This is a genomic window from Cupriavidus sp. KB_39 (assembly GCF_052114485.1).
Taxonomy (GTDB): domain Bacteria; phylum Pseudomonadota; class Gammaproteobacteria; order Burkholderiales; family Burkholderiaceae; genus Cupriavidus.
This window is the reverse complement of sequence record NZ_JBFREV010000025.1, coordinates 1-57,671: the sequence shown is the minus strand read 5'-3', so window position 1 is coordinate 57,671 and position 57,671 is coordinate 1. Positions and strand designations below refer to the sequence as shown.

Below are 57,671 nucleotides of genomic sequence, written 5' to 3'. Positions count from 1 at the left end.
AAGCCTGTGCCGCGCACGGTGTGGAGGCGGTGATCACGCGCGCCGACCATCCGTCCGGCACCGACCGCCTCGCCGAAGTGGCCACCCTGCTGGGCCTGGCCGACGACGACATCGTGGTCAATGTGCAGGGCGACGAACCGCTGATCGACCCGAACCTGATCGACGAGGTGGCGCTGTATCTGGCCGCCCATCCCGATTGCGCGATCGCCACGGCGGCGCAYCCGCTCGATGACGTGGCGGAGGTGTTCAATCCGAACGTGGTGAAGGTGGTGTGCGACAACCTCGGCCGGGCGCTGTATTTCTCGCGCGCGCCGATTCCGTGGGCGCGCGACGCCTGGACCGCCGTGCCCACGCAGCCGGCGGCCAGCGCCACCGTGCCGCTGCCGGCCATGCCGGTGCTGCGCCATATCGGCCTCTATGCCTACCGCGCGGGCTTCCTGCGCCGGTTTCCGACGCTGGCCGTCGCCCCGATCGAGCAGACCGAGGCCCTGGAGCAGCTACGCGCGATGTGGCACGGTGAGCGGATCGGCGTGCTGGTGACGGGGGCAGCACCTGCCCCCGGTGTGGACACCCAGGCCGACCTCGAACGCGTGCGCGCCCTGTGGGCCAGCAGCGTGGCGCAGGAAGGTCCGTGACAGCATTCCTGCACGGAAGTTCATACTGCTGCAACYTGAACGGAATCCGAACCGTACTGCCCGTGGCATAATGCTTGCCGATACAGAGCCCGTGGGCGCGTGCTACGCGTCCGCAYAAGGCTCGGTGGGGAGATAGAGAAAGCGAGCCAGACCGTGAGCCCCGCTGCCTTCGGCAGCCGAGTGCGCCCGGGCGCCAACCATGACGTGACGTCGGCACGACTTGCCGGCGTAAGTCCTGCGTCAAGTTGCGGCGTTACCCTCCTTCGATACCCCCGCAAGACCGAATTCAAATTGTTCTGAGGACCCGTAAATGCGTTTGATCCTGTTGGGCGCACCTGGCGCCGGCAAAGGCACGCAAGCCAAGTTCATCTGCGAAAAGTTCGGCATTCCGCAAATCTCCACGGGCGACATGCTGCGCGCCGCGGTGAAGGCCGGTACGCCGCTGGGTATCGAAGCCAAGAAGGTGATGGACGCGGGCGGGCTGGTGTCCGATGACATCATTATCGGCCTGGTCAAGGACCGTCTTAAGGACTGCGACTGCGAAAAGGGCTATCTGTTCGATGGCTTCCCGCGCACCATTCCGCAGGCCGAGGCGATGAAGGAAGCCGGCGTGGCCATCGACTACGTGCTGGAGATCGACGTGCCGTTCGACGCCATCATCGAGCGCATGAGCGGCCGCCGCGTGCACGTGGCTTCGGGCCGCACCTATCATGTCAAGTTCAACCCGCCCAAGCAGGACATGCTGGACGACGTGACCGGCGAAGCGCTGATCCAGCGCGACGACGACAAGGAAGAAACCGTGCGCAAGCGCCTGGACGTGTACTCGCAGCAGACCCGTCCGCTGGTCGACTACTACTCGAACTGGGCCGCCAACGGTGACGCGTCGGCCAAGGTGTCGCCGCCCAAGTACCGCAAGATCGCGGGCGTGGGCGATGTGGACAAGATCACGGCCTCCGTGTTCGAAGCGCTGAAGTAAGCGCACCGCGCCGCTGTACCGAGAAAGGCGACCTCCGGGTCGCCTTTTTTTCGTCCGCGCGTTCGTTTTTTATCCGCAGGCTTTCCCATGACGGTCGATTTACGTTAACGTAAACGGCAATCTGACCACAGGAAACCAAGGAGACAGGCGGATGGACATCCAGAACAACGTATTCATCGTTACCGGCGGCGCATCGGGACTGGGCGCGGGCACCGCGCGGATGCTGGCGCAAGCCGGCGGCAAGGTCGTCATCGCCGACCTGAACGAGGCGGCCGGGACCGCGCTGGCCGAGGAATTGGGCGGCCAGTTCGTGAAGTGCGATGTGGCGTCCGAGGTGGATGGCCAGGCGGCTGTCGACGCCGCGCTGAAGCTKGGCCGGCTGGCCGGGCTGGTCAACTGCGCGGGGATCGCCGTGGCGGCCAAGACCGTCGGCAAGGATGGCCCCCACCCGCTCGCTTCGTTCGAGAAGACCGTGCGCGTGAACCTGATCGGCACGTTCAATATGATCCGGCTGGCCGCTGCCGCCATGGTGCGCAACACGCCCGACGCCGATGGCGAGCGCGGCGTGGTCATCAATACCGCCTCGGTGGCGGCGTACGACGGGCAGATTGGCCAGGCGGCCTACGCGGCGTCCAAGGGCGGCGTGGTCGGCATGACGCTGGCCATCGCCCGCGACCTGGCGCGCGACGGCGTGCGCTGCATGACCATCGCCCCCGGCCTGTTCGAGACCCCGATGCTGATGGGCATGCCGCAGGAAGTGCAGGAYGCGCTCGGCCGGATGGTGCCGTTCCCTCCGCGTCTGGGCCGTCCGGCCGAGTATGCGAAGCTGGTGCAGGCCATCGTCGTCAATACGATGATGAACGGCGAGGTGATCCGCCTCGATGGCGCAATCCGGATGCAGCCGAAGTAAGTACCGACGCTACCCGGCCGTCGGCAGCAGCATGCCGAGCATCAGGCCCGGCGCGGCCGGCGGCACCATCGTGATCTGTTCGAAGGCAAGCAGGCCGCGCGTCGGGTGATGAAACCCGCGCCGGCCGCCCTGGCGCTCCTCCACATCCTGCGAGGCCCAGGCCGCGCGAAACGCCGCGCTCTCCGCCCGCAATCCCTCCACCAGCGCCCGCGTCGGCGGGTCTTCGGCATGGCGCAGGCTGTGCACGCGGAACTCCGCCACCAGCCGCGCCGCCCGATGCGGCCAGTCCTCGACCAGTGCCTGCAAGGCCGGCGACAGGAACATCGCACGCATCAGGTTGCGCTCCGTACTGCCGGGATCGAGCCAGCCGACGAACAGGTCGGCCGCCGCCGCATTCCACGCCAGCGCATTCCATTGCCGATCAAGCAGATAGGCGGGGCCGGCGATCGCATGCACGCTGGCCAGCAGCGCGGGCGGCACGGCCGGCTCGGCGTCATCGCGCGGGGCGGGACGGCCCGCCAGCGCGAACAGGTAACCGTGCTCGGCGCGCGAGAGCCGCAGCGCCTGGGCCAGGCTGGTCAGCGCACGCGCGGACATCGACACCGGCCGGCCCTGCTCCAGCCACGTCACCCAGGTCGCGCTGAGCCCGGCCAGTTGCGCGACTTCCTCACGACGCAATCCAGGGGTGCGGCGCCGCCGGCCGGGCGGCAGGCCCACATCGGCAGGCGTGAGGCGCTCCCGGTGGGCGCGCAGGAAGGCGCCAAGTTCGGCTTCGCGCGATGAAGGGGCAGATGGCTCGGACATGGTGGTGCTTCTTATACCAGGATAAATCGGTCACTTGTACCGGGAAAACGTGCCGTCTACAGTACGTGAACCCTTGGGCCCAAGGCAAGTCTTCCCCCGTCCAAATAGAACAATGAGGCACCCCATGCAACAGCAGGAACTCGTCGCGGCGCAGTTTGGCGCCACCGCGCAGGCTTATCTCACCAGCGCGGTCCACGCCCAGGGCGCGGATCTCGATCAACTCAAAGCCGCCCTCGCCCACCTGAAGCCGGTGGGCCATAGCCGCGTGCTCGACCTGGGCTGCGGCGCCGGCCATGCCAGCTTCGCTGCGGCGACGCAGGCCAATGCGGTAGTCGCGTACGACCTCTCGCCGTCCATGCTCGACGTGGTGGCGGGCGCCGCGCGTGAGCGAGGACTGACGAACATCACCACACAGCAGGGCGCGGCCGAGACGCTGCCGTTCGCCGATGCCAGCTTCTGCGCCGTGGTCTCGCGCATGAGCGCCCATCACTGGCGCGACGTGCCCGCCGCGCTGCGCGAAATCCGCCGCGTGGTAAAGCCGCAGGGCAAGCTGGTGATGATCGATATTGCCGGCGCCGACGATCCGCTCTGCGATACGTGGCTCCAGTCGGTGGAGTTGCTGCGCGATCCGTCACACATCCGCGACTTTTCGCCGACGCAATGGGCGGCGCTGTGCGAAGCGGCGGGATTCGATGTGACGGTGTCACCGACCTGGCGGATCGAACTCGATTTCGATACCTGGGTGGCGCGCATGCGCACGCCCGAGGTGGCGGTGGCCGCCATCCGCCATCTCTGGCAGCAGGCGCCCGCCGAGGTGCGCGAGCGCTACCGGGTGCAGCCAGACGGCAGCTTCTCGCTGGAGGCGACCATGGTGACCGCCACGCCGCGCATCGGATAAGGCTGTTAACTAATTAGTCAGGACCGCTTCGGCCGGAATCGGCAGCGTCTGGACCATCTGCCAGACCGCTGCCGCCGCCGGCGAGAGCGAGCGATCCTCGCGCCGGACCATGACGATGCTGCGCTCCTCGCGCGGCGTGAGCGGGCGCGACACCAGCGGCGACGCCTCCGGCAGCGGCAGTGAGAACGACGGCAGCACCGACGCCCCAATCCCCGCCTCCACCATTCCGAACACGCTGGCCGAATGGCCCAGCTCCTGCACCACATGCGGCGCCACGCCATGGCGCGCGAAGATCCGGTCGATCAGCGGCCGGCTGCCGGACGCGAAATCGAGCAGCACCAGCCGTTGACCGTGCAAGGCGGTCCATGAGACCGATTTGGCGTCCGCCAATGGGTGATCCCGGCGGCACACGAAGCAGAAGGGATCGGTCGCCAGCGGGGCGATGGTCAGCCCTTCCCGCGCCATCGGATCGATCAGCACGCCGAAGTCCACCGCGCCGGCACGGATCTGTTCAAGGCCATCGGCCTGCACGTTGTCACGCACGAACAGGCGGATTTCCGGGTACTGGCGTGCGCATTCCGCCACATACATCGGCATCAGGCGGGCGGAGATGGTGGGTGCGCTGGCGATCACCACGCGGCCTCGGTAGCGCTCGCCCAGTTGGCGGGTTTCCTCGAGGGTGTCGTCCAGCTGGCCGAGCAGCCGCTCCAGCGCTGGCACCAGCGCCGTGCCGGCATCGGTCAACACCACCTCGCGCGTGGTGCGATCCAGCAGCCGCACGCCAAGTGCTTCCTCAAGCTCTGCCACGCCCCGGCTCACCGCCGGCTGCGTGAGGCCGACGGCATCCGCCGCCCGGCTGAAACTGCCGTGCGCCGCCACCGCCAGAAAGACCCGCAACTGCCGCAATGTGTAATTCATGCAACGATCAGATGAATCAATACGATAAATGAATTTGCATTCTAGACGCCGTTGGCGTCCAATACCAAGCGGAAACCCTTAAGCACTATCCCCAATGTCTGCCATCCTGACTCCCTTCAAAAAGYTGTACGACTTGATCGACGGCTTCGTCCTGATCATGCTGACCGCGATTGCGGTGGCGCTGATCGCCCCCGAGGTCGGTACCGGTGACGGCCCGCTGCACCTTGGCATTGTCACCAACCTTGGCGTCGCGCTGGTGTTTTTCCTGCACGGCGCAGCGCTCTCGCGCGACAAACTCGTGGCCGGCGCGCGTCACTGGCGCCTGCACGTGTTCGTCCAGGCGTTCACCTACGTGGTGTTCCCGGTGGTGGGCGTGGTGCTGATGTTCGCGCTGCGCGACGCGCTGCCGGCAGACCTGCTGCTCGGCGTGTTCTTCCTGTGCGTGCTGCCGTCCACGGTGTCCTCGTCGGTGGCCATGACGTCGATGGCGCGCGGCAACGTGCCGGGCGCCATCTTCAACGCCACCATCTCGGGCCTGATCGGCATGGCGCTCACGCCGCTGCTGATGGGCCTGGTGATCAGCGCCTCGGGCACCGGCAACATGCCGCTGGGCCGCGCGCTGACTGGCGTGGCGCTGCAACTGCTGCTGCCGTTCGCACTGGGCCAGCTGGCCCGTCCGCTGATCGGCAACTGGCTGGCAAAGAAGAAGCAAATCACCAGCAAGATCGACCGTGGCGTGATCGTGCTGATCGTCTAYTCGTCGTTCTGCGATGCCACGGCCGCTGGCCTGTGGCACCAGTACCACTGGCAGACCATCGGCGCGGTGATGGGTATCGCGGCGATCCTGCTGATCGTGGTGCTCGGCGCCACCACCTTCGTCGCCCGCCGCCTCGGTTTCTCGGTGGAAGACGAGATCACGGCGGTGTTCTGCGGCTCGAAGAAGAGCCTGGCGAACGGCATTCCGATGGCCAAGATCCTGTTCGCGGGCCATCCCGCGCTGGGCCTGCTGGTGCTGCCGCTGATGGTCTACCACCAGCTGCAACTGATCGTCTGCTCGGTGATCGCCGGCCGCTACGCCAGCCGCGACGACGCCCCCGAGGCGCGCGGCACGGCTCGCGCCTGAGCCTGAGCCTCTCCCGCATGACAAAAGCGGCGCCCTCGGGCGCCGCTTTTTGTTTCTGACCAGTACGAAAAGGGCTTACACCGACGGATTCTTCGCCAGCGGCGGGTTCTTCGCGAAGTACGCCTTGATGCCGCGCAGGATGGCGTTGGCCAGCTGCTCCTGGTGCGCGTCGTCGTTGAGCTTGCGCTCCTCTTCCGGGTTACTGATGAAGGCGGTCTCGATCAGGATCGACGGAATGTCCGGCGCCTTGAGCACGGCAAACCCGGCCTGCTCCACGCTGCCCTTGTGCAGCTTGTTGATGCCGCCGATCTCGCCCAGCACGGCCTTGCCGACCTGCATGCTGTCGTTGATCTGCGCCGTGGTGGACAGGTCCAGCAGCACGCGCGCCACCTGGGCATCCTTGTTGCCCATATTGGTCCCGCCGATCAGATCGGCGTTGTTTTCCTTGTTGGCGAGCCAGCGGGCGGCAGTACTGGACGCGCCCCGCTCCGACAGCGCGAACACGGACGCCCCGCGCGCCTCSGGCGACAGGAAGGCATCGGCGTGGATCGACACGAACAGGTCGGCCTGCACGCGCCGCGCCTTCTGCACGCGCACGTTCAGCGGCACGAAGAAGTCCGAGTCGCGCGTCATCATCGCGCGCATATTGGGCTGGGCGTCGATCTTGGCGCGCAGCCGGTGCGCGATCTGCAGCACCACGTCCTTTTCGCGCGAACCCGCCGCGCCGATGGCGCCGGGGTCCTCKCCGCCGTGGCCGGGGTCAAGGGCCACGGTCAGCAGGCGGCGCATCTTGAACTGGCTGGGCGGCGGCACATTGGTCTGGGCCATCGGCGGCGGCACGGGCGGTGCCGAGGGAGCCGAAGGGGTAGAAGGCCTGGGCTTGACCTGCGCGACAGCCGGCGGCGGCGCCGTGGTGGCCGGCGGGAGCTGGTCCTTATCCTCGAACTTGCGCACCAGCGCGCCAATCGCATCTTCCTCGGCCCCGGGCGGCGCGCCGGACACGCCCTCGCTGCCGGCCGGCGGCGGGGTCTGGGCGAAGCGGCGCTGCTTGTCCTCGGTATCGCGCACCAGCTTCCAGAGCGGATCGGGCGGATTCACCGGGTAGAGGTCGAACACGAGCCGGTTGCGATAGTTGCCGATCGGGGCCAGCGTGAACACCTGCGGCGAGACGTCTTCCTTGAGGTCGAACACCATCCGCACCACGCGCGGCCGGTTCTGGCCCACGCGCACGGTCTGGATATAGGGGTCGTTGGTGCTGATCTTGGCCACCAGCTCGCGCAGCGTGGGCGAGAGGTCGAGGCCGTCGATATCGACCACCAGGCGGTCCGGGCTGCGGATCATCTGGTGTTGCGCGGCCAGCGGCGCGTCGGACTCGATGGTCACGCGCGTGTAATCCTCGGCGGGCCAGACGCGCACGGCCACGATGCCGGCGCCGCGTGCAATCTGCGGGCCGACGAGGGTCAGCACCACCGTGCCCGCGCCCAGCCGCGCAGCCTGCGCCATCCACTTGCGCCGGGCCTGCAGCAGTCCGTCGGGTCCATCGGGTCGGTCGGTGGCGAGTCGCTTGATCAGCATGCGTTCAGCAGGATAAGTCCAGTGGGAGTATAGGCCCGCAGCGTGGCCATGCGGGGATCGGCGCCTTCCGGATCGGCGCCCGCGGCCAATTCCAGCGCGCGGATGTCCGATTGGAGCAACACGTGGAGGTCCGGTTCCCCAAGCAGGCTGCCCGCCTTTTCCGGCCATTCGACGAGATTGAACGCCGGCTCGGCGAAACAGTCGCGGAATCCGGCGTCGATCCACTCCTCGGGGTCCGCGAAGCGGTACAGGTCGAAGTGGTAGACGGTGAGGGGCGAGCCATCGGCCCGGGCCACCTCGTAGGGCTCGCACAGCGTGTAGGTGGGGCTGCGGACCTTGCCCGCGTGGCCCAGCGCGCGCAGCACGGCGCGCGAGAGCGTGGTCTTGCCCGCGCCCAGGTCGCCCGAGAGCTGCACATGCACCGTGCGCGGCGGCATGGCCTGCACCGTGGCGGCCAGCGCGGCGCCGAAGCGGGCGGTGGCGGCCTCGTCCGGCAGCGTCAGGATGCGTTCTTCGAGCAGGGGCATTGCGTACAATTCAGGAATGATCGATGTCGCAGCACCCGCCCCCACTGAAATCTCGCCACAGGCGCCACCGGATCTGGCCGCCCTGGCGCAGTCCATGCGTGGCTGGGGCGCGGCGCTTGGCTTCGATGCGATCCGCATCGCCGATGTCGATCTGCGCCACGCGGAAGCGGGCCTGTTGGCGTGGTTGCAGGCGGGCTACCACGGCGACATGGATTATATGGCCAACCACGGCATGCGGCGCGCCCGGCCGGCCGAACTGGTGCCGGGCACGGTGCGGGCCATCGTCGCCCGCATGCCCTATTTGCCTGCCGAAGGCCCTGACGACTGGCGCGGCCACGAACTCGCGCGGCTCGACGATCCGTCCACGGCCGTGCTCTCGCTCTACGCCCGGGGCCGCGACTATCACAAGGTGCTGCGCAACCGGCTCCAGCAGCTGGCGGCGCGCATCGAGCAGGCCATCGGCCCGTTCGGCTATCGCGTATTCACGGATTCCGCGCCGGTGATGGAGGTGGCGCTGGCCAGCCAGGCCGGGCTGGGCTGGCGCGGCAAGCACACGCTGCTGCTGGACCGCGACGGCGGCTCGATGTTCTTCCTCGGCGAAATCCTCGTCGACCTGCCCCTGCCTGCGGACCCGCCCGAGGCCCCCCACTGCGGCAACTGCCGCCGCTGCATCGACATCTGCCCCACCGCCGCCATCCTGGAGCCGTACCGGCTCGACGCCCGGCGTTGCATTTCTTACCTGACYATCGAGCACAAGGGGCCGATTCCCGAGGAATTCCGCGCGCCGATGGGCAACCGCGTCTATGGCTGCGACGACTGCCAGCTCGCCTGCCCGTGGAACAAGTTCGCGCACCGGGCCACGCTGCCCGATTTCGATGTGCGCAACGGCTTCGACGCGCCCGACATGGTCGACCTGTTCGACTGGACCGAGGCCGAGTTCAACCAGCGGCTGGAAGGCAGCCCGATCCGCCGCATCGGCCATGAACGCTGGCTGCGCAACCTCGCCGTGGGGCTGGGCAACAGCCTGCGCGCSGCGGCCGGTACCGATCCGGCGCTGGCCGGGCGCATCCGCGCCGCGCTGCGGGCCCGGCAGGACGCCGCCACGCCGCTTGTGCGCGAGCATATCGACTGGGCACTGGCCCAGGACCCCTCCCCGGCCGCCCCCGCTCCCTAGCTGACCAGCGCCAGCCAGAACGGCGTGGTGACGATGGCGGCGATGGTCATCAGCGAGATCGTCGCCGCCACCATCGGCCCATTGCCGCCCATGCGCACCGCGAGGATGTACGCGCTCGGCGCCGTGGGCAGCGAGGCGAACAGCACCACGATCTGGTACTGGAGCGCCGTCAGCGGCAGGTAGCGGCCAGCCAGCCACGCGAAGGCCGGCATCGCCAGCAGCTTCACGCCGCACCACCACGCCACCGGCCCGATCGCGCCCGTGGCGCCGCGCATCTGGAGCCCGGCGCCCACGGTCATCAAGCCCAGCGCCGTGGAGGCCGAGCCGATCCGGTTGAGCGTCATCGCCACCACTTCGGGCGGATGCAGGCCAAGCAGGTTGGTAATCAGCCCGCCCGCCGTGGCCAGGATCAGCGGATTGCGCGCCAGCTCGCGCAGCAGCCGGGACTCCCCATGCCGCGCCAGCGCCCACACCGCCACCACGTTGCACAGCGGCACGGTCACGCCCACGACCAGCGCCATCAGCGCGAGCCCCTCGCTGCCGCCCAGCCGCGACGCCAGGGCCAGCCCGATATAGGAATTGAAGCGGAAGGCGGTCTGGAGCCCCGAGGCGAAGTCGCGCGGGGCCGGCCGCAGCACGAATTTGACGAGGCAGCCCGTGACCACGCCCAAGAGCGTGGTGGCCAGCGCCAGCCCCAGCATGGCCGAGGTGGAGGAGAAATCGAACCTGGCACTGTTGGTGGATTGCAACAGCAACGCCGGGAACAGGACGAAGTAAACCAGGCGTTCCACGCCGGACCAGAACACGCGGTCGAACGGCGTGTAGCGGACCAGCAGCCAGCCGATCAGGATCAGGCTGAAGTCCGGCACCAGCAGCAATGCTGAAGACATGTCTCTTTAGTTTTTATGCACGACAGACCACCCTTGTGACGCATGCGGCAACCGGGAACGCGGGCGGGGAACCCCCACGGCAGGCACGGCCAAATGTGCAGACTAGGGCAGATACGGATGGGTATTGTTCCAGAACTCCGGCAACATGGCATGCCAAATTTCGTCTTGCCCGCCGCACCCATGAAGGTCCCCGCCCGCCGATCCACCGCTCTCCGCAGACACGCCGCCGCGCTCGCCGTGGCCGTGGGCCTGCTGTCGCCGCTGTCGGCCATCTCCACGCATGCCATGGCGATGGAGATCGAGGGGGTGCGCTTCGACGACGCCACGCGCGTCGGCGGCAAGGAGCTGCAACTGAATGGCGCCGGGCTGCGCGCGGTGTTCGTCATCAAGGGCTACGCGGCCGGGCTCTACCTGCCCGAGCGTTCGCGCAACGCCACCGTGGCGCTGGGCACGCACGGGCCCAAGCGGCTGCAGATCCGCCCGCTGCGCGAGGTGGAGTCCGATGCCTTCGTCAAGGCGCTGAACACGGGCCTGCGCGAGAACCACTCCGAGCCGCAGCTAAAGCTGCTGGCCGACCGCCTCACCCAGCTCGAGCAGACCATGAACCTGGTCGGCACGGCGCGCCGGGGCGATGTCATCAACTTCGACTACGCCCCCGAAAGCGGCACCGTGGTGGCCGTCAACGGCATCCCGCGCGGGCGGCCGATTCCGGGCGAGGACTTCTACCAGGCGGTGCTGCGCATCTTCCTGGGCGAACATCCGGTGGACCGCGAACTCAAGCGCGGCCTGCTGGGCGGCTGAATCCGCAACGCCGCCGGCGCAACGCTCGCCGGCGTTTTATGACCTCCCCGGGCGCGATCCGTCCGGCTTTCAGAACGGGAGACTCTCTTCTCATGCACGCTCGTAAAACCGCACTGACCCTGGCCGTTGCCGCCATCGCCTCGGTGGCTTCCGTGGCGCACGCGCAAAGCTTTCCGACCAAGCCGATCCGCCTGATCATTCCGTTCGCGCCGGGTGGCACCACCGACATCGTGGGCCGTGGCGTGGCCGACCAGATGAGCCGCATCCTCGGCCAGCCCGTGGTGGTGGAAAACCGCGCTGGCGGGGGCGGTTCGATCGGCGCCGACGCCATCGCCAAGGCCCCGCCGGATGGCTACACCATCGGCATCTCCACGGTTTCGACCATGGCCGTGAACCCGGCCTGCAACCCGAAGCTGTCGTACGACCCGATCAAGGACTTCAAGCCCATCACGAACGTGGCCAACGTGGCCAACGTGATCGCCGTGAACCCGAACTTCCCGGCCAAGGACTACAAGGAGTTCCTGGCCGTGCTGAAGGCCAATCCGGGCAAGTACTCGTATGCGTCGTCGGGCACCTGCGGCTTCGGCCACATGCTGGGCGAGCAGTTCAAGGTCTCGACCAAGACGTTCATGGTGCACATTCCGTACCGTGGCGCAGGCCCGGCGCTGAACGACGTGCTGGCCGGCCAGGTACCGATCATGGTGGACAACCTGCCGTCGTCGATGCCCTACATCAAGGCCGGCAAGCTGCGCGCGCTGGTGGTGGCGTGGGACAAGCGCGTGGACGGCCTGCCCAACGTGCCGACCTTCGGCGAAATGGGCCTGAAGGAGCCGAATGACCCGGCCTGGTACGGCCTGGTGGCCCCCGCCGGCACGCCGGRCGACGTGATCGCCAAGCTGAACGCGGCGGCCGTCAAGGCGCTGCAGGACAAGGACTTCGTCCAGCGCCTGCGCACGGCTGGCGCCGAGCCGTCGGGCAACACCCCGGCCCAGCACGCCGCCGAGATCAAGAAGGAATTCGACAAGATGAAGACGCTTGTGAAGGTGCAGAACATCAAGCTGGAGCAGTAAGTACGCCCAAGTGGCCCTTCAGGACCACGAGTTTTGCTCCCTCTCCCCTCAGTGGGAGAGGGTCGGGGAGAGGGGTGGTCCAGCATGCGACCACATCAAGCGGAGCCTTCGGTGTGTTCCAGCATGCAGGCTCCGGCCAGCGCCTGCCCTCTCTCCCGGCCTCTCTCCCAGAGGGAGAGAGGCGCAAACCGCAGCACCGGCGCGAATCGGCATAAAATCCGGGGTCATYACCCCAGCCGTCCRYCAGCCATGTCCCACCGCTTCGATGCCGTCCTGCCCGCGCCTTTCGGCAAGATCGGCGTGCGTGCCGATGGCGAGCACGTCCACGAAATCGTCTACCTGCCCGACAGCTTCGAGCTGATTGCCCCGGCCAGCGCCCTCGCGCGCCGCGTGGCCGCGCAGCTGGACGCCTACTACGCCGACCCCGACACCGTGTTCGACCTGCCGCTGGCCCATCGCGGCACCGCGTTCCAGCGCAAGGTCTGGGACGCCATCTCGGCCGTGCCGCGTGGCGGCCTGACCACCTACGGCACCATCGCCAAGCGCCTGCAAAGCATGCCGCGTGCCGTGGGGCAGGCGTGCGGGCAGAACTGGTTCCCCGTGGTCATTCCCTGCCATCGCGTGGTGGCCGCCAACGGGCTGGGGGGCTTCGCCCATCATGGCGAGGAAGGCTTCCATCTCGGCGTGAAGCGCTGGCTGCTGCGCCACGAGGGCGCGATGCTGCTATGAGCGAGGTTGTGCACGCCGAGGCCCCGGCCGGCACCGATCCCAGCGCCGATCTCGCGCTGGTCGATCGCTTCTGCGACGCGCTGTGGCTGGAAGACGGCCTGTCGCGCAACACCATCGACGCCTATCGCCGCGACCTCGCCCTGCTGGCACGCTGGCTCCACGGCGCCGCCCACGGCAAGCTGCTGGGCGTGGACGACACCCTGCTGTCCGCCTACTTCGCCGCGCGCCATCTGGAGACACGGGCCTCGTCGGCCAACCGGCGGCTCACSGTGTTCCGCCGCTTCTACCAGTGGGCGCTGCGCGAGCACATGATCCAGGCCGATCCGTGCCTGCTGCTGCGGCCCGCCAAACAGCCGCCGCGCTTCCCGAAGACGCTCTCCGAAGCCCAGGTCGAGGCCCTGCTCGAAACCCCCGATACCGACACCCCGCTGGGGCTGCGCGACCGCACCATGCTCGAGCTGATGTAYGCGAGCGGGCTGCGCGTGTCCGAGCTGACCAACATGAAGACCGTGGAAATCGGCCTGAACGAGGGCGTGGCGCGCATCGTGGGCGGCAAGGGCAACAAGGAGCGGCTGGTGCCGTTCGGCGCGCAGGCCGGCGACTGGCTGCGYCGCTACCTGGCCGAGTCGCGCCCCGCSCTGCTGGCCGGGCGCCCCTGCGACGCGCTGTTCGTCACGCAGCGCGGCGAAGGCATGACGCGCCAGACCTTCTGGCACCTGATCAAGAAGCACGCGCGCGAAGGCGGCATCCATGCGCCGCTTTCGCCACATACGCTGCGGCACGCGTTCGCCACGCACCTGCTGAACCATGGCGCCGACCTGCGCGTGGTGCAGCTGCTGCTGGGCCATGCCGATATCTCCACCACGCAGATCTACACGCACGTGGCGCGCGAGCGCCTGCGCGAGCTGCATCTCCACCACCATCCGCGCGGCTAACCCCCTGCCGCGCCGCGCCTCATGAGCAAAGCGAAACACATCTCCGAGACCCCCGCCACGCAGATGCTGCGCCGGCATGGCGTGGATTTCGGCGAGCATCCCTATGAATATGTCGACCACGGCGGCACCGGCGAGTCTGCCCGCCAGCTGGGCGTGCCCGAGCACGACGTGGTCAAGACCCTGGTCATGGAGGACGAGCGCGCGCAGCCGCTGATCGTGCTGATGCATGGCGATTGCTCGGTCTCGACCAAGAACCTGGCGCGGCAGATTGGCTGCAAGAGCGTGCAGCCGTGCAAGCCCGAGGTGGCGCAGCGCCACAGTGGCTTCATGGTCGGCGGCACGTCGCCGTTCGGCACGAAGAAGCGGATGCCGGTCTATGTGGAGGCCGGCGTGCTGGCGCTGGAGCGGATCTATATCAACGGCGGGCGGCGCGGCTATCTGGTCAGCATCGCGCCGGAGGTGCTGACGCGGCTGCTGGAGGCCAAGCCGGTCGAGTGCGCCCTGCCGGACTGAAATCGGATTGAATCGGGGCTGACCCGAGCCTGACTGACACGGACGGGCGCGCTACAATCGCGCCAGCCTGAAACCCCCAAAAAGATTCCCCTGCAATGGTCAACCTGCTATTCGCCGTCGTCGCCTACCTGATCGGGTCRGTGTCCTTTGCCGTCGTGGTCAGCAAGCTCATGGGCCTGCCGGACCCGCACAGCTATGGCTCGGGCAACCCCGGCGCCACCAACGTGCTGCGCACGGGCAACAAGAAGGCGGCCATCCTGACGCTGATTGGGGACGGCCTGAAGGGCTGGTTCGCGGTCTGGCTGGCCCGGCACTTCGGCCCGGGCTACGGGCTGGAGGATTCGGGCGTGGCGCTCGCGGCGCTGGGCGTGTTCCTGGGCCACCTGTTCCCGGTGTTCCACCGYTTCGCGGGTGGCAAGGGCGTGGCCACGGCCGCCGGCATCCTGTTCGCGATCCATCCGCTGCTGGGCGCCGGCACGCTGGCCACCTGGCTGATCATCGCGTTCTTCTTCCGCTATTCGTCGCTGGCCGCGCTGGTGGCGGCCATCTTCGCGCCGTTCTTCTATGTGCTGATGTTCGGCGTGGATATCATCACCGGCGCGGTCTTCGTGATCGGCGTGCTGCTGGTGGTGCGCCACCGCCAGAACATCGCCAAGCTGCTGGCCGGCAAGGAAAGCCGGATCGGCGAGAAGAAGAAGGCTGGCTGAGGGCACCTCGCCAGCCTGACCGCTACTGTCCGTTACTGACCGTTACGCGGCCTGCGCCAGCGCCGCGAACGGGAACACCATCTCCACCCGCAGGCCGCCGTCGGGCCGGTTGAGCAGCATCAGCCGCCCGCCGCCCTGCCGCACCAGGCGGTCCACGATGGCCAGGCCGAGTCCCGAGTGGGCATTGCCRCCACGCGCCGGGTCCAGCCGCACGAATGGCAGCGTCACGCGCTCCATCGCCTCTTCCGGAATCCCGGGTCCCTGATCTTCCACCGTCAGCCGCCAGCCGTCCGGCCCCCGTGCCGTCGCCACGCAGACGGGCGGCGCGCCATAGGCATAGGCGTTGTCGACAAGATTGCCGATGATGCGATCGAGCTGGGTGGCGATCATCCGGAAGCCCTCGCCAGCGGCCAGTTCCAGCACCACGGTGCGGTCCTGCTCCTGCAGCGACAGCGCCAGTTCGCCGATGCGCTTGTCCACCGGCACCGGGCGGGCGGTSGGCTCGCTGCTCTGGGCGAAGCTCAGGAACTGTTCGACGATCGCCGCCATGGAGTCCACGTCGCGGGTSACGCCGGCCGCCGCCTTGGGGTCGGACAGCATCTCGGCACGCAGCCGCAGCCGCGCCAGCGGCGTCTTCAGGTCGTGGGCGATGCCGGCCAGCATCGTATTGCGCTCCTGGTCGATGCGCGCGAGGTCCGCCACCATCCGATTGAAACGCACGATCAACTGGCGCAGCTCATGCGGCCCGCGCTCGCGCAGCGGCTTGACCGCATGCTGGCGGGAAAGCTGCTCGGCGGCCTCGGCCATGTCGCGCACCGGGCGCTGGATCTGCCACGCAATCAGCAGCGCGAAGATGATCGCCACCCCCACCACCAGCACCACGCCGGGCACCATGCGGTTGTCGGGCGGCGGATTGTGCACGAACAGAATCGGCATGGCGATCCACTGCGCGCGCGTGGGCAGCTTGATCCAGAGGCGCGGCGTGGTCTCGTCCTCCAGGCGGATCTGCGTGCCGGCGGGCAGCTGGCGCACGAACTGCTCCACCAGCCGGCGCGGCCGGCCGGGCGCCGGATCGGCCGAATGCTCGTCGGCCTCGGCGGTATCGGCCACCTCGACCAGGCTCGGCAGCGCCACCGGCGGCTTCGCGTCCAGCGCGCGCTCGATACTCTTCAGCTGGAACATCATCTGCTCCACCGAATAGTCGATCTGCTGCTGCCGGCGGTCCATGCGCAGGATGGCCAGCCACGAGAAATGGCTGATGAACAGCACGGCCGCAATCAGCAGCGCCATGCGGCCGAACAGGGTGTCGATCCTCAGCTTCATTGCGGAATGCTGTCCTCGGCTTCGTCAGGCACGAAGGTGTAGCCCCGGCCCCGTACGGTCTGGATATAGCGCGGACGCTGSGCGTCCTCGTCGAGCAGGCGGCGCAGGCGCCAGATCTGCACGTCGATGCCGCGGTCGCTGATGCCGCTGGCACTGCCGTACATCAGCTCGACGATGCGTTCGCGCGAGAGCACTTCCAGCGGGTGGGACAGCAGCAGCTTGAGCAGCGCGAACTCGGTATCGCTGATCTGCACCGACTGGTCGTTGCGCAACAGCGTGCGCAGCCGGAAATTGACGCGGAACGGGCCGAACGCCACCGATTCGCGGTCCTCGGGCGCGGCGGCCGGGCGCGCCAGCTTGCGCCGCAGCACCGCGTTGATGCGCGCCAGCAGCTCGCGCGGCGAGAACGGCTTGCCGAGGTAGTCGTCGGCGCCGATCTCCAGCCCGACGATGCGGTCGATCTCGTCGCTGCGCGCCGTGAGCAGGATCACCGGGATGTCGTCGTTCTTGGCGCGCAGGTTGCGCAGCGCGGTCAGGCCGTCCACCTTCGGCATCATCAGGTCGAGCACGATCAGCGCCGGCCGCTCGCGCTCGAGGCGGGCCTGGAGGCCATCGCCATCGTGCAGGACCGAGACGGCAAAGCCCTGGCTGGTCAGGTACTCGCGCAGGAGGTCGCGCAGTTCGGGATCGTCGTCGACGACGAGGATCTGGGTAGGCTGGTTCGTTCGCATAGCCACATGATAGTCAGGCCGGCAGCGCCAGATGGCGATTTACCCCGACCGTTTTGTTTCCGGAGGTTACACCCGGCGCCATCGTAATCCGATGTAATAAAAGCGGGACGCCACGAAACAGGTGGGATGGCGGCGGCACATTATCCTTCAGGCCATGGCACCGCAGCCGTGCCCGCCTGCGGCATACTGCTGCAACTTCGCCGTCATATGGGGTCATTTGCCCCGATATGCCGAGCAAGCCCGTTGGTACGCCCTTCGTCGTGCCGTCCCCAGGATTCCCGGTCTATGTCCAGCCCCGAACAAGGTCAATCTCTTCCGCCCTCCCCGCCGCGCCGCCCCGGCCCGGCCCGCCGCCGCACCTGGATCGCCGTGGCCGTCATCGTCGTGCTGGCCGGCGTCGGCTGGTACTGGCACAGCCACCGGCAGGCCGCGCAGGAGGCCGGCGCGGCCACCGGCGGCGCCAGCGGCCCCGGCGCGGGTCGCCGCATGGGTGCCAGCGGCCCAGGGGGCCCGGGCGGCCCGGGCGCGCAACCGCGTTCGCCCGTGGTGGTCAACACGGTGGCCCGGCGTGACATGGACGTGGTGCTCAACGGCCTGGGCAACGTGACGCCGGTGACCAATGTCACCGTGCGCGCCCAGGTCTCGGGCCCGCTGCTGAAGGTGCTGTTCAAGGAAGGCCAGATGGTCAAGGCCGGCGACGTGCTGGCGGAGATCGACCCGCGCCCGTTCCAGGCCACGCTCGACCAGGCCGTGGGCCAGCTCGCGCGGGACCAGGCGCTGCTCCAGAACGCCCGGCTGGACCAGCAGCGCTACAAGACGCTGCTGGCGCAGGACTCCATCTCCAAGCAGCAGGTGGATACCCAGGACGCGCTGGTGCGCCAGTACGAGGGCACCGTGAAGACCGACCAGGGCAATGTGGATAACGCCCGCATCCAGCTCGGCTATACCAGGATCGTGGCGCCCAACTCGGGCCGCATCGGCCTGCGGCAGGTGGACCCGGGCAACATCGTCGGCACCRGCGACACCAACGGCATCGCGCTGATCACCCAGATCCAGCCGATTGCCGTGCTCTACACCATTCCCGAAGACAACCTGCCGGCCGTGCTGAAGAAGCTCAACGCCGGCGAGAAGCTGCCGGTGCAGGCGTGGGACCGCCAGGTGCGCAACCAGCTTGGCGAAGGCACGCTGCTGACCACCGACAACCAGATCGACACCACCACGGGCACGGTCAAGCTCAAGGCCATCTTCCCGAACACGGACGGCATGCTGTTCCCGAACCAGTTCGTGAACGTGCGCACGCGCGTGGACACGCTGGTGGACGCCACCGTGATCCCGGTGGCCGCCATCCAGCGCGGCCAGCAGGGCACCTTCGTCTACGTGGTGGGCGATGACAACCAGGTGAAGGTGCAGGTGGTCACGCTGGGGCCGACCGATGGCGCCCAGACCGCCGTCATGAAAGGATTGGAGCCGGGCCAGCGCGTGGTCGTGGACGGCGCCGACCGCCTCAAGGAAGGCATGATCGTGGAAGCCGTGGACCCGGCCGCGCGTGCCGCCGCCACCACGCCGGCCAGTTCGCCGCGCGGGCGTGGCCGGCGCCATGGCGGTGCCAGCGGCCCGCACGCCGGGGCCAGCGATGCCTCCGGAGCGGYTGGGGCGATGGGCGCCTCCGGCGCCGCAGCCGAGCGCCGGCGCCCCCGKGACGSCGACACCAATCCGAACCCGACCACGAACACGCCGGCCAACCCCACCGGCACCGTCGGCCAACGGCCGCAGCAGTAAGCACGGCGACGCACCCGAGACGGCATGAATCCCTCACGCATCTTTATCGAACGGCCGGTGGCCACGGCACTGCTGATGCTGGCCATCCTGCTGTCCGGGCTGGTGGCGTACCGGCTGCTGCCGCTGTCCGCGCTGCCGGAGGTGGATTACCCGACCATCCAGGTCACCACGCTCTACCCGGGCGCCAGCCCGGACGTCATGACCTCCTCGGTCACGGCGCCGCTGGAGCGCCAGTTCGGCCAGATGCCGGGGCTCAAGCAGATGTCGTCGTCGTCCTCTGGCGGCGCGTCGGTCATCACGCTGCAGTTCGAGCTGTCGCTGTCGCTGGACGTGGCCGAGCAGCAGGTGCAGGCCGCCATCAATGCGGGCGGCAACCTGCTGCCCTCGGACCTGCCCATGCCGCCGGTCTACAGCAAGGTCAATCCGGCCGATGCGCCGATCATGACGCTGGCGATGACCTCGGACACCCTGCCCCTGCCCAAGCTGCAGGACATGGTGGACACCCGCGTGGGCGCCAAGATCTCGCAGATCCAGGGCGTGGGGCTGGTCACCATCAGCGGCGGGCAGCGCCCCGCCGTGCGCATCCAGGCCAATCCCACCGCGCTGGCCGCGCTGGGCATGTCGATCGACGACCTGCGCACCGCCATCGGCAGCGCCAACGTGAACGGCGCCAAGGGCAGCTTCGACGGCCCCGCGCGCGCCTCCACCATCGACGCCAACGACCAGCTCCGCTCCGCCGACGAATACCGCCAGATCATCATCGGCTACCAGAACGGCGCGCCGATCCGCATCACCGACGTGGCCGACATCGTCGACGGCCCCGAGAACAGCCGGCTGGCCGCCTGGGCCAACAGCAAGCCGGCCATCGTGCTGAACATCCAGCGCCAGCCCGGCGCCAACGTGATCGAGGTGGTGGACCGCATCAAGACGCTGCTGCCGCAGCTGCAGGCGGCGCTGCCGGCCTCGGTGCACGTGCAGTTGCTGACCGACCGCACCACCACCATCCGCGCCTCGGTCAAGGATGTGCAGTTCGAGCTGCTGCTGGCCATCGCGCTGGTGGTGATGGTGATCTTCGTCTTCCTGCGCAACATCCCGGCCACCATCATCCCGGGCGTGGCGGTGCCGCTCTCGCTGGTCGGCACCTTCGGCGTGATGTACATGGCCGGCTTCTCGATCAACAACCTGACGCTGATGGCGCTGACCATCGCCACCGGCTTCGTGGTGGATGACGCCATCGTGATGATCGAGAACATCATGCGCTACATCGAGGAAGGCGATTCCCCGATGGCTGCGGCGCTCAAGGGCTCCAAGCAGATCGGCTTCACCATCATCTCGCTGACCTTCTCGCTGGTGGCCGTGCTGATCCCGCTGCTGTTCATGGGCGATGTGGTCGGCCGGCTGTTCCGCGAGTTCGCCATCACGCTGGCGGTGTCGATCCTGATCTCGGCCGTGGTGTCGCTGACGCTGACGCCGATGATGTGCGCGCGCCTGCTGCGCCACGTGCCCGAGGAGGAACTGCCGCGCTTCCATCGTGCCACGGGCCGCTTCTTCGACAACGTGATCCACCGCTACGGCCAGGCGCTGGAGTGGGTGCTGGACCGCCAGACCGCCACGCTGGTGGTGGCCGTGGGCACGCTGGTGCTGACCGGCCTGCTCTATATGCTGGTGCCGAAGGGCTTCTTCCCGGTGCAGGACACCGGCGTGATCCAGGCCATCACCGAGGCCTCGCAGACCACCTCGTTCGCGGCGATGGGCCGCAAGCAGGAGGCCGTGCAGAAGGTGATCCTGCAGGACCCGGCGGTGGCCAGCGTCTCGTCGTTCATCGGCGTGGATGGCACCAACACCACGCTCAACGCCGGGCGCATGCTGATCAACCTCAAGCCCAAGGCCGACCGGGACAGCATGGCGGTGGTCACGCAGCGGCTCCAGGACGCCGTGCAGCAGCTGGGCGGCGTCTCGCTCTACACCCAGCCGGTGCAGGACCTGACCATCGAGGACCGCGTCTCGCGCACGCAGTACCAGTTCACCGTGGAAGACCCGGACCCGGCCACGCTGGCCGAATGGGTGCCCAAGCTGGTGGAGCGCCTGCGTCAGGAACCCGAACTGCGCGACGTGGCGAGCGACCAGCAGAACAACGGCCTGCGCGCCTATGTGGACATCGACCGGGACGCCGCCGCGCGGTTCGGCATCACCACGGCCGTGATCGACAGCGCACTCTACAGCGCCTTCGGCCAGCGGCTGGTGTCGACCATCTTCACGCAGTCCAGCCAGTACCGCGTGGTGCTGGAGACCATGCCGCAGTTCCGCACCAGCCCGCAGTCGCTGGCCGAGCTGCGCCTGCCGTCGTCGTCGGGCGGGCAGGTGCCGCTGGGCGCCATCGCCCGCATCAGCGAGCGCACCGGCCAGTTGGTGATCAACCATCAGGGCCAGTTCCCGGCCGCGACGGTCTCGTTCAACCTGGCCCCGGGCGAGTCCCTGGGCGCCGCCGTGGACAAGATCACGCAGATCGAGAAGGAGCTGAACCTGCCGATCTCGATGGTCACCGAGTTCCAGGGCGCCGCGCTGGCCTTCCGCGCCTCGCTCTCCAACACGCTGTGGCTGATCCTGGCCGCCGTGATCACGATGTACATCGTGCTGGGCGTGCTCTACGAGAGCACGATCCACCCGGTGACCATCCTGTCCACGCTGCCCTCGGCCGGCGTGGGGGCGCTGCTGGCGCTGCTGGTCTCGGGGCAGGACATCGGCATCATCGCGATCATCGGCATCATCCTGCTGATCGGCATCGTCAAGAAGAACGCCATCATGATGATCGACTTCGCGCTCGAGGCCGAGCGTGAGGGCGGCATGGCGCCGCGCGACGCCATCTTCCAGGCCTGCCTGCTGCGCTTCCGCCCGATCCTGATGACGACCATGGCCGCCCTGCTGGCCGCCCTGCCGATGATGCTGGGCACGGGCATCGGCTCCGAGCTGCGCCGGCCGCTGGGCGTGACGATGGTCGGCGGCCTGCTGGTCAGCCAGGTGCTGACGCTGTTCACCACGCCGGTGATCTACCTGGCATTCGACAGCGTGGCGATGCGGCTCAAGGGGTGGCGCAAACGCCGCTTCGGCGATCCCGACGACGGTGGCGACGGTGGCGACAACGAGGACGCCCATCGTCCCCGCCCGAACCCGAATCCGAACGCGAACCCGCAGGAGCCGCACGCCTGATGAACCTGTCGGCCGCCTTCATCCAACGCCCGGTTGCCACCGCGCTGCTGACCATCGGCATCCTGCTGGCGGGCCTCGCGGCGTTCCGGCTGCTGCCGGTCTCGCCGCTGCCGCAGGTGGACTTCCCGACCATCTCGGTCTCGGCGTCGCTGCCCGGCGCCAGCCCCGAGACCATGGCGGCCACCGTGGCCACGCCACTGGAGCGCGCGCTGGGCACCATCGCTGGGGTGACCGAGATCACCTCCAGCAGCTCGCTGGGCTCCACGCGGGTGACGCTGCAGTTCGACCTCTCGCGTGACATCGACGGCGCCGCGCGGGACGTGCAGGCGGCCATCAACGCCTCACGCGGGACGCTGCCGACCAGCCTGCCGAACAATCCGACCTATCGCAAGGTCAACCCGGCCGACGCGCCGATCATGATCATCGGGCTGACCTCGCCCACCATGACGCGCGGCCAGCTCTACGACGCCGCCTCGACCATCCTCTCCCAGAAACTGTCGCAGGTGGAGGGCGTGGGCCAGGTGACGATTGGCGGCGCCTCGCTGCCGGCGGTGCGGGTGGAGCTGAACCCCACGGCGCTGAACAAGTACGGCATCTCGCTGGAAGACGTGCGCAACACGATCTCGGCCACCAACGCCAACCGCCCGCTCGGCGTGCTCGAGAACAACGTCAACAACTGGCAGGTCTACGCCAACGACCAGGCGATGACGGCCAAGGACTACATGCCGCTGATCGTGCGCTACGCCACGCCGGGCACGTATTCGTCCGCCTCGGCCGGCGCGCTGATTGCCAGCACGGCCAACGCCACGGCCGGCGGCGGGGTGAGCACCAAGACCGTCAACGGGATCACCACTACCACCATCACCACCAGCAGCGGCACCACCACCGTCAGCTCGGGCGCCACGGGCGGCAACAGCGCCGCCGCCGGCCCCAACGCCTTCGCGGTGCCGATCCGGCTCCAGGACGTGGCCAGCGTGGTGGATTCGGTGCAGGACATCCGCAATGCCGGCTCGGCCAACGGCAAGCCGTCGGTGCTGCTGGTGCTGAACCGCTCGCCCGGCGCCAACATCATCGAGACCGTGGACCGCGTCAACGAGATGCTGCCGCAGCTGCGCAAGATGATCCCGGCCAGCATCTCGATGGACGTGATGATGGACCGCACGCCCACCATCCGCGCCTCCCTGCGCGAGGTGGAGCACACGCTGATGATCTCGGTGGCGCTGGTGATCATGGTGGTGTTCCTGTTCCTGCGCAACGTGCGCGCCACGCTGATCCCGAGCGTGGCCGTGCCGGTGTCGCTGGTCGGCACGTTCGCCGTGATGTACCTGTGCGGGTTCTCGCTCAACAACCTGTCGCTGATGGCGCTGACGATTGCCACCGGCTTCGTGGTCGATGACGCCATCGTGGTGCTGGAGAACATCTCGCGCCATATCGAGAATGGCATGAAGCCGCGCGCGGCCGCCCTGCGCGGGGCGCGCGAGGTGGGCTTCACGGTGTTGTCGATGAGCCTGTCGCTGATCGCCGTGTTCATCCCGCTGCTGATGATGGGCGGCATCGTGGGCCGGCTGTTCCAGGAGTTCGCCATCACGCTGTCGGTGGCCATCCTGGTCTCGCTGGTCGTGTCGCTGACCACCACGCCGATGATGTGCGCGCGGCTGCTGCGCCCCGTGGACGAGCACAAGGCCAGCCAGGGCCGCTTCTACCGGGCCAGCGAGCGCGTGTTCAACTGGATGCACGACCGCTACGCGCGTTCGCTGGACTTCGCGCTGCGGCACGGCAAGCTGGTCTGGGTGATCCTGCTGGCCACCATGGCGCTGAACGTCTGGCTCTACGTGGTCGTGCCGAAGGGCTTCTTCCCGCAGCAGGACACCGGCCGGCTGATCGGCTTCATCCGCGCTGACCAGGCCACCTCGTTCCAGGCCATGCGCGGCAAGCTCGACAACTTCATCAAGATCGTCCAGTCCGATCCGGCCGTGGTCAACGTCACCGGCTTCACCGGCGGCTCGCAACGCAACACGGGGCAGATGTTCGTGACGCTGAAGCCGCTGAACGAGCGCAAGGAGTCCGCCGACGCCATCATCGCCCGGCTGCGCCTGAAGCTGGCCAGGGAGCCCGGCGCCAACCTCTACCTGCAATCGGTGCAGGACATCCGCGTGGGTGGGCGCCAGAGCAGTTCGCAGTACCAGTTCACGCTCCAGTCCGACGACCTGGAGACGCTGCGCACCTGGGAGCCCAAGGTGCGCGCGGCGATCTCGAACATCAAGGGGATCGAGGATGTGGATACCGATACCAACGACAAGGGCCTGCAGACCTCGGTGATCATCGACCGGGACACCGCCTCCAAGCTCGGCGTCACCGCCCAGCAGGTGGATGCGGTGCTCAACGACGCCTTCGGCCAGCGGCTGGTCTCCACGATCTACCACCCGCTGAACCAGTACCGCGTGGTGATGGARCTGAGCCCGGAGTACCTGCAGGGGCCGCATGCGCTGCAGGACATCTACGTGGTCACCGGTAACGGCCGGCGGGTGCCGCTCTCGGCCTTCGCGCGCGTCACGCCGACCAGCACGCCGCTCGGCGTGAACCACCAGGGCCAGTTCGCCGCCTCCACGATCTCGTTCAACCTGGCCGAAGGGTTCTCGCTGTCGGAGGCCACCGACGCCATCCGCCAGGCGYTGGCCAAGATCGGCGCCCCGGAGACGCTCCAGGCCAACTTCCAGGGCGGCGCCAAGGCGTTCCAGGACTCGCTCAAGAGCCAGCCCTACCTGATCCTGGCCGCGCTGATCACCATCTACATCGTGCTCGGCATCCTGTACGAGAGCTACGTGCACCCGCTGACCATCCTGTCCACGCTGCCCTCGGCCGGGGTGGGCGCGCTGCTGGCGCTGCTGCTGTTCAAGACCGAATTCAGCATCATCGCGCTGATCGGCGTGATCCTGCTGATCGGCATCGTCAAGAAGAACGCGATCATGATGATCGACTTCGCCATCGACGCCGAGCGCAATGAGGGCATGAGCCCGCGCGAGGCGATCTATCGCGCCTGTCTGCTGCGCTTCCGGCCGATCCTGATGACGACCATGGCCGCGCTGCTGGGCGCGGTGCCGCTGGCCATCGGCCGGGGYGACGGCGCCGAGCTGCGCGCGCCGCTCGGCATCTCGATTGTCGGCGGCCTTGTGGTGAGCCAGTTGCTGACGCTCTACACCACGCCCGTGGTCTACCTCACGCTCGACCGCTGGCGCCTGCGCGTGCAGGCATGGCGCGCCCGCCGCCAGCGCCACGGCCAACGCCCGGACGCCGCGCCGCGGCTGGAATCCTGACCTCCATGATGAAGATGAACCGCCCCCTTTCGCTGCCCGGCGCCTCCGCCATCGCCCTGGCCTGCATGGTCCTGGCCGGCTGCGCCGTCGGCCCCGACTACCAGCGCCCCGATGCGCCCGTCCCCAAGGCATTCAAGGAGGCCAGCGAGGCCATGCCGGGCTGGACCGGCGACTGGAAGACCGCCGAGCCGCAGGACGCCACGGCGCGCACCGACTGGTGGCGCGTGTTCGGCGACCCGGCGCTCGACGACCTGATGGCGCAGGTGCAGATCTCGAACCAGAACATCAAGGCGGCCGAGGCGCAGTACCGGCAGGCCACCGCCTCGCTGCAGGCCGCGCGCGCGGGCTTCTTCCCGGTGATCGGTGCGTCCGCCGGCCTCTCGCGCGGCGCCAGCAGCACCGGCGGCCGYATCACCAACGGCCAGAACGCCACGCTATCCGCCAGTTGGGAGATCGACGTCTGGGGCCGCATCCGCCGTCAGGTGGAGAGCGCCCAGGCCGGCGCGCAGGCCAGCCAGGCCGATCTGGCCGCCACGCTGCTCTCCACGCAGGCCACGCTGGCGCAGAGCTACTTCCTGCTGCGCATTGCGGATTCACAGCGCGCGCTGCTCGACCGCACCGTGGCCGACTACGAGAAGTCGCTGCTGCTGGTGCGCAACCAGTACCAGGCCGGCACGGCGCAGCGTTCGGACGTGTTGCAGTCGGAAACCCAGTTGAAGAGTGCGCAGGCGCAGCAGATCGACATCCAGATCACGCGCGCGCAACTGGAACACGCCATCGCGGTGCTGGTCGGCAAGCCGCCGGCAGACCTGACCATGGCCGTGGTCGAGGTGGACGACGCCATTCCCAACGTGCCGGTGGCTGTGCCATCGACGCTGCTGGAGCGCCGGCCTGACATCGCGGCGGCGGAGCGGCGCATGGCCTCGGCCAATGCCGATATCGGCGTGGCGCAGGCGGCGTACTACCCCACCCTGTCGCTGTCGGCCACGGGCGGGCTGACGGCGGGCACGCTGGCGCGCTGGCTGTCCTTGCCGGACCGCGTGTGGTCCGTCGGCGCCGGGCTGGCCGGCACTGTGTTCGATGGTGGCCTGCGCGGCGCGGCCAAGGCGCAGGCCGTGGCGGCGTATGACCAGACCGTGGCCAACTATCGCCAGACCGTGCTGGGCGCGTTCCAGGAGGTGGAAGACAACCTCGCCGCCGCGCGGCTGCTGGGGCAGGAAGCCACCGTGCAGAACGACGCGCTGCGTTCCGCGCGCGAGGCGCTGGCGCTGGTCAACAATCGCTACAAGGCCGGCACGGCCGGGCTGCTCGATGTGCTGACCGCGCAAACCGCCGCCTACACGGCCGAACGCACGGCGCTGTCGATCACGGGCCGCCAGTACACGGCGGCCGTCACGCTGATCGCCGCGTTGGGCGGCGGCTGGCAYGCGGAGGGGACGGACACGGCGCAGGCGCCGCAGCCTGCCGCGCAACCGACCCCGCAACCCGCGCCCCAGTAATCAACGCTGCTGGTACCGCGCCGGCGCGAGCGGCAAGGGCTGCTGCCGCACGCGCTCGCGCAGCCAGGTGGCGGCCTTGCCGAGCGGGCGCTGCTTGTGCCAGACCAGCTCCATCGCCACCGGCCAGTCCTGGTCCTGGAAGGCCAGCCGGGGCGATACCAGCGTGGCCGCCGCCGGCGAACTGGCGGCGATGTGCCACGGCACGAAGGCCCAGCCCAGCCGCCGCTTGACCAGTTCGACGATCACCCACTGGCTCTCCACCCACCAGACCTCGGCCGCCACGCGCAACCGCTTCTTCTCCTCGCTGTCGCTGCGCGTGGCCACCATCAGTTGGCGGTGGCGCTTCAATTCCTCGAAATCGACCTGCGCATGGGCGGCCAGCGGATGGTCGGGCGCGCAGATCACCGGCATCGGCACCCAGCCCAGCGCGTGGAAGGCCAGTTCGGGCGGCAGCACTTCCTGCCGCCACATGATGCCGAGGTCCGCGCACTGGCTCATCACCAGCCGGCTGACGTCCTCCATCAGCGGGAACAGCAGCTCCAGCTCCACGGCGGGAAAGCGTTGCGAGAACTCGTCCAGCAGCACGCCAAGCACTTCCTCGGGGTACAGCTCGTCCACGGCCAGCGTCAGGCGCGACTCCACGCCCTCGCCCAGGCTCATCGCCACGCCCCGGAAATGCTCGCAGCGCTCCAGGATCACGCGCGCCTCCACCAGCAGGCGCTCGCCAGCCGGCGTCAGCACCGGGTAGCGCGCGGTGCGGTCGAACAGCGCATTGCCGAGGTCGATCTCCAGATTGGCCACCGCCGCGCTGATCACCGACTGCGCCTTGCCGAGCTTGCGCGCCGCGCCCGAGAACGATCCACTCTCCGCGGCGGCTWCAAAGGCTTGCAGCTGGTCCAGGGACAGGCTCATGGGTACTCCTTTCATCACATCGACACGGAATCGACGCCCCACCGGCAGCGATCCATCTGTTTTGCCGATGGTATCCAACTTGTCCTAAGTTGTCCTGCCGATAGAATGGCCCCCATCGATCCCAAGGAGTTCCTGTCATGCGCACCACCGGAGACCGCATCCGCCATACCGTCGGCTTCGAGCTGATCGGCCTGCTGGCCTTCGCGCCGCTGGCCAGTTTGGTGTTCGGCTACGCCCTGCACCAGATGGGCCTGATTGGCGCCGTGGCGTCGCTGATCGCCGCGGTCTGGAACTACGTCTACAACCTGATGTTCGACAAGGCGATGCTGCGCTTCCGTGGGCAGCTGCGGAAGACGCCAGCCATCCGCGTGCTCCACGCCATCCTGTTCGAGGGCGGGTTGCTGCTGGTCTTCCTGCCGTCCGTGGCGTGGTATCTCGACATCAGTCTGGTCGATGCCTTCATCATGGACATCGCCGTGGCCGGCTTCTACATGGTCTACGCGCTGATCTACAACTGGGCCTACGATGCGATCTTTCCGATCCCGAACGCCACGCCGCGCGACTGCGCCGCCGACTGCCCCTGATAGATCCGAGCGTCGCTGAGACGCCAAGCCGACTTCACGGGYGAACTGGCACGTGAAGCGGCTGTTTTACGTCATCCAGCCGATGGCGGGCATGCGTTAACATGCTCGCCATGCCAAATCGTCCCGCCCTGCTTCGTCTCCCGCTGACGGCCGCCATCGCCGCCGTCGCCCTGCTCTCCACCGGCATCGCCGGAGCCCAGGCCAAACCCGCCAAGGCGGCGCAGGCCGTCAAAGCCACTGCATCGAAATCCGCCACGGTCCGCCGCGCGAGCGCCGACACCGTCGATCTGGCCGCCGCCCGCACCGGGCTGCCGGCATCGGTCACGGCCGCGCTGCGCCGGGCCAACGTGCCGCTCTCCGCCGCCAGCTTCTACGTGGTCAAGGTCGGCGCGCCGCAGGCCCGCGTGAGCTGGAACGCCGAGACGCCGATGAACCCGGCCTCGACCATGAAGGTGGTGACCACCTTCGCCGGCCTGCAGCTGCTGGGGCCGGACTACCGCTGGCTGACCTCGCTCTACGCCGATAGCGAACCCGCTGCCGACGGCACCATCCGGGGCAACGTCTACCTGCGCGGGCGCGGCGATCCCAAGCTGGTGCCCGAGGAGATGGCCAAGCTGGTGGCTTCGGCGCGCAACGCGGGCGCCACCACCATTGACGGCGACGTGGTACTCGACCGCAGCTTCTTCGCCGATGCCTCCGAAGGCACTTATACGATCGACGGCGAGTCCCAGCGCGCCTACAACGTCAATCCGGACGCGCTGCTGTACGCCTTCAAGACCCTGTCATTCACGATCACCCCGGACGCCGCCGGCCGCACCGTGGACGTGGCGGTCACGCCCGCGCTGGCGCAGTTGCGCGTGGAGAACCGCCTGACGCTGACCAACGGCCGCTGCGGCGACTGGCGCTCGCGCGCCACGCCCAACATCACCCCGCAGCCGGATGGCACCGTGGTGGCCTCGTTCGACGGCACCTATTCGAGCGACTGCGGCGAGCACGTGGTCAACCTCGCCACGCTGTCGCACAGCGATTTCATCTGGGGCGGCTTCGTGGCCGAATGGCAGGCGGCCGGTGGCCGCTTCGCCCACACGCCGGGGCTGCGCAGCGGCGCGGTGCCGCGTGGCGCGTTCCTGCTGTCGCGCCACTACGGCCAGCCGCTCGGCGACGTGGTGCGCGACATCAACAAGTTCTCGAACAACGTGATGGCGCGCCAGCTGTTCCTGACGATTGGCGCGGAGATGGACCGCAGCGGCCCGGCCAGCACGGCGCGTTCCGCGCAGGTGATCCGCCGCTGGCTGACACGCCAGGGGCTGGACATGCCGGGGCTGGTGCTCGACAACGGCTCGGGACTGTCGCGCGAGGAGCGCATCAGCGCCTATGACATGGCCCGGCTGCTCCAGCAGGCACTGGCCAGCGACGTCGGCTATACGCTGGTCGATTCCCTGCCCATCCTCGGCGTGGACGGCACGCTGCGCAACCGGCTCACGCGCGCCCACGCGGCGGGCAACGCCTACCTGAAGACCGGCACGCTGGCCGATGTGCGGGCGCTGGCCGGCTATGTCGATGCGACGAACGGCGGCCGCTACGTGGTGGTGGCGTACATCAACCACCCGAACGCCTCCGGCGCGCAGGCAGCGCACGATGCGTTGATGGAATGGGTGTTTCGCGGGGCGCCTTGAACAGGGTCGTGACGCATTGATGCGCCCGCCCTCTCCCCCGCCCCTCTCCCGGAGGGAGAGGGGAGAACACAGGGGGAAGATCGAAAGCCCTCGGTTTGCTCCCCCTCGCCCGCTTGCGGGAGAGGGGCCGGGGGAGAGGGTAGGCGCTGGCTATGCCTCGAACGCCGCCGCGGCCCGCCCGAGGCGGTCGCGTACCCCGTCCCAGAATGGGTGTTTCGCGGGGCGCCTTGAACAGGGTCGTGRCGCATTGATGCGCCCGCCCTCTCCCCCGCCCCTCTCCCGGAGGGAGAGGGGAGRACACAGGGGGAAGATCGAAAGCCCTCGGTTTGCTCCCCTCGCCCGCTTGCGGGAGAGGGGCCGGGGGAGAGGGTAGGCGCTGGCTATGCCTCGAACGCCGCCGCGGCCCGCCCGAGGCGGTCGCGTACCCCGTCCCAGTCGTGGGCGTCGGGGACTGGCTCGAACACGAGCCGGCTGAAACCTTCCTTGTCGAGCTTGCGCAGCAGGCCGTAGAGCGCCTGGGCATAGGCGTCCGGCGTGGCSGGKGCKGGCACGAACACGCAGCGCGGGTCGTTGCTGACCTGCGTGGCGCCGACCCAGGCGAGCCGGCCATCGCCCGGCAGCGCCGCCAGGTAGCGCGGCAGTTGATCSGGCGAAGCCAGCGTCAGCGGCGTGCGCGGTGCRTAGTGAGCCTTGAGCGTGCCCGAGGCGCGCGGCGCGGCGGCGTCGGGGGCCAGCGGCATCGTGCCGAGCACGTCGGCCATCATCGCCGCCGTGATCGCGCCGGGGCGCAGCAGCACCGGCCCGACCTCGTCGATGCGCGACAGATCGACGATCGACGATTCAATGCCGATATCCACCCCATCGCCCTCCAGCACGTAGACCGTGCCYTCGAACTCGTCCCGCACATGCTCGGCTGTGGTCGGGCTGACCTGCCCGAACTTGTTGGCCGAAGGCGCCGCAATGCCGCCCCGGCCGCGCCGGAAGCGCGACAGCAGCGCCTGCGCCACCGGGTGCGAGGGGCAGCGCAGCCCGAGGCTGTCCTGCCCGCCCGCCACCGCCGCCGGAATATGGGCGGCGCGCTTGAGAATGATCGTCAGCGGACCGGGCCAGAAGGCRTCGATCAGYTTTTGTGCCGCTTCCGGCACCTCCGCAGCCCAGTAGCCCACATCGGCGCCATCCACCACGTGGACGATCACCGGATGGTTCGACGGCCGGCCCTTGGCGGCGAAGATGCGCGCCACGGCTTCGGGGTTCTCGGCATCGGCGCCSAGCCCRTAGACGGTTTCCGTCGGRAAGGCGACGAGCTGGCCGGCCTCGAGCAGGCGGACGGCCTCATCCAGTTCGGCCGCCGTGGGCATGCGTGAAGACATCGGCAACCCTCAGACCGGGATATGGAGCGCCTGCGCGGCGGCGTTGAACGCCGCCTCGGCGGCAGCGGCCTGCTCGCCCACGCAGTTCACATGGCCCATCTTGCGCGACGGCCGCGCGTCGTTCTTGCCGTACAGGTGCAGCTTGGCGCCCGGCTGGCCGACGACCTCGTCCCAGGCCGGCGTGCGCTCCAGGCCGAACTCGAACCAGACATCGCCCAGCAGGTTCAGCATCTTGCCGGCCGAATGCTGGCGCGTGCTGCCCAGCGGCAGGCGGGCCATGGCGCGCACCTGCTGCTCGAACTGGCTGGTCTCGCAGGCGTCCATGGTGATGTGGCCCGAGTTGTGCGGGCGCGGCGCCATCTCGTTGGCGACCAGCGTGCCATCGGTCAGCACGAAGAATTCGATGCAGAGCACGCCGACGTAGCCCATCTCCGTCGTCACGGTGGCGGCGGCGGCGCGGGCGCGGTTGGCGATGTCGTCGGACACGCTCGACGAAGGCATGGTGGTCGAGAACAGGATGCCGTCCCGATGGACGTTCTCGGCCAGCGGCCAGGTGGCGGTGCTGCCGTCGGCGGCGCGGGCGGCCAGCACGGACACCTCGTAGGCCAGCGGCAGCATCTGCTCCAGCACGCACGGCACGTGCTGCATGGCGCGCCACGCGGCGCGCACGTCCTCGCGCGTCTTCACGCGGGCCTGGCCCTTGCCGTCGTAGCCCATGCGCGCGGTCTTGAGGATGCCCGGCAGCACGTTGTCCGGAATCTGGTCGACATCGGCATCGTGCTGGATCACCCAGTGCGGGGCCGGCGGCACGCCGGTGCGCTCGGCGCACGAGGCAAAGAACTTCTTCTCGCCGATGCGGTTCTGGGCAATCGACACACAGTAGCCGCGCGGCGCCACGAACGCGCCCAGTTGCTCCAGGCGGTCCAGCGACAGCGACGGCACGTTCTCGAACTCGGTACTCACCGCTTCGCAGAGCTGGCCCATCTCGGCCAGCGCCGCTTCGTCGGTATAGACCGCGCAGATATGCCGGTCCGCCACGGCACCGGCCGGGCTGTCCTGGTCCGGGTCCAGCACGCAGACGCGGTAGCCCATGGACTGCGCCGCATGGGTGAACATGCGGCCGAGCTGGCCGCCGCCGAGCATGCCGAGCCAGGCGCCGGGCAGGATCGGCGCGGTCGGGTTGTCCACGCCGAACTCGGCGCGCGACTCCGGCGTGTGGGCTTCGGACAGGTAGGGATGGATATCGGTCGGCATGCGGATCGGTTCCGGCGGCTTACTTATAGATAGAGAGAGGGACTGGGGCTCAGGCCGGCAGCGTCATGGCGCGCGCGGCCTCGGTCTGCTTCGCGCGGAACGCCTCGAGCGCGCTGGCCAGCGCGTCGTCGGTGGTGGCCAGCGTGGCGATGGCGTGCAGCGCCGCGTTGGCCGCGCCGGCTTCGCCAATGGCGAAGGTGGCCACCGGCACGCCCTTGGGCATCTGCACGATGGAGAGCAGCGAGTCCTCGCCGCGCAGGTACTTCGACGGCACGGGCACGCCGAACACCGGGACGATGGTCTTGGCGGCGATCATGCCCGGCAGGTGGGCGGCACCGCCGGCGCCGGCGATGATCGCCCGGATGCCCCGGCCGCGCGCCGACTCGGCGTAGCGGAACATGTCGTCGGCCATGCGGTGGGCGGAGACCACTTGTGCCTCGAACGCCACACCGAAATCCTTGAGCATGGCCACCGCGTGCTGCATCACGTCCCAGTCGGAACTGCTGCCCATCACCACGCCGACCACCGGCTTTGCTGCGTTGCTCACGATCTGTCCTTCCTAATGCGGTTAGGCGAGTGCTTCGCCGGTCAGGCGGGTCAACGCCTCACGGTACTTGTCGGCGGTCTTCTGCACCACGTCCTCGGGCAGCTTCGGCGCCGGGGCGGTCTTGGGCCACGGCTTGCCGTCGATGCGCACGGCTTCGAGCCAGTCGCGCACGAACTGCTTGTCGAACGACGGCGGGTTGGTGCCCACCTGGTACGAATCGGCCGGCCAGAAGCGCGACGAATCGGCGGTCAGCACCTCGTCCATCAGGGTCAGCGTGCCGTTGTCGTCCAGGCCGAACTCGAACTTGGTATCGGCGATGATGATGCCGCGCGTGGCGGCGAAGTCGGCCGCTTCCTTGTACAGGCGGATCGAGATGTCGCGCATCTGGGCAGCCAGATCCTTGCCGATCCGCTCCTCGACCTCGGCGAACGAGATGTTCTCGTCGTGCTCGCCCATCTCGGCCTTGGCGGCCGGCGTGAAGATCGGCTCGGGCAGCTTCTGCGCGTTCTGCAGGCCGGCCGGCAGCTCGATGCCGCACACCTTGCCCGTCGCCTGGTAGTCCTTCCAGCCGCTGCCGGCCAGGTAGCCGCGCACCACGGCTTCCACCAGGATCGGCTTCAGCCGCTTGACCACCACGGCCCGGCCCTGCACCTGCGCCACTTCCTCGGGCGCCACCACGCTCTCGGCGCTGATGCCGGTCTCGTGGTTCGGCACGATGTGCGCCAGCTTGCGGAACCAGAAATTGGCCATCTGGTTCAGCACGCGGCCCTTGGCGGGAATCGGCTCGCCCAGGATGACGTCGAACGCCGAGAGGCGGTCGGTCGTGACGATCAGCAGCTTGTCGTCGCCAACGGCGTAGTTGTCACGGACCTTGCCATGGCCGAGCAGCGGCAGGGACTGGATGGAGGACTGATAGAGAGCTTGGGACATGGTGGGTCTGGGCCGGCGGGAGAGCCAAACAAAAAAAGCGTCGCCCCCGTTTGCGGGGGACGACGCCGTTACGACAGGATTACTGCACAACCTGGGCGAGCTTGCCCGTCTTGTACGCCGAGGCGATGTCGATCAGGCCGACCGGCTTGATCTTGCTGGCCTGGCCTTCGCAGCCAAACGCCACGTAGCGGTCCTTGCAGACCAGCTTGGCGGCTTCGCGGGCCGGCTTCAGGTACTCGCGCGGGTCGAACTTGGTCGGGTTCTCGGCAAAGAAGCGACGGATTGCGCCGGTCATGGCCAGGCGGATGTCGGTGTCGATGTTGATCTTGCGCACGCCGAACTTGATCGCTTCCTGGATTTCCTCGACGGGCACGCCGTAGGTTTCCTTCATGTCGCCGCCGAACTTGCGGATCTCTTCCAGCAGTTCCTGGGGTACCGACGACGAACCGTGCATCACCAGGTGGGTGTTGGGGATGCGCGCGTGGATTTCCTTGATGCGGCTGATCGCCAGGATGTCGCCCGTGGGCTTGCGCGTGAACTTGTAGGCGCCGTGCGAGGTGCCGATGGCGATGGCCAGCGCGTCGAGCTGGGTCGCCTTGACGAAGTCGGCAGCCTGCTCGGGGTCCGTCAGCAGCATCGAGTGGTCSAGCACGCCTTCGGCGCCGATGCCGTCTTCCTCGCCCGCTTCGCCGGTTTCCAGCGAGCCCAGGCAGCCCAGTTCGCCTTCCACGGTCACGCCCACGGCGTGGGCCAGCGCCACCACCTTGCGGGTCACGTCGACGTTGTACTCGTACTCGGCGGGGGTCTTGCCGTCTTCACGCAGCGAGCCGTCCATCATCACCGACGAGAACCCGAGGTCGATGGCGCCCTGGCAGATCGCCGGCGACTGGCCGTGATCCTGGTGCATCACCACGGGGATGTGCGGGTAGGCTTCCACGGCCGCTTCGATCAGGTGGCGCAGGAAGTGCTCGCCGGCGTATTTACGCGCGCCGGCCGATGCCTGCATGATCACCGGGGCGTTGACCTCGTCGGCGGCCTGCATGATGGCCTGTACCTGTTCGAGGTTGTTCACGTTGAAGGCCGGCAGGCCGTAGCTGTTCTCGGCGGCGTGGTCCAGCAGCTGGCGCATGGAAACGAGTGGCATGTCTAACTCCTGAATGAAAAATTTTGGGGGGTTCTTATCGGGGATGTCCGGGCCGGCAGGTTCGCACCACCAGGGTGCCGCGTCTGTCCGGCGCGCCACATCGCGCGCGCTTGTTCCTAAACCTTAACTGCCCACCCTCACGATCTTGAGGGTATTCGTGCCGCCCGGCTGCCCCATGGGCTCGCCGATGGTCAGCACGATGAAATCGCCCCGCTGCACCACGCCCTGGGCCAGCAGCAGCTCCTCGGCCTGCTCCAGCGCCTCGTCGCGGTCCGTGCTCGACTGGAGCGGCAGCGGCACCACGTTGCGGTAGAGCTGCATCTTGCGCTGGGAGGCCAGGTTCGGCGTCATGGCGTAGATCGGCACGTGAATCCGGTGGCGGCTCATCCACAGCGCGGTGGCGCCGGAATCGGTCAGCGCCGCGATGGCCTTCACTCCCAAATGATAGGCGGTGAACAGCGCACCCATGGCAATCGACTGGTCGATGCGCGAGAAGGTCTGGTTCAGGAAGTCGGTATCGAGCTGCACCACTTCGGACTTCTCGGCCTCCAGGCAGATGGCGGCCATGGCCTCGACGGTCTCCACCGGGAAGCGCCCGGCGGCGGTTTCGGCCGACGTCATCACCGCGTCGGTGCCGTCCAGCACCGCGTTGGCCACGTCGGACACCTCGGCGCGGGTCGGCACCGGGTTCACGATCATGCTTTCCATCATCTGCGTGGCGGTGATGGTCAGCTTGTTGGCCTCCCGCGCGAGGCGGATCATGCGCTTCTGGAGCGCCGGCACCGCCGCGTTGCCCACTTCCACGGCCAGGTCGCCCCGGGCCACCATGATGCCGTCGGACGCCTGGAGGATTTCCTCCAGCACGCCCGGGCGAATGGCCTCGGCCCGCTCGATCTTGGCGATCATGCGCGCCTTGTGGCCATGCGGCTGGCCGGCCACGGCGGCCAGCTGGCGCGCCATTTCCATGTCGGTGGCGTTCTTGGGGAAGCTCACGGCCACGTAGTCCGCGCCGAGGGCCATGGCGGTCTTGATGTCCTCCATGTCCTTGGCGGTCAGCGCCGGCGCCGAGAGCCCGCCGCCCTGGCGGTTGATGCCCTTGTTGTTCGAGAGATCGCCGCCCACGCGCACCGTGGTGAAGATCTCGCTGCCGATGACGCGGTCCACCACCAGCACGATCAGGCCGTCGTTGAGCAGCAGCACGTCGCCGGGGCCCACGTCGCGCGGCAGGTCCTGGTAGTCCAGCCCCACGCGCTCCTGGTTGCCCAGCGGGCAGGTGGCGTCCAGCACGAACGGATCGCCCGGCTTCAGCGTGACCTTGCCGTTCTCGAACTTCCCCACGCGGATCTTGGGGCCCTGCAGGTCGGCCATGATGGCCACCTCGCGGTGGCAGGCCGCCGCCGCCTCGCGCACCAGCGCGGCGCGGTCGATATGGTCCTGCGCGGTGCCGTGGGAGAAGTTCAGGCGCACCACGTCGACACCGGCGGCAATCATGCGGGTCAGCATGTCCAGCGTGCTGGACGCCGGGCCGATGGTGGCAACGATCTTGGTGGAACGAGTCATGCGGGCGGTTTCCTCAAAGGCTACTGGTACGGACAGGGGCGGCTCGGGAACGATCGGGCAAAAACAGGTGACAGGTAAATCAGGCCGCAGCGCGCTGCTGGAGCACTTCCAGCGCGGGCAGCGTCTTGCCTTCCAGGAACTCCAGGAAGGCGCCGCCGCCGGTGGAGATATAGCCCACGCGGTCGGCGATGTGGTACTTGGCGATGGCGGCCAGCGTGTCACCGCCRCCCGCRATCGAGAAACCCTTGGAATTGGCGATGGCCTCGGCCAGCACCTTGGTGCCGTTGCCGAACTGGTCGAACTCGAACACGCCCACCGGGCCGTTCCAGACGATGGTGCCGGCGGCCTGGAGCTGGTCCGCCAGCTGGGCGGCGGTCTTGGGGCCGATGTCGAGGATCATGTCGTCGTCGGTCACGTCCTTGACGTCCTTGACCGTGGCGGCGGCCGTGGCGCTGAATTCCTTGGCGCAGACCACGTCCACCGGAATCGGCACCGAGGCGCCACGGCGGGCCATGATGTCGATGATGGCCTGGGCGTCGCCAACCAGGTCGTGCTCGGCCAGCGACTTGCCGATCTTCAGGCCGGCGGCCAGCATGAAGGTGTTGGCGATGCCGCCGCCGACGATCAGCTGGTCCACCTTGTCCGCCAGGGACTTGAGGATGGTCAGCTTGGTGGAAACCTTGGAGCCGGCCACGATGGCGACCAGCGGGCGGGCCGGCTGGCCCAGCGCGCGGCCCAGCGCGTCGATCTCGGCCGCCAGCAGCGGGCCGGCGCAGGCCAAKTGTGCGTACTTGGCGATGCCGTGCGTGGTGGCCTCGGCGCGGTGCGCGGTGCCGAAGGCGTCGTTGACGTAGACRTCGCACAGCTTGGCCATCTTCTGGGCCAGTTCRTCGCTGTTCTTCTTCTCGCCCTTGTTSACGCGGCAGTTCTCGAGCAGCACCACCTGGCCGGGCGCCACGTCCACGCCATCGACCCAGTTCTGCACCAGCCGCACGGGCTTGCCGAGCAGTTCGGACAGGCGTTCGGCGATCGGGGCCAGCGAGTCCTCGGGCTTGAATTCACCCTCGGTCGGGCGGCCCAGGTGGGACGTCACCATCACGGCCGCGCCGGCCTTCAGGCAGGCCTCGATGGCCGGCACCGACGCACGGATGCGGGTGTCTTCCGTGATCTTGCCGGCATCGTCCTGTGGCACGTTCAGATCGGCGCGGATAAACACGCGCTTGCCGGAGAGATTGCCTTGGGAGATGAGATCGGTGAGACGCAGGACAGAGGTCATGGCGAGTAGAAACGGGACTGGGCGGTACGCCAACAGCACGCGGCCGCGTTGGAAATCGGGGAAACCGGCATTTTACCTGATCGCCGTCACGGTTTTATGCGATTGCCCCTCGAAATGACGCTCACATCACTAATACCCACCCCGTGGGCGAAAGTGCCAGGAGCGCATCGGACTTCACTGCAAACCCCCTCGAAAGAAGGGTACAGGTATCTCTGGCGGGCTGCCCCGGTTGGGGTAATGTACGCCCTAATGTACTAAACGTATGCACCGCCAGACACGCATCGCAAAGGTCGCATATTTGGTACATCGCATCATCAGTTGCAGCCAGCGAGCCGGCATCGACCGGCAATAACAAAAAGCCATCCCACCCGACCCGCCCCGTTTCGAGGGCACCGGCGGCCGGATGGTCCATTGTCGTGAATGCAGGGGTAGATCCGATGGACCAAGCAAGCATGCACGGGGCAATCCGTGGGCTTTACGAAGGCATTCTGGACCCCGGCGCGTGGCACAAGAGCCTGTGCGCGCTGACCGATATGGCGGGTAGCGCACATGCGTCGATGATGGTGTGGGACACCGTGCGCGACCAGGTCACCGTCAACGAGATCGTCAATCCGGTGCCGGAACTGTTCACTGCGTACGAGAACGAGTACCAGGCCATCGATCCAGCCAAGATCTTCGCCCCCCGGCTGGTGCCCGGCGCCTGGTATATCGATGCACGCGACCTCGGCCCGCAGGCCATGGCGCGGCATCCGTTCTACTGCGACTTCTTCAACCGTTTCGACCTGCGCTCCTACGTGGCCTGCCTGGTGGAACGACAGCCCCACTACGAAGTGTATTTCTCGATGCAGCGCGCGTTGAGCCAGGACGCCTTCTCGGGCGAGGACACCCGTGCGCTCGACTGGGTGGTGCCGCATATGCGCAGCGCCATCGCCCTGCGCGAACGCACCATGGGGCTGTCCACGCTGGCGTCGGTGTCCGCGCGGCTGCTGGAGCGGCTCGCCTTCGCCGTGGCCGTCTACACGCCGGACCGCCACCTGCTGCTGGCCAATACCGCCGGCGAGCGCTGGGCGCGCCGGCTCGACCCCACTGGCAAGACCGGCGACTGGCGCCTCTCGCGCGGTTTTGCCGAGATGGTCCAGGCCGCCTGCCATCCCCACCAGCCGCAAGCCGCGCAGGCCGCGCGCGCCACCGACAAGACCGGCGCCATGGCCGAGGTGCTGGTCCTGCCCTTGCCGCCCTCCCACATCCTCGCCGCCTCCTGGCAGCAACCCGCCGCGCTGGTGGTGGTGCACGAGGCCGGCGCCCCATCCGTGCTGCTCGATACCGTGCTGCGCGACCTGTACGCGCTCACGCCGGCCGAGACGCGGCTGGCCACGCGGCTGGCCTGCGGCGAAGGACTACCCGAGGCGAGCCGACAGATGCGCATCCGCCACGAGACCGCGCGCACACAGCTCAAGTCCATCTTCCTGAAGACGGGCTGCGGCAGCCAGGCCCGCCTCACGCAGATGCTGACCCGGCTCGCCACCACGCTCGAGGGCGGCTAGCGCCCTCCCCTGCATCGCCCCTTGCCCCTGTCGCGCCCCCGCGGCAGGCATGCGAAGTCTTGACGCGCGCCCGCCTCACCGGAACCGGGCATACCTTCGCGCGCCACGCCGGACCCCAAGGCATGAACGACGGACAAATGCACGAGACCATTCGAAGTCTCTACCAAGGTGTTTTCGAAACGGGCGCCTGGCAGCGGAGCCTGGTCGCCCTGTGTGGCGCGAGCGGCAGTTCGCAGGCGTCGCTGATCGTGCGCAACCGGGCGCTGGACCGCGTGGTGGTGACCCACGCCGTCGACTACAAGCCGGACGCCATGGAGGCCTACACCTCCCACTACTACCAGTTCGACCCGAGCCGGCCGTTCGCCGAGCGCCTTGGCGTGGGCGACTGGTATATCGACCATCGCGACGTGGGCGAGCAGGTCATGCGTGCCAGCCCGTTCTATGGCGAGTTCCTGCGCGACCTCAATATCGCGTCGGTCATGTCGTGCCTCATCGAGCGGCATCCCACCTACGAGATCTACCTGTCGCTGCAACGGCCGCTCGACGCCAATGTCTACGCGGAAGCGGATGCCCTGGCGCTGGACTGGGTGATTCCGCACCTGCGCGATGCCCTCGGCCTGCGCGAGCGCATGCAGGAGCTGGCCACGCGGGGGCGATTGTCGGAAGACATGCTGAACCGGCTGCCCTTCGGGGTGGTGGTGTTCGATCTGGCCGGCAAGCCGCTGTTCGCCAACCAGTCCGGCGAGCCGTGGGTGCGGCGCCTGATGCCGGCCGCCTTCTTCGGGCCGCGCGCCAGCGCGCCGACGGACAGCGCCTTCTGGCAGTTCTCGCGCCCGTTTCCCGAGGTGCTTCGCGCCGTGGCCGCGCCGGACACCCTGCAGGCCGCGCAGGCCATCCAGGCCGCCGGGCCGGATGGCCGCACCGCGCAGATCGTGACGCTGGCGCTGGCGCCGATGGCGCAGAGCCTGCCSGGCATGGAGACCCACACCGTGCTGGCCGCCATCCACGAACGCTATGGCACGCCGCGCGCCATGCCGGCCATCCTGCGCGACCTCTTCGGCCTCACGCCGGCGGAAACGCGGCTGGCCGCGCTGCTGACGCAGGGCGTTGGCCTGCCGGACGCGTGCGCGCAGCTCGGCATCAAGCGCGAAACCAGCCGCACGCAGGTCAAGTCGATCTTCAACAAGACCCGCACCAGCACGCAGGCGCAGCTGGCGCATCTGCTGACCCGGCTCAGCACGATGCTGACCGAGCCATCGCGCTATTAGTTAACAGTGGGGATCAGAAGGCTCAGGTGAGCAGCCGCAGCGCGGTGTACACCGCCATGCCGACCACGATCATCCCGACCATGCGGCGCGTGAACAGGTAGAACACCGTGGCGGCGATGCCGGCCATCAGCTTGGCGTTCATCGGCGAGATCGTGAAATGGCCCTGCCAGGTCATGAATTCCGGCACGATGATGGCCGCCAGCGCCGCCGCCGGGGCGTAGCGCAGCGCGCGCTGGAGCCGGTCCGGCACGCTCACGCGCTCGCCGGCCATCAGGAACAGCGCCCGCGTGAGCACCGTCACCACGGCCATGCCGACGATGGCGATCCAGGTTTCGACGTGGCTCATGCCCGGTCTCCGGTCTGGGGTTCCGGCTGCGACTCGGATATCGCGCGGGCCCCGGCCTCGGCCTTGGCCTTGTCCTTCCGCGCGCGAATGCCGCGCAGCGTGGCGCGCGCGGCCAATTCGTCGCTGGCCATGCCGGCCGCCAGCGCGCCCACCACGGCCACCACCAGCGCCAGCCGGTACGGCAGGTCGAAGCACAGCAGCGCCAGCACGGCGGACACCACCACGGCCATCAGCGTGGAGCGCGAGTTGATCGTGGCGATCATCACCGGAATCAGCGCCATCACGCCGGCCAGCCCGAGGCCCCAGGCGTCCGGGAACACGCTGGCCAGCAGGATGCCGAGCAGCGACGAGACCTGCCAGGTGGCGCAGTTGACCAGCGCCATCCCCCAGAAATAGCCCTCCTTGCCCGGCGCGTAGCCCGGCTCGACGTACTTCTGCATGAAATAGACGAAGTGGAGGTCGCCGTTGAAGAAGCCCAGCACGGTGCGCCGGCCCAGCGGCAGGTAGCTGAAGTGCGGCTGGAGCGCCGCGCTGAAAATGACGAAGCGCAGGTTGACCACGGCGGCGGTCAGCCAGATGGTCCAGATCGGCAGGCCGGCCGCGAACAGCGGCAGTACGGCCAGCTGGGCGGAGCCGGCGTAGACCAGCAGCGACATGCCGATGGCCTCGGGCACGGTCAGCGCCGACTTGCTCATGGCCACCCCGGTGACCAGCCCCCACGAGAACACCGCGGGCAGGGAAGGCGCGAAATAGCGTGCGCCGTCGAGAAAACCGTTGCGCTCCACCTCGGCAAATCGATGCCAGAGGCGCAACCACACCGGGGACGACTGTCGGGGTGTCATAGCAGAGGGCGAGAAGGGTACGGCCAGCGCGGGGAGCGGGGCCGTCGGGGGCACCGCCGGCATCGCGCCGGCGGCAAAGCAGACATTATAGGCGCGTGCCCGCMGCWGGTAAGCGGYGGCTTAAAAGTGCACGCACCGAGTGTTGTTTCGTGGAGAATCGGGGCCCCGGCGCCCCTCCTTCCTCACCCAGCCGCTATGCCGGGCGGCTCGTGGGCGCCAGCGGCGCGGCTTCGGCGGCAGGCGCGTTGGTCGGATCCATAGCCGGGTCCGTCTCGTCATCCCCGCCGCCGGCCTGTCCCAGATCGATGCCTGACGTCTCCGGCAGCAACGCCGCCGAGACCATCACCACCGCGTAGCCCACCCCGGCCACCATKGCGATGGCCAGCGCCAGCGAGGTCCGCCCGCTGTTGAGCCAGCCCACGGCGAGCGGAAAGAACGAGCCGATCACCCGGCCGAGGTTGTACGACACGCCATACCCCGTGGCGCGCACGGCACTYGGGTACGACTCCGAGATCGTCGCGCCAATCCCCGAGAACACGCCCTGCATCAGCACCCCGAGCGGGAAGCCGAGGAACAGCATCGACGTATTGCTGACCGGAATCACCATATAGATCATCGCCATGACGAAAGCGCCGGCGGCGAACGCCATATAGGTCACGCGGCGGCCCCAGCGGTCCGTGGCGTAGGCGCCGGCCACGTAGCCGACCAGCGAACCGAGGATGGTCACCGCCAGGTAGGAGCTGGTGCCGAACACGGACAGCCCCCGCTCGGTCTTCAGGAAGGTGGGCAGCCAGGTGGCGATGGCGTAGTAGGCGCCCAGCATGCCGCCCGACAGCAGGCTGCACAGYACGGTCTTGCGCAGCAGCGGSGCGCGGAACACGCGCGCGAGATCGGCCCCCGGCGAGACCTTGCCGCGTGCGGCCCGGCTCTTGAGGAAGACTTCCGGCTCCTGCAGGTTGCGGCGCAGGTAGATCACCACCAGCGCCGGCAGGATGCCGAGGAAGAAGCAGACGCGCCACGCCGTTTCCGGCTCGAACAGGTTGAACGTGATGGCGTAGGCGATGGCCGCCCCGCCCCAGCCGAACGAATAGCTGCTGGCGGTGAAGCCCGAGTACTTGCCGCGATGGGCCGGATTGCGGATCAGCTCGGTCACCAGCACCATGCACAGCGACGATTCGCCGCCGAAGCCCAGCCCCTGGAGCATGCGGAACACCAGCAACTGCTCGGGCGAATTCGCCATGCCGCAGAGGAAGCACGACACCGCGAACACGATGATGGTCCAGCGCAGCACGCGCACGCGGCCGAAGCGGTCCGCCAGCAGCCCGGCGCCCACCGCGCCAACCAGCGACGAGACCAGCGTCCAGGTGACGATGGCGCCCGCCATCGACTTGCTCATGCCCCACTGCGCCAGCAGCGTGGAGATGAGGAAGGAATAGATCATGAAGTCGAACACATCGACCGCATGACCGAGAAACGCGCCGTAGAACCCCTTGCGCTCGGCGCGCGACAGCTCCTTGAACCAGTCCATCATGATGGTTTCCTCCCAGTCTTCCGTTGTTATCGATCGATGCCGGCCGATGCCAGCCCGCGCGGCGGTTGGTAGCCGTAGCCGGCGGCCTCCAGCAATTGGGCGAAGCGCAGCGAGGTGAGATCGCCCCAGCGCCGCGCCACGATCTGCACGCCGCACGGCAGGCCGTCCCCCGCCGGGCCGATCGGCGCCACCGTGGACGGCAACCCGCACAGCCCCGAATGGCCGGCCCAGAACAGTTGCGTGGTCAGCGGCATCGGCTGGCCGTTCACCGGCAGCGTGCGCTGCCACGGCTCGCCGGCTTCGTCGAGCGGGAACGCGGTGGTGGCGGCGGCCGGGCACAGCAGCACGTCGTAATCGGCAAAGAAGCGGCGCCAGCTTTCGGCAAAACGGTCGCGCGCGGCCTGCAGGCGGAGCCAGTCGCGATGGGTCAGCGTGACGCCGGTGAACTGCAGCGTGGCGTAGTCGTCACCCGCATCGGGCTGGGTRCGGGCCAGCGCGTCGGCGAAGGCGGCGTCATCCATATAGACGGCGGTCGTGGCGCGCAGCAGCAGCACATAGGTGCGCCACAGCGCGGCGGCGTCGAAGTCCGGGCGCACGTGCCAGTCCACCTTGGCGCCCTGCCCGGCCAGCCAGTGGCCGAGCGCCTCGATGGGCTGGCTGACGGTGGCATCGACATCGGCCAGCGGATGCGTCGGCAGCACCGCCACGCGGAAGTCGGCCAGACGCTGGTGCGGGCAGACCGGCAGGTCCAGCCGCCAGGCGGGCGCGAGGTCCACGTCCGGGCCGGCGATGGCGCGCAGCACCAGTTCGAGGTCGCGCGCGCTGCGGGCGACCGGGCCGGCCACGTTGATGTCCTGCTCGGCAAACCCGGCCGGCGCGTTGCCGTGGCCGCGCAGCGGCACCAGCCCGTGACTGCTCTTGTGCGAGAACACGCCGCAGTAGTGCGCCGGGTTGCGCAACGACGAGCCGATATCGGAGCCCACATCGAAAAAGCTCATGCCGGCGCAGACCGCCGCCGCGCTGCCGCCCGAGGAACCGCCGGGCGTGCGCGTCGGATCGTGCGGATTGCGCGTGGTGCCGTAGATCGCGTTGTAGCTCTGCCAGTCGCGCAGGCCCAGCGGCACATTGGTCTTGCCGAGCAGGATCGCGCCCTGCGCGCGCAGGCGCTGCACCACCACGGCGTCGCGCTCGGCACGATGATCGGCGCGCGCCGGGCTGCCGCAGGTGGTGGGCCAGCCGGCCACGTCGAACGATTCCTTGATCGAGAACGGCACGCCGTCCARCGGCCCGAGCGCCGCGCCGGMCTGCCGGCGGCGGTCGCTCTCACGGGCTGCGGTGTGCGCGGCATCGAAGTCGGGCAGGACAAGGGCGTTGATCGTCGCATGATGGGCGACCCACGCGGCGTGGCAGGACGCGACCAGCGCCTGCGCGGTGGTCTCGCCACGGGCAAGCCGGTCGGCGGCYACCCAGATCGGCAAAAAGCAGTCGTCCAGCCGGCCAGGGTCGGCCGGTGGCAGGTCAGGCAGGGTCACGTGCGCTCCGTGTGTTGTCTTGGGCCGGCGCGTGGGCGCGGCGGCCTGAGGGGGCWTATCGATACGGCGGCGRATACAGCAATCGGTATACTATATTCACAAATCCAAAATTCACAAGGCAGTATTTGTGCCAAGGTGATTTGCACCGCAACAAGGCAGGATGCGGCTTTTCGGGGGATGGGCGCATGCGGGCRCGTGTGCGCTGCACCATCATCGGGAGCGCTTTGGTATACCGTTTGGTGCGAGAGGAGATTAGCGCCGCAGCAGGCCGACCAGTTCGTCGATGTCGGGCAAGGCGGCGGCGCGGCCCGTGGCTTCGCCTTCGGTGGCGTCGAGCACGCCGTCCGCCAGGGCGCGCTTGCCTTGGTGGAGGTCCACGATCCGTTCCTCGATGGTCCCGGCGGTAATCAGCCGGTAGACCGTGACCGGCCGCTGCTGGCCGATGCGGTGCGCGCGGCCCATCGCCTGATCCTCGGCGGCGGGATTCCACCAGGGGTCGGCAATCACGATGTAGTCGGCCGCCGTCAGGTTCAGGCCGAAGCCGCCGGCCTTCAGGCTGATCAGGAAGACATCGCCCGCCCCACCCTGGAACGCGGCCACGCGGCGCGTGCGTTCGCCGGCCGGCGTGGCGCCGTCCAGGTACTGGTAGGCCAGTCCCGCCTCATCCAGCGCGCGCCGCATCAACTGGAGGAAATCGACGAACTGGCTGAACACCAGCGTCTTGTGGCCGTTGGCGGCCAGCGTGGCGGCCAGTTCGGCGAAGGCGCGCACCTTGGCGCCCGGCGCGGCCACCTCGGGCGTGGCCAGACGCGGRTCGCACGCGGCGCGGCGCATGCGCATCAGTTGGGCCAGCACGTGGATGCGGGCGTCGGGTTCGGCCGGCGCTGCCGGCTGTGCCTTGCGGCCCTTCCTGGCGGGCGGCCGTAGCAGCGCGCGCTCGGCCTCGGACAGCGCCTGACGGCGCAGGGCCTCGTAGTGGGCGGCCTCAGCCGGCTCGGGCTCCACGCGGATCACGAGTTCGGTGCGCGGCGGCAGTTCGTCCAGCACCTGCGCCTTGGTCCGCCGCAGCACGAACGGCGCGATCATGCGCCGCAGCCGCACGCGCGGCTCCCGCGCGCCATTGCGCTCGATCGGGTTGGCAAAGTGTTCGTTGAAGCGGACCAGCGACCCGAGCAGCCCCGGGTTGCAGAACCGCATCACGGCCCAGAGTTCGGACAGCCGGTTCTCGATCGGCGTGCCGGAAAGCGCCACGCGGCAGTCGGCGGCCAGCGCAAACATGGCCTGCGCGCGGCGCGAGGACGGATTCTTGATCGATTGCGCCTCGTCGGCGATCACCGTGTGCCAGCGCCGCGCGCCGAAATCCTTGCGCGCCTGCTGGAGCAGTTGGTACGAGACGATCACGAGGTCATGGGCGCCGGCCTGCTCGACGATGGCCACGCGGTCCCCCTCGGCATAGAGATGGACGTTGAGCGTAGGGGCGAAGCGGCGCGCCTCGGCGGCCCAGTTGCCGCACACCGAGGTCGGCGCCACGACCAGCGCCGCGCCGTCGGCAGCACGCGCCAGCAGCAGCGCGAGCGACTGGAGCGTCTTGCCCAGCCCCATGTCATCGGCCAGACAGGCGCCGAAACCGGCCTCGGCCAGCGCCATCATCCAGCGGTAGCCTTCTTCCTGATAAGGACGCAGTTCGGTCGCCAGCGTGGCGGGCACGGCGGCGTCCGCCTCCCGCGCGGCCCGCAGCCGGCGCACGCGTGTGCGGAAGTGCGCATCCGGGTCCACGCCGGCGCCGGCCAGCACGTCGTCCAGCCASGGCGCGGCCACCAGCGGCACGCGGATGCCATCGCGCACACCATCCCCCACGCCGGCGAGGTCGCGCAGGCGGGCGCGCAACTGCCCGGTCAGCGCCACGTAGACGCCCTGCCCCATTGGCATGAACCGCCCGGCGTGGCCGTGCGCCCAGGCCACCAGCTTCTCGAGCGACATCACCAGCCCCTCGGCCACGCGCAGATGGCCGACGAGCTTGAACCACTCGCTGCCGGTTTCCACGCTGACGGCCAGTTGCGGGAGGTCGGCCGGCAGCAGGCGGATCTCGCGGCCACGCGGCCATTCGAGGTCGATCACGCCGGCAAGGCCGGGCAGCATCTCCACGGCGGTCAGGGCGTCTTCGGGATCGTCCAGCGTCCAGGTGTATTCGCCGCCGGGCGGCGAGGATTCGACCAGGAACGGCAGCGCGGCGAAGACTTCGGCCACGTGGGCCAGCTCGGCGTCCAGGTCGCGCTCGGTGGCCATCGCTTCGCCGGCGACGGTCGCCATCAGCTGCGCGCGGCCCGCGCCGGGCGCCAGCCGGGGCCCCATCGGGCCCAGCGGCGTGACCACCAGCCGCAGGCCGATGCCGCGCCCCACCGGCGCCACTTCGGCGCGCAGGCGGGTTTCCGGCTCGCGCAGGCGGGCTTCGCCCGAACTGTCGGCATGGATCTGGAAATGGCCGGCCAGCGCGCGCAGCGTGGTGTCCAGCCGGGCGTGGGCGTCGGCGGGCACGGCCAGCCCATCGGCAATCAGGCGGGCGGCCTGCTGCTGTGCGGCGGAGAAGCGGATCACGCGGAGGCGGCGTGGGCCGTCCTGGAGCACCGTGATCTGGCGCAGCGCCTCGGCTTCCTCGCGCGCGGCAGGGGGCAGCAAGTCTTCCATGGCGGGCGCGGGACGCAGCGGGGGGGCGATGCGGAGCACGTAGCGGTCGCCGCCGTTGCCAACCTCCCGGACCGCTTCCAGCGTGGGCGCGGCCTCGGTGACCTCCATCGGCACAGTCGGCGCGTGGGACAGCACCACCCCGGGGTGCCCCACCAGCGCCATCACGGCGGCGGCGCGGTCCAGCACATGGCGGCGGTTGCGCGAGCGGTCGCGGCGGATGGCCCGGGCCACGCGGGCGTCCCACGGCGCCAGGGTGTCGTCCTCGGCTACCCGGGCCAGCGGGATCGGCCGGGGCTTGCCCCAGCCGCGCGGGCCGTAGGCCTGCTCCAGCGGCTCCACCAGYCCCGGCACCCCATCGGCATCGACGGTCAGCGCCCACAACAGGCGGCGCCGGCCGCCCTCGACAGGGGCTTCCGCGCCGGCCAGCGCGGCCAGTTCGCCCAGCGCTTCCTGCCAGCGGTGATCGTCGTCGGGGGTGGTGGGGAGCGCGGACAAGGGCAAAAGGGGTAAAAAGAGAGGCCGGGAGGATCGGAACGGCGATTGTAGTCCCCCCGCCCGGCCGCGTTGGCACATCAGGGCGCGCGGCTTACAATGGCGGCCTTGTGACATTTCTGGTGCAGAGGGAGACAACCATGTCGATGGCGGATCGCGACGGCAAGATCTGGATGGACGGCAAGCTGATTGAGTGGCGCGATGCCAAGATTCACGTCCTGACGCACACCCTGCACTACGGCATGGGCGTATTCGAGGGCGTGCGCGCCTACAAGACGCCGGCCGGCACCGCGATTTTCCGCCTCAAGGAGCACACGCGCCGCCTGTTCAACTCGGCCAAGATCTTCCAGATGGCCATGCCGTTCGACGAAGCGACGCTCGAGGCCGCCCAGCGCGAGGTGGTGCGGGCCAACAATCTCGAGTCGTGCTACATCCGCCCGCTGGTCTGGATCGGCTCCGAGAAGCTCGGCGTGTCCGCCAAGGGCAACACCATCCACGTGGCCATCGCCGCCTGGCCGTGGGGCGCCTATCTGGGCGAAGAGGGGCTGGAGCGCGGCATCCGCGTCAAGACCTCGTCGTTCACGCGCCACCATGTGAATGTGTCGCTGGTGCGCGCCAAGGCGAGCGGCTACTACATCAACTCGATCCTGGCCAACCAGGAGGCCACCGGCCTCGGCTACGACGAGGCGCTGCTGCTCGACACCGACGGCTACGTGAGCGAGGGCTCGGGCGAGAACGTGTTCATCGTGCGCAATGGCGTGATCTACACSCCGGACCTGGCCTCGTGCCTGGACGGCATCACCCGTGACGCCACGCTGACCATTGCCCGCGACCTCGGCATCGAGGTGCGCGAAAAGCGCATCACGCGCGACGAAATGTACTGCGCCGACGAAGCGTTCTTCACCGGCACCGCCGCCGAAGTCACGCCGATCCGCGAACTGGACGACCGCGTGATCGGCGAAGGCCGTCGCGGCCCGGTTACCCAGCGCATCCAGGAAGCGTTCTTTGCCGCCGTGGGCGGCACGGACGAGAAGTACAAGAAGTGGCTGACGCTGGTCTGAGCACCGGCGCCATCCCGATCATTTAAAACAAGCCAGTCACCCTGCAAGCCAAACGCAACACCATGACGCAAACCGCATCCGTCGTCGAAATCGGCGCTGAAGACATGCCCCTCCACTGCCCCACGGGGAACACCCCGACGTGGAACTACCATCCCCGCGTGTTCCTGGACGTGGCCGACACCGGCGAGGTGAAATGCCCGTACTGCGGCACCGTGTACAAGCTCAAGCCGGGCACCGTGCTGAAGGGCCACCACTGAGATCGCGTCCGAGGCACGCGGCCCACGCCGCGCGCCGCCGCACCCCCCTCCCGCCCCGGGCCGCGTTGCGCCCCGGGGCGTTGGCATGTCCGGGCCACGCATCACCCACAATATGAAAAAAGCCCTCGTCATCGCCCCGAACTGGATCGGCGACGCGCTGATGGCGCAGCCGCTGTTCGCGCTGCTCAAGGCGCGCCATCCCCGCATGGTCATCGACGCCCTCGCCCCGAAATGGGTGGCGCCGGTGCTCGCACGCATGCCCGAGATCGGCACCGTGTTCCCGAGCGATCTCGCGCACGGCAAGCTGCAGCTCTCGGCCCGGCTGATGTTCGCGCAGCAGCTCAAGCATGAGGGCTACGACGTGGCCTATGTGCTGCCGAATTCACTCAAATCGTCGCTGATTCCGTTCCTGGCCGGCATTCCGCTGCGCATCGGCTATCGCGGCGAGGCGCGCTTCGGCATGCTCAACGTGCGCCACGCCAATCCGCCGCGCGACAAGCGCCCGCCGATGGTGGAGCACTACGCACGGCTGGCCCTCAAGCCCGGCGGGCGCCTGCCCGAGCACATCCCCGATCCGCAGCTGCGCGTGAAGCCCGAGCGCATGGCCGCCACGGCCGAGCGCTTCGGCATCGCGCCGCAGACCCGGGTGATCGCCTTCTGCCCCGGCGCGGAGTTCGGCCCGGCCAAGCGCTGGCCGGCCGCGCACTTCGCCGAACTGGCGCAGATGCTGCGCCGCTCGTTCCCGTATGCGCAGATCATCACGCTCGGCTCGGCCAAGGATGCCGAGATCGCGGCGGAGATCGTCGCCGGAGCGCCGTTCGTGCGCAACCTGTGCGGCCAGACCTCGCTGGACGACGCGGTGGACCTGCTCGCCCTGTCCGAAGCCGCCGTCTGCAACGACTCCGGCCTGATGCACGTGACCGCCGCACTGAACCGGCCCCAGGTGGCCGTTTTCGGCTCCAGCGACCCGCGCCATACGCCCCCGCTGTCACAGGCTGCGAGTATCATGTGGCTGCAACTCGAGTGCAGCCCCTGCTTCAAACGCGAGTGCCCGCTGGGCCACCTGCGCTGCCTGAAGGACATCGAACCCGAAATGGTGTTCGTCGAGTTGCGCAAGCTCCTGCATCGACCCTGACCACGCCAACATGCCCCGTTTCGCCCGACTGTTCGATTCCGCCGAAGACATCGTCGATGCCTTCCGCGAAGCCATGAAACTGCGCGATGCCGATGGCGCGCTGCGCCTCTGGCTGGACGAGGATTCGGTCACGTGCGTGATGCCCGACGGCCAGCGCCTGATCGGCCACGACCACCTGCGCCAGGCCTTCATGCTGCTGCTGGAGGAACAGCCGGTGCTGATCGACGCCATCGAGACCAGCAGCCATGCCTCGCTCGGCGTGTCGATCTTCGACGTGACCGAGGCGCTGCGCTTTGGCGCGGACCGCGTGGAAGCGGACCTCTACGTGCACACCACCTACGTGCTGATGCAGAACCACGAGGGCTGGCGCCTGGCCCACATCCACTGCAGCCCGGCCAACGCGGTGCAGGTAGCCGCCGTGGCCGCCGCCCCGGGCCAGGCGCTGCACTGACCACTTCGACGTGATGGGCCTGAAGCTGGGCGCCCCCTTCGGCGAGACCTTCCACACGCCGTGGTGGCTGCGCGGCGGCCATGCCCAGACCATCCTGGCGGCCCGCTTCACGCGGCACCGGCGCGTCACGTTCCGGCGCGAACGCTGGGACACCCCCGATGGCGACTTCATCGACGTCGACTGGACCACGCACCCGGTAGCGCCGGGCGCCCCGCTGGTGGTGATGTTCCACGGCCTCGAGGGCGACTCGAACAGCCACTACGCCCAAACCCTGATGGACGCGCTGCGCGCACGCGGCTGGCAGGGCGCCATTCCACATTTCCGGGGCTGTTCGGGCGAGCTGAACCGCGCGCCGCGCTTTTATCATTCGGGCGATTCCGCCGAGATCCGCTGGGTGCTGGAGCGGCTGCGCCAACGGGTGCAGCCCGGACGGGCGGAAGGACAGCGCATGCTGGCAGTCGGCATCTCGCTCGGCGGCAATGCCCTGCTGCGCTATCTGGGCGAGGAAGGCCACGGCGCGCGCTTCCTCTCGGCGGCGGCGGCCATCTCGGCCCCGCTCGACCTCGCGGCGGGCGGCGCGGCGCTCTCCCAGGGCTTCAACCTGATCTATACCCGGATGTTCCTGCAGACGCTGAAGCGCAAGTCGCTGGCCAAGCTCGACCAGTTTCCGGGCCTGTTCGACCGCGCGACGATGCTGGCGAGCCGCGACCTCTACGCCTTCGACAACGTGGTCACCGCGCCGCTGCACGGCTTCCGCGATACCGACGACTACTGGATGCGCGCCGCCAGCAAGCCGGTGCTGGGCGAGGTCCGCATTCCCACGCTGGTGCTGAACGCGCGCAACGACCCCTTCCTGCCCGGCCAGCACCTGCCGAGCCAGGCCGAGGTCAGCCCCGACGTGCTGCTGGAGCAGCCCGCGCACGGCGGCCACGTCGGCTTCATGACGCCCCGCGCCGGCGTGCTGGGCCACCTGCCGCTGTTCCCGGTGGCGGGCCATATCGAATGGCTGCCCACGCGCATCCTCGACTACTTCGACAGCGTGGGTGGAACGCGCCAGACGGCGTAGGAGACAACCATGGATGACATCGTCAAGCAGGCGATGGCCCGCTGGCCCAACGTGCCGAACGCGTACGGATGGCTGGCGCTGGACCGSCGCGGGCAATGGCGCCTGCGCAACGAGTTCGCSCAGGAGCACGGGCTGTCCGGCGACCCGATCCGCCACGAGGCGCTGATCCACTTCATCGAACGCAACTACACCCACGACGCGCGCGGCGCCTGGTTCTTCCAGAACGGACCGCAGCGGGTGTTCGTCTCGCTCGGCTACGCGCCGTGGATCGTGCGGATGCACGACGGCGCGCTGGCCACCACCACCGGGCGGCCGTTCAGCGTGACGGCCTGCCATGCCGACGAGCACGGCAACGTGGTGCTGGCGGGGACGGTGGAAGGTCTGGGGGATGGGGACGGAGATGGCGCGCCGGTGCAGGCCGCGCTGCTGCACGACCATGACCTCGATGCCTTCAGCAGCGCCTGCACCTGGCATGGCGAGGGGTGCGGTGCGGCGCTGGGGGTGTTCCATCACGCCGGGCGCGATTTCGACATCGAACCGATTGCCGAGGACGAGGTGCCGACGCGCTTCGGCTTCGTGCGAACACCTGCACCCGCACCGGAAGCCGAAGCTGGCTGAGGCCCAGCCTCAGTTCGGCATGCCCTTGTTGTCCTGCTTTTCCTCGCGGAACTGCAGCTGGAGCTGGTGCAGCCGCGCATCGACCTCGGACAGCGAGTAGAAATCGCCATCATTGGCCTTGCGGGCGATCTGCAATTGCTCGATGGCCGCCTGGTAGGACCCGTCCATCGCGTACTTCTCRGCCAGCGCCTGATGCTGCTGCAGCCGCTTGCCCTGCGCCGCGTAGGCGCGCGCGAGCAGCTCCCACCATTCGGCACGCGCCTTTTCCTCGCGCGTGCGGGCGCGCAGGAAGGTCACGGCGTCGCCCAGCTTGCCGGCGGCGACCAGCGAATCGGCATACGTCAGCGCCACGGCATGAGAGAGCGGGAACGCGCGCATCGAGGCGTTGGCCTGCGTCAGCGCTTCCTGCGGACGGCCCTCGGCGCGCGCCAGCTCGATCGCCATGACATCCAGCATCGGACTGCCCGAGGTGGCGGAYGGAATCGTGCCATAGAGCCGGCGCGCCTCGGCCAGCGCCCGKTCGGCATCCGCGTAGCGGCCCAGCCGCTGGTTGGCGAAGGCGATGCCGTARTAGATCGCCGGCTGCCGCACCGGCGAGGCGTTCGCCACTTGCGACTGGAACGTCTCCAGCACGTTGCGCTGGTCGTTGGGGGTGGTGGCCTGGATGACGCGCGCCCGCGCGCGCGCGAACTCGTATTCGGGCGTGTTGCCGACCTTGCGGGCGGTCACGTGGCGCACGCGGTCCTGCATGTCGGCGATCCGCTCGGAGGTCAGCGGGTGGGTGCGCACATAGGCCGGGATCGAGTTGTCCGAGATGCCGGTCACGCGCTGCAGCCGCGAGAAGAAATCGGGCATGCCCTGCGGGTCGAAGCCGGCAGCGGTCATGATCTGGAAGCCGACGCGGTCAGCCTCGCGCTCGGCCCCGCGCGAGAAGGACAGCTGGTTGGCCACGGCCGCGCCCTGCCCGCCCATCGCCAGCGCCGCCGCYGCRTCGCCGCTCTTGGTGGCSGCCAGCCCGGCCAGCACCATCGACGCCAGCGCGATCCACATCGACTCATCCTGCTTGGTGATGCCGCGCGCGATATGGCGCTGCATCACGTGGCCGATTTCATGGCCGAGCACGGAGGCAAGTTCCGATTCGGTCTCGGACTGGACCAGCAGCCCGGTATGCACGCCGATATAGCCGCCCGGCAGCGCGAAGGCGTTGATCGAGCGGTCCCGCACGCCAAACAGCTCGAAGCCGGTGGCGAAGGTGCCCGCGCCATTCGAACCGGCCACGTTCTGGCGGCGCGCGGCCTGCACCAGCCGGTAGCCGAGCGCGTTCAGGTAATCGTTGAGCAGGGCGTCCGAGACATAGTCGGTATCGCGGCGGATATCCCGCATGATCCGGTCGCCCAGCCGCCGCTCCATGTCCGGCGACAGCGATGCCGTGGACGGGTCGCCGAGGTCCGGGAGCTGCAGGCTGCCGCCCTCCACCACCGGGTTATTGGTCCGCAATCCGAATTCGGATTTCTGACCCGCCCTGACACTGCGGTTGAGATTGTCGTAGACCTGATCGCTGGCGTCGGGCACCAGCTCCGTAGTGGGCGCCGGCTGCTGCGAGGACGGCGCCAGCCGCGCGGCGGGCACGGTCAAGCCCTGCGGCCAGGCCGGCGCGGCCATGGTCAGCACGAGGGCGGCGGCCACGGCACGGGCAAGTGACGCGCGCATGGCGGGGGCGGCCAAAGCAGCGGGAGCGGTGTCGGCGGCGCGCGCCGGAGCGGGCAGGCGGCGGCGCCAGGAGGTCTTGGGCATATTGCTATGATAGCGGCCTCCGCCGCGCGTTCCCAATCCGGCAGACCCCTTGCCCCGCGTTGTTTCTCCGGATTGCGACGGGCGCTATTTCATYCCTCGAATTCTGACGCCATGAGCCAACTCACCCACTTCGACGCCGCCGGACRAGCCCATATGGTCGATGTCGGCAACAAGGCCAGCACCCATCGCGTGGCGGTGGCCACCGGCACCATCACCATGCAGCCGGATACCTTCGCGCTGGTGCGCGACGGCACCGCCAAGAAGGGCGACGTGCTCGGCATCGCCCGGGTGGCCGCGATCATGGCGACCAAGCGCACCTCCGACCTGATCCCCCTCTGCCATCCCATCGGCCTGACCAAGGTGGCGGTCGATTTCGCGCTGGACGAACCGAGTTCCACCATCGCCTGCGTGGTACGCACCGAAACCCACGGCCAGACCGGGGTGGAGATGGAGGCGCTGACCGGCGTGCAGGTGGCCCTGCTSACCATCTACGACATGTGCAAGGCGGTGGACCGGGGGATGGTGATGGGCAACGTGAAGCTGCTGGAAAAGCATGGCGGGAAGTCGGGGGATTGGGTGGCGGGCTGATTTGTCGCCCCGTGYCCCCCGTTGTCCCCCGTTGTCCCGCCCGTAATAAAGGTAACGCCGCATTTCCAAGCCCCCCGCGCCGGCGCCACTTCCGGAAAATTGGTATTGAATTACCAGCAAGGCCCGGCGCCGCCCGTCCACGGATCGGGCGGGTCGAGCGTTGAGGGTTAGGTAACAGGTCACAACGCCGGAAACGCCGCTTTCGGGATGTCGCCGGCACGCATGCAGCACATTGGGTAGGGGTACACATCATGAACGGGCGCAAGCTTTGCCAGATCGCCCTGGCTTTCGCGGCGGTGGCCTCGGCCGCTGTCAGCACGTCGGCCATGGCCGGCGGCCACTACCACGGGGGGCGCGCGCGCGTCGGCGTGGGCGTCTACGTGGGACCGGGCTGGGGAGGATGGGGACCCGGCTGGGGTCCAGGCTGGGGGCCCGGTTGGGGACCCTATGCCTATGGCCCCTACTACGGGCCCGGCTACTATCCGCCCGCCGTCGTCGCGGTGCCGGCGCCGAATCCGCCGCAGTACATCGAACAGGGCGCGGATGGCAATCCAGTGCCCGCGCCATCGGCCAGCGGCGCGCCGAATGACTCGCCCAACGCCTGGTGGTACCACTGCGATTCGCCCGAGGGCTTCTACCCGTACGTCCGCGAGTGTCCCACCGGCTGGCAGCGGGTGCCGCCGACGCCGTCTTCGTCCACCACGCCGCAGGGCCGTGTTCCGGGAGCGACGTCATGAATCCGCGCATCCTTCCCCTGTTGCTGGCGGGCACGCTGGGCCTTGGCGCCTGCGCGGTCATGCCGTCCGGCCCGAGCGTGATGGCGCTGCCGGGCACCGGCAAGACCTTCGACCAATTCCGTGGGGATGACTACAACTGCCGCCAGTTCGCATTCGGTCAGGTGGGCGGCGTAAGCGCCCAGCAGGCATCGAACACGGCCGCCGTGGGCAGCGCGGCCATCGGCACSGCACTCGGCGCAGCGGCCGGGGCGGCCTTCGACGGCGGTTCGGGCGCGGCCATCGGCGCCGGCGTGGGCCTGCTCACTGGCGCCGCCGTGGGGGCCGGGAACTCGTATAACGCGGGATATGGCTCGCAGCGGCAGTACGACGCCGCCTACGTCCAGTGCATGTACGCCAGCGGCAACCGCGTGCCGGTCTACGGGCAGATGGTGTCCACGCCGCGCGCCACCAGCTACGCGGCGCCGCCGTCGAACTACCAGCCCTACTATCCTCCGCCCCCGCCGCCCGGTTACGTGCGCTGACGGCTTCGGCCCTGGCTGGGTTTCGGCTCAGCCGTGGCCCTGCCGGGCGCGTACGCGMACCCAGGCGCAGAAGTCGCGCGGACGGTGCGCGTCGTCCATTTCCTCGCAAGCCTTGTCCAGCGTGTTGAACTGTGCGGCTTCGTCGCCCTGATAGTAATAGCGCAGGCGATCCATCCACAGCCGCGCGCGCTCTGGCTGGCCGGTCAGCGCCAGTAGCCACGCGGTGCGGCCGATCAGGTTCGGGGTGGGCAGCAGGTGCAGCGCGTCGAGGTGCCCGGGTAGCAATTCGGCGGCATTCTGGGCCGTGATGACGGTCCGCTCGATGGCCTCCGACGCGGCGTGCTGGCGGAACCAGTGGCGCGGCATCGGCAGGCCATCGCGCCGTTCATCGCTCGCATACTCGCGCGCCTCCACGCGACGGTAGTCCTGCCAGAGCGTGGTCAGGATGATGGCCGAGAGCGCGACGAAGGCGATGCCGATGACCATCGCCGCCGGCTTGGGGACGCGCAGTTTGCCGAAGCCGGACGGCTCCAGCCATCCCAGCAGGAAGCAGAACGGCAGGAAGAAGTAGAGGTAATGGAGCGGGTATTCGAGCATCGAATGCGCGCCGACCATCGCCAGCCAGAGCAGGATCACCACGGTCTGCGGGCGCTCCGTCGACGTCGCGCGCCACAGGCGGCTACGCACCACGCGCCACAGCCACGCCACCAGCAACACCCCCACGCCCGCCGTGCCCATCAAACCGGTCTTCGCCAGCAAATCCAGCACGGCGTTGTGGGCATGCAGGGACATCTCGGCCGTCACGCGCACCTGCGCCATCTGCTGGAACTGCGCCCAGCCGAACTCCCCGTAACCCACGCCGAGCAGTGGATGCAACCGGAACATCGCGACGGCATGCGCCCAGAGCGCGCC

At 68.7% G+C, this 57,671-nt stretch carries 51 protein-coding genes (1 of these 51 running past the window's edge); 29 read left to right on the top strand and 22 right to left on the bottom strand.

Annotation, left to right across the window (positions count from 1 at the left end):
• The 3 genes from kdsB to AB4Z27_RS18880 form a co-directional block, all read left to right on the top strand.
• Window positions 1-635, top strand: the 3' portion of a protein-coding gene (gene kdsB / locus AB4Z27_RS18890) for a 3-deoxy-manno-octulosonate cytidylyltransferase (RefSeq protein WP_441591794.1). 175 nt of this gene lie to the left of the window's left edge; the window shows 635 of its 810 coding nt (coding positions 176-810); its start codon lies beyond the left edge, outside the window; it ends in the stop codon at window positions 633-635.
• 310 nt (window positions 636-945) lie between these two features.
• Window positions 946-1,611: an adenylate kinase gene (gene adk / locus AB4Z27_RS18885; RefSeq protein ID WP_092298067.1), complete on the top strand. Its 666-nt coding sequence runs from the start codon at window positions 946-948 to the stop codon at window positions 1,609-1,611.
• A gap of 151 nt (window positions 1,612-1,762) precedes the next feature.
• Complete coding sequence (locus AB4Z27_RS18880) at window positions 1,763-2,521, top strand: 3-hydroxyacyl-CoA dehydrogenase (protein ID WP_441645016.1); 759 nt, start codon at window positions 1,763-1,765, stop codon at window positions 2,519-2,521.
• 9 nt (window positions 2,522-2,530) lie between these two features.
• Here AB4Z27_RS18880 and AB4Z27_RS18875 read toward each other — a convergent pair whose 3' ends face one another.
• Window positions 2,531-3,325 carry a helix-turn-helix transcriptional regulator gene (locus AB4Z27_RS18875; RefSeq protein WP_441591790.1) on the bottom strand — a complete coding sequence of 265 codons (795 nt, stop codon included), beginning with the start codon at window positions 3,323-3,325 and terminating at the stop codon, window positions 2,531-2,533.
• Window positions 3,326-3,449: 124 nt separating this feature from the next.
• On the opposite strand from AB4Z27_RS18875, the gene AB4Z27_RS18870 reads away from it, so the two are divergent.
• Entirely contained in the window at window positions 3,450-4,223 is a 774-nt protein-coding gene (locus tag AB4Z27_RS18870) for a class I SAM-dependent methyltransferase (RefSeq protein ID WP_092298058.1), read from the top strand.
• Window positions 4,224-4,232: 9 nt separating this feature from the next.
• Here AB4Z27_RS18870 and AB4Z27_RS18865 read toward each other — a convergent pair whose 3' ends face one another.
• On the bottom strand, window positions 4,233-5,141 hold the full coding sequence (locus AB4Z27_RS18865; RefSeq protein WP_441591788.1) for a LysR family transcriptional regulator: 909 nt from the start codon (window positions 5,139-5,141) through the stop codon (window positions 4,233-4,235).
• Between the two features lie 94 nt (window positions 5,142-5,235).
• Here AB4Z27_RS18865 and AB4Z27_RS18860 point away from each other — a divergent pair, with 94 nt between their 5' ends.
• Window positions 5,236-6,264, top strand: a complete 1,029-nt coding sequence (locus AB4Z27_RS18860) for a bile acid:sodium symporter family protein (RefSeq protein WP_092298052.1) — start codon at window positions 5,236-5,238, stop codon at window positions 6,262-6,264.
• Window positions 6,265-6,339: 75 nt separating this feature from the next.
• Here the strand turns inward: AB4Z27_RS18860 and AB4Z27_RS18855 are convergent, their stop codons facing one another.
• Window positions 6,340-7,839 (bottom strand): N-acetylmuramoyl-L-alanine amidase, encoded by a 1,500-nt coding sequence (locus tag AB4Z27_RS18855; RefSeq protein WP_092298049.1) that lies wholly within the window; start codon window positions 7,837-7,839, stop codon window positions 6,340-6,342.
• Complete coding sequence (gene tsaE / locus AB4Z27_RS18850) at window positions 7,833-8,366, bottom strand: tRNA (adenosine(37)-N6)-threonylcarbamoyltransferase complex ATPase subunit type 1 TsaE (RefSeq protein WP_441645015.1); 534 nt, start codon at window positions 8,364-8,366, stop codon at window positions 7,833-7,835. Before tsaE ends, AB4Z27_RS18855 begins: the two co-directional genes overlap by 7 nt.
• 16 nt (window positions 8,367-8,382) lie before the next feature.
• Here tsaE and queG point away from each other — a divergent pair, with 16 nt between their 5' ends.
• Window positions 8,383-9,540, top strand: coding sequence for a tRNA epoxyqueuosine(34) reductase QueG (gene queG / locus AB4Z27_RS18845; RefSeq protein WP_255370918.1), 1,158 nt, complete (start codon window positions 8,383-8,385; stop codon window positions 9,538-9,540).
• Here queG and AB4Z27_RS18840 read toward each other — a convergent pair.
• A complete protein-coding gene (locus AB4Z27_RS18840) occupies window positions 9,537-10,430 on the bottom strand; it encodes an AEC family transporter (RefSeq protein WP_092298043.1) in 894 nt (297 codons plus the stop codon). The genes queG and AB4Z27_RS18840 overlap by 4 nt on opposite strands.
• Before the next feature lie 180 nt (window positions 10,431-10,610).
• Here AB4Z27_RS18840 and AB4Z27_RS18835 point away from each other — a divergent pair, with 180 nt between their 5' ends.
• The 6 genes from AB4Z27_RS18835 to plsY all read left to right on the top strand — a co-directional run bounded on the left by AB4Z27_RS18835 (window position 10,611) and on the right by plsY (window position 15,185).
• The gene (locus tag AB4Z27_RS18835) at window positions 10,611-11,231 is read left to right on the top strand and encodes a chalcone isomerase family protein (RefSeq protein WP_255370917.1); all 621 of its coding nucleotides are present in this window, start codon (window positions 10,611-10,613) and stop codon (window positions 11,229-11,231) included.
• 92 nt (window positions 11,232-11,323) lie between these two features.
• Complete coding sequence (locus AB4Z27_RS18830; RefSeq protein ID WP_441645014.1) at window positions 11,324-12,301, top strand: tripartite tricarboxylate transporter substrate binding protein BugE; 978 nt, start codon at window positions 11,324-11,326, stop codon at window positions 12,299-12,301.
• 249 nt (window positions 12,302-12,550) lie between these two features.
• The gene (locus AB4Z27_RS18825) at window positions 12,551-13,030 is read left to right on the top strand and encodes a methylated-DNA--[protein]-cysteine S-methyltransferase (RefSeq protein WP_092298034.1); all 480 of its coding nucleotides are present in this window, start codon (window positions 12,551-12,553) and stop codon (window positions 13,028-13,030) included.
• Window positions 13,027-13,965: a site-specific tyrosine recombinase XerD gene (xerD, locus tag AB4Z27_RS18820; protein ID WP_092298031.1), complete on the top strand. Its 939-nt coding sequence runs from the start codon at window positions 13,027-13,029 to the stop codon at window positions 13,963-13,965. The genes AB4Z27_RS18825 and xerD overlap by 4 nt, the downstream gene beginning before the upstream one ends.
• Window positions 13,966-13,986: 21 nt before the next feature.
• Entirely contained in the window at window positions 13,987-14,478 is a 492-nt protein-coding gene (locus tag AB4Z27_RS18815) for an aminoacyl-tRNA deacylase (RefSeq protein ID WP_092298028.1), read from the top strand.
• Between the two features lie 95 nt (window positions 14,479-14,573).
• Window positions 14,574-15,185, top strand: a complete 612-nt coding sequence (gene plsY / locus AB4Z27_RS18810; protein ID WP_092298025.1) for a glycerol-3-phosphate 1-O-acyltransferase PlsY — start codon at window positions 14,574-14,576, stop codon at window positions 15,183-15,185.
• A gap of 42 nt (window positions 15,186-15,227) precedes the next feature.
• Here the strand turns inward: plsY and AB4Z27_RS18805 are convergent, their stop codons facing one another.
• Entirely contained in the window at window positions 15,228-16,508 is a 1,281-nt protein-coding gene (locus AB4Z27_RS18805) for an ATP-binding protein (RefSeq protein ID WP_092298022.1), read from the bottom strand.
• Complete coding sequence (locus AB4Z27_RS18800) at window positions 16,505-17,239, bottom strand: response regulator (protein WP_092298018.1); 735 nt, start codon at window positions 17,237-17,239, stop codon at window positions 16,505-16,507. The genes AB4Z27_RS18805 and AB4Z27_RS18800 overlap by 4 nt, the downstream gene beginning before the upstream one ends.
• A 285-nt stretch (window positions 17,240-17,524) precedes the next feature.
• Between AB4Z27_RS18800 and AB4Z27_RS18795 the strand changes: the two genes are divergently transcribed.
• The 4 genes from AB4Z27_RS18795 to AB4Z27_RS18780 are packed head-to-tail and all read left to right on the top strand — an operon-like array spanning window position 17,525 to window position 27,038.
• Complete coding sequence (locus AB4Z27_RS18795) at window positions 17,525-19,018, top strand: MdtA/MuxA family multidrug efflux RND transporter periplasmic adaptor subunit (RefSeq protein ID WP_441645013.1); 1,494 nt, start codon at window positions 17,525-17,527, stop codon at window positions 19,016-19,018.
• 24 nt (window positions 19,019-19,042) lie between these two features.
• On the top strand, window positions 19,043-22,225 hold the full coding sequence (locus AB4Z27_RS18790; RefSeq protein ID WP_441645012.1) for an MdtB/MuxB family multidrug efflux RND transporter permease subunit: 3,183 nt from the start codon (window positions 19,043-19,045) through the stop codon (window positions 22,223-22,225).
• Complete coding sequence (locus AB4Z27_RS18785; RefSeq protein WP_092298009.1) at window positions 22,225-25,539, top strand: efflux RND transporter permease subunit; 3,315 nt, start codon at window positions 22,225-22,227, stop codon at window positions 25,537-25,539. Before AB4Z27_RS18790 ends, AB4Z27_RS18785 begins: the two co-directional genes overlap by 1 nt.
• Window positions 25,540-25,544: 5 nt before the next feature.
• A complete protein-coding gene (locus AB4Z27_RS18780) occupies window positions 25,545-27,038 on the top strand; it encodes an efflux transporter outer membrane subunit (protein WP_441591773.1) in 1,494 nt (497 codons plus the stop codon).
• Here the strand turns inward: AB4Z27_RS18780 and AB4Z27_RS18775 are convergent, their stop codons facing one another.
• On the bottom strand, window positions 27,039-27,950 hold the full coding sequence (locus tag AB4Z27_RS18775) for a LysR family transcriptional regulator (RefSeq protein ID WP_441645011.1): 912 nt from the start codon (window positions 27,948-27,950) through the stop codon (window positions 27,039-27,041).
• Window positions 27,951-28,087: 137 nt separating this feature from the next.
• Here AB4Z27_RS18775 and AB4Z27_RS18770 point away from each other — a divergent pair, with 137 nt between their 5' ends.
• Together AB4Z27_RS18770 and dacB are read left to right on the top strand one after the other, a co-directional pair.
• The gene (locus AB4Z27_RS18770) at window positions 28,088-28,534 is read left to right on the top strand and encodes a PACE efflux transporter (protein WP_441591771.1); all 447 of its coding nucleotides are present in this window, start codon (window positions 28,088-28,090) and stop codon (window positions 28,532-28,534) included.
• Between the two features lie 101 nt (window positions 28,535-28,635).
• Window positions 28,636-30,210 carry a D-alanyl-D-alanine carboxypeptidase/D-alanyl-D-alanine endopeptidase gene (gene dacB, locus AB4Z27_RS18765; RefSeq protein ID WP_441591770.1) on the top strand — a complete coding sequence of 525 codons (1,575 nt, stop codon included), beginning with the start codon at window positions 28,636-28,638 and terminating at the stop codon, window positions 30,208-30,210.
• A 380-nt stretch (window positions 30,211-30,590) separates the two neighbouring features.
• Here dacB and AB4Z27_RS18760 read toward each other — a convergent pair whose 3' ends face one another.
• The 7 genes from AB4Z27_RS18760 to AB4Z27_RS18730 all read right to left on the bottom strand — a co-directional run bounded on the left by AB4Z27_RS18760 (window position 30,591) and on the right by AB4Z27_RS18730 (window position 38,291).
• Window positions 30,591-31,580 carry an L-threonylcarbamoyladenylate synthase gene (locus tag AB4Z27_RS18760; RefSeq protein WP_092292057.1) on the bottom strand — a complete coding sequence of 330 codons (990 nt, stop codon included), beginning with the start codon at window positions 31,578-31,580 and terminating at the stop codon, window positions 30,591-30,593.
• A 9-nt stretch (window positions 31,581-31,589) separates the two neighbouring features.
• A complete protein-coding gene (locus AB4Z27_RS18755; protein WP_092292055.1) occupies window positions 31,590-32,834 on the bottom strand; it encodes a 5-(carboxyamino)imidazole ribonucleotide synthase in 1,245 nt (414 codons plus the stop codon).
• Window positions 32,835-32,883: 49 nt separating this feature from the next.
• Window positions 32,884-33,381: a 5-(carboxyamino)imidazole ribonucleotide mutase gene (purE, locus tag AB4Z27_RS18750; RefSeq protein WP_092292053.1), complete on the bottom strand. Its 498-nt coding sequence runs from the start codon at window positions 33,379-33,381 to the stop codon at window positions 32,884-32,886.
• Between the two features lie 21 nt (window positions 33,382-33,402).
• Window positions 33,403-34,311: a phosphoribosylaminoimidazolesuccinocarboxamide synthase gene (locus AB4Z27_RS18745; protein WP_441591767.1), complete on the bottom strand. Its 909-nt coding sequence runs from the start codon at window positions 34,309-34,311 to the stop codon at window positions 33,403-33,405.
• Window positions 34,312-34,390: 79 nt separating this feature from the next.
• The gene (gene fba, locus AB4Z27_RS18740; protein ID WP_092292049.1) at window positions 34,391-35,455 is read right to left on the bottom strand and encodes a class II fructose-bisphosphate aldolase; all 1,065 of its coding nucleotides are present in this window, start codon (window positions 35,453-35,455) and stop codon (window positions 34,391-34,393) included.
• Window positions 35,456-35,578: 123 nt separating this feature from the next.
• Window positions 35,579-37,015, bottom strand: coding sequence for a pyruvate kinase (pyk, locus tag AB4Z27_RS18735; RefSeq protein WP_092292047.1), 1,437 nt, complete (start codon window positions 37,013-37,015; stop codon window positions 35,579-35,581).
• A gap of 79 nt (window positions 37,016-37,094) precedes the next feature.
• Window positions 37,095-38,291, bottom strand: a complete 1,197-nt coding sequence (locus AB4Z27_RS18730) for a phosphoglycerate kinase (protein WP_441645010.1) — start codon at window positions 38,289-38,291, stop codon at window positions 37,095-37,097.
• Between the two features lie 437 nt (window positions 38,292-38,728).
• On the opposite strand from AB4Z27_RS18730, the gene AB4Z27_RS18725 reads away from it, so the two are divergent.
• The gene (locus tag AB4Z27_RS18725; RefSeq protein ID WP_092292043.1) at window positions 38,729-39,835 is read left to right on the top strand and encodes a helix-turn-helix transcriptional regulator; all 1,107 of its coding nucleotides are present in this window, start codon (window positions 38,729-38,731) and stop codon (window positions 39,833-39,835) included.
• Between the two features lie 122 nt (window positions 39,836-39,957).
• Window positions 39,958-41,103 (top strand): helix-turn-helix transcriptional regulator, encoded by a 1,146-nt coding sequence (locus tag AB4Z27_RS18720; protein WP_441645009.1) that lies wholly within the window; start codon window positions 39,958-39,960, stop codon window positions 41,101-41,103.
• Window positions 41,104-41,125: 22 nt separating this feature from the next.
• Here the strand turns inward: AB4Z27_RS18720 and AB4Z27_RS18715 are convergent, their stop codons facing one another.
• The 5 genes from AB4Z27_RS18715 to AB4Z27_RS18695 form a co-directional block, all read right to left on the bottom strand.
• Window positions 41,126-41,449, bottom strand: a complete 324-nt coding sequence (locus AB4Z27_RS18715; RefSeq protein ID WP_092292039.1) for an AzlD domain-containing protein — start codon at window positions 41,447-41,449, stop codon at window positions 41,126-41,128.
• Entirely contained in the window at window positions 41,446-42,291 is an 846-nt protein-coding gene (locus tag AB4Z27_RS18710; protein ID WP_441591762.1) for an AzlC family ABC transporter permease, read from the bottom strand. Before AB4Z27_RS18710 ends, AB4Z27_RS18715 begins: the two co-directional genes overlap by 4 nt.
• Window positions 42,292-42,484: 193 nt before the next feature.
• Entirely contained in the window at window positions 42,485-43,822 is a 1,338-nt protein-coding gene (locus tag AB4Z27_RS18705) for an MFS transporter (protein ID WP_092292035.1), read from the bottom strand.
• 26 nt (window positions 43,823-43,848) lie between these two features.
• Window positions 43,849-45,354 (bottom strand): amidase, encoded by a 1,506-nt coding sequence (locus AB4Z27_RS18700; protein WP_441645008.1) that lies wholly within the window; start codon window positions 45,352-45,354, stop codon window positions 43,849-43,851.
• A 252-nt stretch (window positions 45,355-45,606) separates the two neighbouring features.
• Window positions 45,607-48,534 carry an SNF2-related protein gene (locus tag AB4Z27_RS18695; protein ID WP_441645007.1) on the bottom strand — a complete coding sequence of 976 codons (2,928 nt, stop codon included), beginning with the start codon at window positions 48,532-48,534 and terminating at the stop codon, window positions 45,607-45,609.
• Between the two features lie 137 nt (window positions 48,535-48,671).
• Between AB4Z27_RS18695 and AB4Z27_RS18690 the strand changes: the two genes are divergently transcribed.
• The 6 genes from AB4Z27_RS18690 (at window position 48,672) to AB4Z27_RS18665 (ending at window position 53,119) form a co-directional block, all read left to right on the top strand.
• A complete protein-coding gene (locus tag AB4Z27_RS18690; protein WP_092292029.1) occupies window positions 48,672-49,592 on the top strand; it encodes a branched-chain amino acid transaminase in 921 nt (306 codons plus the stop codon).
• A gap of 62 nt (window positions 49,593-49,654) precedes the next feature.
• On the top strand, window positions 49,655-49,849 hold the full coding sequence (locus tag AB4Z27_RS18685) for a zinc-finger domain-containing protein (RefSeq protein ID WP_092292027.1): 195 nt from the start codon (window positions 49,655-49,657) through the stop codon (window positions 49,847-49,849).
• 112 nt (window positions 49,850-49,961) lie between these two features.
• Complete coding sequence (gene waaF, locus AB4Z27_RS18680) at window positions 49,962-50,984, top strand: lipopolysaccharide heptosyltransferase II (protein ID WP_092292025.1); 1,023 nt, start codon at window positions 49,962-49,964, stop codon at window positions 50,982-50,984.
• Between the two features lie 10 nt (window positions 50,985-50,994).
• The gene (locus tag AB4Z27_RS18675) at window positions 50,995-51,435 is read left to right on the top strand and encodes a YybH family protein (protein ID WP_092292023.1); all 441 of its coding nucleotides are present in this window, start codon (window positions 50,995-50,997) and stop codon (window positions 51,433-51,435) included.
• Between the two features lie 13 nt (window positions 51,436-51,448).
• A complete protein-coding gene (locus AB4Z27_RS18670; RefSeq protein WP_441645022.1) occupies window positions 51,449-52,501 on the top strand; it encodes a YheT family hydrolase in 1,053 nt (350 codons plus the stop codon).
• Between the two features lie 9 nt (window positions 52,502-52,510).
• Window positions 52,511-53,119, top strand: a complete 609-nt coding sequence (locus tag AB4Z27_RS18665) for a DUF2946 family protein (protein ID WP_441591754.1) — start codon at window positions 52,511-52,513, stop codon at window positions 53,117-53,119.
• Between the two features lie 9 nt (window positions 53,120-53,128).
• Here the strand turns inward: AB4Z27_RS18665 and AB4Z27_RS18660 are convergent, their stop codons facing one another.
• Window positions 53,129-54,913, bottom strand: coding sequence for a beta-barrel assembly-enhancing protease (locus AB4Z27_RS18660; protein ID WP_441645006.1), 1,785 nt, complete (start codon window positions 54,911-54,913; stop codon window positions 53,129-53,131).
• A gap of 111 nt (window positions 54,914-55,024) precedes the next feature.
• Between AB4Z27_RS18660 and moaC the strand changes: the two genes are divergently transcribed.
• The 3 genes from moaC (at window position 55,025) to AB4Z27_RS18645 (ending at window position 56,759) form a co-directional block, all read left to right on the top strand.
• Window positions 55,025-55,501 carry a cyclic pyranopterin monophosphate synthase MoaC gene (gene moaC, locus AB4Z27_RS18655; RefSeq protein ID WP_441645005.1) on the top strand — a complete coding sequence of 159 codons (477 nt, stop codon included), beginning with the start codon at window positions 55,025-55,027 and terminating at the stop codon, window positions 55,499-55,501.
• Window positions 55,502-55,752: 251 nt separating this feature from the next.
• Entirely contained in the window at window positions 55,753-56,238 is a 486-nt protein-coding gene (locus AB4Z27_RS18650) for a hypothetical protein (RefSeq protein WP_092292013.1), read from the top strand.
• Window positions 56,235-56,759, top strand: a complete 525-nt coding sequence (locus AB4Z27_RS18645) for a hypothetical protein (protein ID WP_092292011.1) — start codon at window positions 56,235-56,237, stop codon at window positions 56,757-56,759. The genes AB4Z27_RS18650 and AB4Z27_RS18645 overlap by 4 nt, the downstream gene beginning before the upstream one ends.
• Window positions 56,760-56,786: 27 nt before the next feature.
• On the opposite strand, the gene AB4Z27_RS18640 is transcribed toward AB4Z27_RS18645, so the two are convergent.
• The coding region (locus AB4Z27_RS18640; RefSeq protein ID WP_441645004.1) for a PglL family O-oligosaccharyltransferase at window positions 56,787-57,671 on the bottom strand (885 nt) is incomplete at its 5' end.

What these genes read in the sequence shown, in the direction of transcription:
- adk (WP_092298067.1), top strand. Translation starts at nt 946, where the DNA reads ATGCGTTTGATCCTGTTGGGCGCACCTGGCGCCGGCAAAGGCACGCAA.
- AB4Z27_RS18875 (WP_441591790.1), bottom strand. Translation starts at nt 3,325, where the DNA reads ATGTCCGAGCCATCTGCCCCTTCATCGCGCGAAGCCGAACTTGGCGCC.
- AB4Z27_RS18870 (WP_092298058.1), top strand. Translation starts at nt 3,450, where the DNA reads ATGCAACAGCAGGAACTCGTCGCGGCGCAGTTTGGCGCCACCGCGCAG.
- AB4Z27_RS18865 (WP_441591788.1), bottom strand. Translation starts at nt 5,141, where the DNA reads ATGAATTACACATTGCGGCAGTTGCGGGTCTTTCTGGCGGTGGCGGCG.
- tsaE (WP_441645015.1), bottom strand. Translation starts at nt 8,366, where the DNA reads ATGCCCCTGCTCGAAGAACGCATCCTGACGCTGCCGGACGAGGCCGCC.
- AB4Z27_RS18840 (WP_092298043.1), bottom strand. Translation starts at nt 10,430, where the DNA reads ATGTCTTCAGCATTGCTGCTGGTGCCGGACTTCAGCCTGATCCTGATC.
- AB4Z27_RS18835 (WP_255370917.1), top strand. Translation starts at nt 10,611, where the DNA reads ATGAAGGTCCCCGCCCGCCGATCCACCGCTCTCCGCAGACACGCCGCC.
- AB4Z27_RS18825 (WP_092298034.1), top strand. Translation starts at nt 12,551, where the DNA reads ATGTCCCACCGCTTCGATGCCGTCCTGCCCGCGCCTTTCGGCAAGATC.
- AB4Z27_RS18815 (WP_092298028.1), top strand. Translation starts at nt 13,987, where the DNA reads ATGAGCAAAGCGAAACACATCTCCGAGACCCCCGCCACGCAGATGCTG.
- AB4Z27_RS18790 (WP_441645012.1), top strand. Translation starts at nt 19,043, where the DNA reads ATGAATCCCTCACGCATCTTTATCGAACGGCCGGTGGCCACGGCACTG.
- AB4Z27_RS18770 (WP_441591771.1), top strand. Translation starts at nt 28,088, where the DNA reads ATGCGCACCACCGGAGACCGCATCCGCCATACCGTCGGCTTCGAGCTG.
- dacB (WP_441591770.1), top strand. Translation starts at nt 28,636, where the DNA reads ATGCTCGCCATGCCAAATCGTCCCGCCCTGCTTCGTCTCCCGCTGACG.
- AB4Z27_RS18755 (WP_092292055.1), bottom strand. Translation starts at nt 32,834, where the DNA reads ATGCCGACCGATATCCATCCCTACCTGTCCGAAGCCCACACGCCGGAG.
- AB4Z27_RS18745 (WP_441591767.1), bottom strand. Translation starts at nt 34,311, where the DNA reads ATGTCCCAAGCTCTCTATCAGTCCTCCATCCAGTCCCTGCCGCTGCTC.
- pyk (WP_092292047.1), bottom strand. Translation starts at nt 37,015, where the DNA reads ATGACTCGTTCCACCAAGATCGTTGCCACCATCGGCCCGGCGTCCAGC.
- AB4Z27_RS18725 (WP_092292043.1), top strand. Translation starts at nt 38,729, where the DNA reads ATGGACCAAGCAAGCATGCACGGGGCAATCCGTGGGCTTTACGAAGGC.
- AB4Z27_RS18715 (WP_092292039.1), bottom strand. Translation starts at nt 41,449, where the DNA reads ATGAGCCACGTCGAAACCTGGATCGCCATCGTCGGCATGGCCGTGGTG.
- AB4Z27_RS18710 (WP_441591762.1), bottom strand. Translation starts at nt 42,291, where the DNA reads ATGACACCCCGACAGTCGTCCCCGGTGTGGTTGCGCCTCTGGCATCGA.
- AB4Z27_RS18685 (WP_092292027.1), top strand. Translation starts at nt 49,655, where the DNA reads ATGACGCAAACCGCATCCGTCGTCGAAATCGGCGCTGAAGACATGCCC.
- waaF (WP_092292025.1), top strand. Translation starts at nt 49,962, where the DNA reads ATGAAAAAAGCCCTCGTCATCGCCCCGAACTGGATCGGCGACGCGCTG.
- AB4Z27_RS18675 (WP_092292023.1), top strand. Translation starts at nt 50,995, where the DNA reads ATGCCCCGTTTCGCCCGACTGTTCGATTCCGCCGAAGACATCGTCGAT.
- AB4Z27_RS18670 (WP_441645022.1), top strand. Translation starts at nt 51,449, where the DNA reads ATGGGCCTGAAGCTGGGCGCCCCCTTCGGCGAGACCTTCCACACGCCG.
- AB4Z27_RS18650 (WP_092292013.1), top strand. Translation starts at nt 55,753, where the DNA reads ATGAACGGGCGCAAGCTTTGCCAGATCGCCCTGGCTTTCGCGGCGGTG.